The 55,167-nt window shown below is 67.0% G+C and carries 53 protein-coding genes and 1 tRNA gene (2 of these 54 only partly in view); 24 read left to right on the top strand and 30 right to left on the bottom strand.

Annotated elements, in window-relative coordinates:
* Positions 1–825, bottom strand: partial view of an aminopeptidase N gene (gene pepN / locus ACE3Q6_RS07365; RefSeq protein WP_374430276.1) — the beginning only. Its footprint begins 1,737 nt before the window's first position; only the first 825 of its 2,562 coding nucleotides appear in the window; it begins with the start codon at positions 823–825; the stop codon falls past the left edge of the window.
* Between the two features lie 112 nt (positions 826–937).
* On the opposite strand from pepN, the gene ACE3Q6_RS07370 reads away from it, so the two are divergent.
* Genes ACE3Q6_RS07370 through ACE3Q6_RS07385 form a run of 4 tightly spaced genes read left to right on the top strand, consistent with a single transcriptional unit; the run spans position 938 to position 6,604 of the window.
* Entirely contained in the window at positions 938–2,434 is a 1,497-nt protein-coding gene (locus ACE3Q6_RS07370) for an FAD-binding domain-containing protein (RefSeq protein ID WP_374430280.1), read from the top strand.
* A 58-nt stretch (positions 2,435–2,492) separates the two neighbouring features.
* The gene (locus ACE3Q6_RS07375) at positions 2,493–4,517 is read left to right on the top strand and encodes an FAD-dependent oxidoreductase (protein ID WP_374430282.1); all 2,025 of its coding nucleotides are present in this window, start codon (positions 2,493–2,495) and stop codon (positions 4,515–4,517) included.
* Positions 4,518–6,026, top strand: coding sequence for a trimethylamine methyltransferase family protein (locus tag ACE3Q6_RS07380; RefSeq protein ID WP_374430284.1), 1,509 nt, complete (start codon positions 4,518–4,520; stop codon positions 6,024–6,026).
* Positions 6,026–6,604, top strand: a complete 579-nt coding sequence (locus ACE3Q6_RS07385) for a TetR/AcrR family transcriptional regulator (RefSeq protein WP_374430286.1) — start codon at positions 6,026–6,028, stop codon at positions 6,602–6,604. The genes ACE3Q6_RS07380 and ACE3Q6_RS07385 overlap by 1 nt, the downstream gene beginning before the upstream one ends.
* Here ACE3Q6_RS07385 and ACE3Q6_RS07390 read toward each other — a convergent pair.
* From ACE3Q6_RS07390 to ACE3Q6_RS07400, 3 genes are read right to left on the bottom strand one after another with little or no spacing between them, the layout of a single operon-like run.
* Positions 6,601–7,491, bottom strand: coding sequence for an SRPBCC domain-containing protein (locus ACE3Q6_RS07390; protein ID WP_374430288.1), 891 nt, complete (start codon positions 7,489–7,491; stop codon positions 6,601–6,603). The genes ACE3Q6_RS07385 and ACE3Q6_RS07390 overlap by 4 nt on opposite strands.
* The gene (locus ACE3Q6_RS07395) at positions 7,488–7,970 is read right to left on the bottom strand and encodes an SRPBCC family protein (protein WP_374430290.1); all 483 of its coding nucleotides are present in this window, start codon (positions 7,968–7,970) and stop codon (positions 7,488–7,490) included. The genes ACE3Q6_RS07390 and ACE3Q6_RS07395 overlap by 4 nt, the downstream gene beginning before the upstream one ends.
* A complete protein-coding gene (locus ACE3Q6_RS07400; RefSeq protein WP_374430292.1) occupies positions 7,967–8,308 on the bottom strand; it encodes an ArsR/SmtB family transcription factor in 342 nt (113 codons plus the stop codon). Before ACE3Q6_RS07400 ends, ACE3Q6_RS07395 begins: the two co-directional genes overlap by 4 nt.
* 205 nt (positions 8,309–8,513) lie before the next feature.
* On the opposite strand from ACE3Q6_RS07400, the gene ACE3Q6_RS07405 reads away from it, so the two are divergent.
* Positions 8,514–10,658 carry a malate synthase G gene (locus ACE3Q6_RS07405; protein WP_374430294.1) on the top strand — a complete coding sequence of 715 codons (2,145 nt, stop codon included), beginning with the start codon at positions 8,514–8,516 and terminating at the stop codon, positions 10,656–10,658.
* Between the two features lie 321 nt (positions 10,659–10,979).
* Here ACE3Q6_RS07405 and ACE3Q6_RS07410 read toward each other — a convergent pair whose 3' ends face one another.
* The 3 genes from ACE3Q6_RS07410 to ACE3Q6_RS07420 all read right to left on the bottom strand — a co-directional run bounded on the left by ACE3Q6_RS07410 (position 10,980) and on the right by ACE3Q6_RS07420 (position 12,362).
* Positions 10,980–11,213 (bottom strand): hypothetical protein, encoded by a 234-nt coding sequence (locus tag ACE3Q6_RS07410; RefSeq protein ID WP_374430296.1) that lies wholly within the window; start codon positions 11,211–11,213, stop codon positions 10,980–10,982.
* Between the two features lie 204 nt (positions 11,214–11,417).
* Entirely contained in the window at positions 11,418–12,101 is a 684-nt protein-coding gene (locus tag ACE3Q6_RS07415) for a hypothetical protein (protein ID WP_374430298.1), read from the bottom strand.
* 9 nt (positions 12,102–12,110) lie between these two features.
* Positions 12,111–12,362: a BolA family protein gene (locus tag ACE3Q6_RS07420; RefSeq protein WP_374430300.1), complete on the bottom strand. Its 252-nt coding sequence runs from the start codon at positions 12,360–12,362 to the stop codon at positions 12,111–12,113.
* A 76-nt stretch (positions 12,363–12,438) separates the two neighbouring features.
* On the opposite strand from ACE3Q6_RS07420, the gene ACE3Q6_RS07425 reads away from it, so the two are divergent.
* Positions 12,439–13,071 carry a J domain-containing protein gene (locus ACE3Q6_RS07425; RefSeq protein WP_374430302.1) on the top strand — a complete coding sequence of 211 codons (633 nt, stop codon included), beginning with the start codon at positions 12,439–12,441 and terminating at the stop codon, positions 13,069–13,071.
* Here the strand turns inward: ACE3Q6_RS07425 and msrB are convergent.
* Positions 13,068–13,514 carry a peptide-methionine (R)-S-oxide reductase MsrB gene (gene msrB, locus ACE3Q6_RS07430; protein WP_374430304.1) on the bottom strand — a complete coding sequence of 149 codons (447 nt, stop codon included), beginning with the start codon at positions 13,512–13,514 and terminating at the stop codon, positions 13,068–13,070. The two genes, ACE3Q6_RS07425 and msrB, sit on opposite strands and share 4 nt — an antisense overlap.
* Before the next feature lie 172 nt (positions 13,515–13,686).
* On the opposite strand from msrB, the gene cobS reads away from it, so the two are divergent.
* The 3 genes from cobS (at position 13,687) to ACE3Q6_RS07445 (ending at position 15,554) form a co-directional block, all read left to right on the top strand.
* Complete coding sequence (gene cobS / locus ACE3Q6_RS07435; protein ID WP_374430306.1) at positions 13,687–14,661, top strand: cobaltochelatase subunit CobS; 975 nt, start codon at positions 13,687–13,689, stop codon at positions 14,659–14,661.
* 131 nt (positions 14,662–14,792) lie between these two features.
* The gene (locus ACE3Q6_RS07440; RefSeq protein ID WP_374430308.1) at positions 14,793–15,116 is read left to right on the top strand and encodes a thermonuclease family protein; all 324 of its coding nucleotides are present in this window, start codon (positions 14,793–14,795) and stop codon (positions 15,114–15,116) included.
* Between the two features lie 66 nt (positions 15,117–15,182).
* Positions 15,183–15,554: a hypothetical protein gene (locus tag ACE3Q6_RS07445; protein WP_374430310.1), complete on the top strand. Its 372-nt coding sequence runs from the start codon at positions 15,183–15,185 to the stop codon at positions 15,552–15,554.
* Between the two features lie 3 nt (positions 15,555–15,557).
* Here the strand turns inward: ACE3Q6_RS07445 and ACE3Q6_RS07450 are convergent, their stop codons facing one another.
* The gene (locus ACE3Q6_RS07450; RefSeq protein ID WP_374430312.1) at positions 15,558–16,142 is read right to left on the bottom strand and encodes an NADPH-dependent FMN reductase; all 585 of its coding nucleotides are present in this window, start codon (positions 16,140–16,142) and stop codon (positions 15,558–15,560) included.
* A gap of 102 nt (positions 16,143–16,244) precedes the next feature.
* A complete protein-coding gene (locus tag ACE3Q6_RS07455) occupies positions 16,245–16,637 on the bottom strand; it encodes a hypothetical protein (protein ID WP_374430314.1) in 393 nt (130 codons plus the stop codon).
* A 120-nt stretch (positions 16,638–16,757) separates the two neighbouring features.
* On the opposite strand from ACE3Q6_RS07455, the gene cobT reads away from it, so the two are divergent.
* From cobT to ACE3Q6_RS07470, 3 genes are all read left to right on the top strand, one after another.
* The gene (cobT, locus tag ACE3Q6_RS07460; RefSeq protein ID WP_374430316.1) at positions 16,758–18,626 is read left to right on the top strand and encodes a cobaltochelatase subunit CobT; all 1,869 of its coding nucleotides are present in this window, start codon (positions 16,758–16,760) and stop codon (positions 18,624–18,626) included.
* A gap of 68 nt (positions 18,627–18,694) precedes the next feature.
* On the top strand, positions 18,695–20,494 hold the full coding sequence (locus ACE3Q6_RS07465) for an aminopeptidase P family protein (RefSeq protein WP_374430320.1): 1,800 nt from the start codon (positions 18,695–18,697) through the stop codon (positions 20,492–20,494).
* 10 nt (positions 20,495–20,504) lie between these two features.
* A complete protein-coding gene (locus tag ACE3Q6_RS07470) occupies positions 20,505–20,840 on the top strand; it encodes a DUF427 domain-containing protein (protein WP_374430322.1) in 336 nt (111 codons plus the stop codon).
* Here the strand turns inward: ACE3Q6_RS07470 and ACE3Q6_RS07475 are convergent.
* Positions 20,827–21,237, bottom strand: coding sequence for a SufE family protein (locus tag ACE3Q6_RS07475; protein ID WP_374430325.1), 411 nt, complete (start codon positions 21,235–21,237; stop codon positions 20,827–20,829). The two genes, ACE3Q6_RS07470 and ACE3Q6_RS07475, sit on opposite strands and share 14 nt — an antisense overlap.
* A gap of 120 nt (positions 21,238–21,357) precedes the next feature.
* Here ACE3Q6_RS07475 and ACE3Q6_RS07480 point away from each other — a divergent pair, with 120 nt between their 5' ends.
* On the top strand, positions 21,358–21,816 hold the full coding sequence (locus ACE3Q6_RS07480) for a hypothetical protein (protein WP_374430326.1): 459 nt from the start codon (positions 21,358–21,360) through the stop codon (positions 21,814–21,816).
* A gap of 73 nt (positions 21,817–21,889) precedes the next feature.
* On the opposite strand, the gene rnd is transcribed toward ACE3Q6_RS07480, so the two are convergent.
* Positions 21,890–23,044: a ribonuclease D gene (gene rnd, locus ACE3Q6_RS07485; RefSeq protein WP_374430330.1), complete on the bottom strand. Its 1,155-nt coding sequence runs from the start codon at positions 23,042–23,044 to the stop codon at positions 21,890–21,892.
* Between the two features lie 131 nt (positions 23,045–23,175).
* Between rnd and ACE3Q6_RS07490 the strand changes: the two genes are divergently transcribed.
* On the top strand, positions 23,176–23,538 hold the full coding sequence (locus tag ACE3Q6_RS07490; RefSeq protein ID WP_374430333.1) for a YbaN family protein: 363 nt from the start codon (positions 23,176–23,178) through the stop codon (positions 23,536–23,538).
* On the opposite strand, the gene purN is transcribed toward ACE3Q6_RS07490, so the two are convergent.
* Together purN and purM are read right to left on the bottom strand one after the other, a co-directional pair.
* Positions 23,530–24,117: a phosphoribosylglycinamide formyltransferase gene (gene purN, locus ACE3Q6_RS07495; RefSeq protein ID WP_374430335.1), complete on the bottom strand. Its 588-nt coding sequence runs from the start codon at positions 24,115–24,117 to the stop codon at positions 23,530–23,532. The genes ACE3Q6_RS07490 and purN overlap by 9 nt on opposite strands.
* Positions 24,114–25,160, bottom strand: coding sequence for a phosphoribosylformylglycinamidine cyclo-ligase (gene purM, locus ACE3Q6_RS07500; protein WP_374430340.1), 1,047 nt, complete (start codon positions 25,158–25,160; stop codon positions 24,114–24,116). Before purM ends, purN begins: the two co-directional genes overlap by 4 nt.
* A 113-nt stretch (positions 25,161–25,273) precedes the next feature.
* Between purM and ACE3Q6_RS07505 the strand changes: the two genes are divergently transcribed.
* Positions 25,274–25,350 (top strand) — tRNA-Ile (locus ACE3Q6_RS07505).
* Between the two features lie 4 nt (positions 25,351–25,354).
* Here the strand turns inward: ACE3Q6_RS07505 and glyA are convergent.
* Genes glyA through ACE3Q6_RS07535 form a run of 6 tightly spaced genes read right to left on the bottom strand, consistent with a single transcriptional unit; the run spans position 25,355 to position 33,669 of the window.
* Positions 25,355–26,650 (bottom strand): serine hydroxymethyltransferase, encoded by a 1,296-nt coding sequence (gene glyA / locus ACE3Q6_RS07510; RefSeq protein WP_374430346.1) that lies wholly within the window; start codon positions 26,648–26,650, stop codon positions 25,355–25,357.
* A gap of 17 nt (positions 26,651–26,667) precedes the next feature.
* A complete protein-coding gene (locus ACE3Q6_RS07515; protein ID WP_374430351.1) occupies positions 26,668–29,328 on the bottom strand; it encodes a phosphoenolpyruvate carboxylase in 2,661 nt (886 codons plus the stop codon).
* A gap of 1 nt (position 29,329) precedes the next feature.
* Positions 29,330–30,301, bottom strand: a complete 972-nt coding sequence (locus ACE3Q6_RS07520; protein WP_374430354.1) for a 2-hydroxyacid dehydrogenase — start codon at positions 30,299–30,301, stop codon at positions 29,330–29,332.
* 24 nt (positions 30,302–30,325) lie between these two features.
* On the bottom strand, positions 30,326–31,219 hold the full coding sequence (gene sucD / locus ACE3Q6_RS07525) for a succinate--CoA ligase subunit alpha (protein ID WP_374430356.1): 894 nt from the start codon (positions 31,217–31,219) through the stop codon (positions 30,326–30,328).
* A complete protein-coding gene (locus tag ACE3Q6_RS07530) occupies positions 31,219–32,409 on the bottom strand; it encodes a malate--CoA ligase subunit beta (RefSeq protein WP_374430358.1) in 1,191 nt (396 codons plus the stop codon). The genes sucD and ACE3Q6_RS07530 overlap by 1 nt, the downstream gene beginning before the upstream one ends.
* Positions 32,410–32,421: 12 nt before the next feature.
* A complete protein-coding gene (locus ACE3Q6_RS07535; protein WP_374430360.1) occupies positions 32,422–33,669 on the bottom strand; it encodes an aminotransferase in 1,248 nt (415 codons plus the stop codon).
* A 307-nt stretch (positions 33,670–33,976) separates the two neighbouring features.
* On the opposite strand from ACE3Q6_RS07535, the gene ACE3Q6_RS07540 reads away from it, so the two are divergent.
* The 4 genes from ACE3Q6_RS07540 (at position 33,977) to ACE3Q6_RS07555 (ending at position 37,689) form a co-directional block, all read left to right on the top strand.
* Positions 33,977–34,579: a LuxR C-terminal-related transcriptional regulator gene (locus ACE3Q6_RS07540; protein ID WP_374430415.1), complete on the top strand. Its 603-nt coding sequence runs from the start codon at positions 33,977–33,979 to the stop codon at positions 34,577–34,579.
* An 86-nt stretch (positions 34,580–34,665) separates the two neighbouring features.
* Positions 34,666–35,643: a CoA ester lyase gene (locus ACE3Q6_RS07545; RefSeq protein WP_374430362.1), complete on the top strand. Its 978-nt coding sequence runs from the start codon at positions 34,666–34,668 to the stop codon at positions 35,641–35,643.
* 278 nt (positions 35,644–35,921) lie between these two features.
* Positions 35,922–36,959, top strand: a complete 1,038-nt coding sequence (locus ACE3Q6_RS07550) for a phosphotransferase (RefSeq protein WP_374430364.1) — start codon at positions 35,922–35,924, stop codon at positions 36,957–36,959.
* A gap of 37 nt (positions 36,960–36,996) precedes the next feature.
* Positions 36,997–37,689: a hypothetical protein gene (locus tag ACE3Q6_RS07555; protein WP_374430366.1), complete on the top strand. Its 693-nt coding sequence runs from the start codon at positions 36,997–36,999 to the stop codon at positions 37,687–37,689.
* Between the two features lie 56 nt (positions 37,690–37,745).
* Here the strand turns inward: ACE3Q6_RS07555 and ACE3Q6_RS07560 are convergent, their stop codons facing one another.
* The 4 genes from ACE3Q6_RS07560 to yajC are packed head-to-tail and all read right to left on the bottom strand — an operon-like array spanning position 37,746 to position 41,096.
* Complete coding sequence (locus tag ACE3Q6_RS07560; RefSeq protein WP_374430369.1) at positions 37,746–38,099, bottom strand: Mth938-like domain-containing protein; 354 nt, start codon at positions 38,097–38,099, stop codon at positions 37,746–37,748.
* Positions 38,099–39,070, bottom strand: a complete 972-nt coding sequence (gene secF, locus ACE3Q6_RS07565; protein WP_374430372.1) for a protein translocase subunit SecF — start codon at positions 39,068–39,070, stop codon at positions 38,099–38,101. The genes ACE3Q6_RS07560 and secF overlap by 1 nt, the downstream gene beginning before the upstream one ends.
* Positions 39,071–39,085: 15 nt before the next feature.
* Entirely contained in the window at positions 39,086–40,753 is a 1,668-nt protein-coding gene (gene secD / locus ACE3Q6_RS07570; RefSeq protein WP_374430374.1) for a protein translocase subunit SecD, read from the bottom strand.
* Positions 40,754–40,763: 10 nt separating this feature from the next.
* Positions 40,764–41,096, bottom strand: coding sequence for a preprotein translocase subunit YajC (yajC, locus tag ACE3Q6_RS07575; RefSeq protein ID WP_374430379.1), 333 nt, complete (start codon positions 41,094–41,096; stop codon positions 40,764–40,766).
* A gap of 167 nt (positions 41,097–41,263) precedes the next feature.
* On the opposite strand from yajC, the gene serS reads away from it, so the two are divergent.
* Both serS and ACE3Q6_RS07585 read left to right on the top strand, forming a co-directional pair.
* Positions 41,264–42,553 (top strand): serine--tRNA ligase, encoded by a 1,290-nt coding sequence (gene serS, locus ACE3Q6_RS07580; protein ID WP_374430383.1) that lies wholly within the window; start codon positions 41,264–41,266, stop codon positions 42,551–42,553.
* Positions 42,554–42,610: 57 nt separating this feature from the next.
* Entirely contained in the window at positions 42,611–43,330 is a 720-nt protein-coding gene (locus ACE3Q6_RS07585; RefSeq protein ID WP_374430385.1) for a hypothetical protein, read from the top strand.
* Between the two features lie 62 nt (positions 43,331–43,392).
* On the opposite strand, the gene der is transcribed toward ACE3Q6_RS07585, so the two are convergent.
* The 5 genes from der to ACE3Q6_RS07610 all read right to left on the bottom strand — a co-directional run bounded on the left by der (position 43,393) and on the right by ACE3Q6_RS07610 (position 52,356).
* The gene (der, locus tag ACE3Q6_RS07590; protein ID WP_374430388.1) at positions 43,393–44,862 is read right to left on the bottom strand and encodes a ribosome biogenesis GTPase Der; all 1,470 of its coding nucleotides are present in this window, start codon (positions 44,860–44,862) and stop codon (positions 43,393–43,395) included.
* A gap of 49 nt (positions 44,863–44,911) precedes the next feature.
* Positions 44,912–46,267: a PQQ-binding-like beta-propeller repeat protein gene (locus ACE3Q6_RS07595; protein WP_374430390.1), complete on the bottom strand. Its 1,356-nt coding sequence runs from the start codon at positions 46,265–46,267 to the stop codon at positions 44,912–44,914.
* A 43-nt stretch (positions 46,268–46,310) separates the two neighbouring features.
* Positions 46,311–46,967: a tetratricopeptide repeat protein gene (locus tag ACE3Q6_RS07600; RefSeq protein WP_374430393.1), complete on the bottom strand. Its 657-nt coding sequence runs from the start codon at positions 46,965–46,967 to the stop codon at positions 46,311–46,313.
* A gap of 81 nt (positions 46,968–47,048) precedes the next feature.
* Positions 47,049–50,402, bottom strand: a complete 3,354-nt coding sequence (locus ACE3Q6_RS07605) for a caspase family protein (RefSeq protein WP_374430395.1) — start codon at positions 50,400–50,402, stop codon at positions 47,049–47,051.
* Positions 50,403–50,493: 91 nt separating this feature from the next.
* On the bottom strand, positions 50,494–52,356 hold the full coding sequence (locus ACE3Q6_RS07610; protein ID WP_374430418.1) for an ABC transporter ATP-binding protein/permease: 1,863 nt from the start codon (positions 52,354–52,356) through the stop codon (positions 50,494–50,496).
* 152 nt (positions 52,357–52,508) lie between these two features.
* Between ACE3Q6_RS07610 and ACE3Q6_RS07615 the strand changes: the two genes are divergently transcribed.
* Positions 52,509–52,862: an ArsR/SmtB family transcription factor gene (locus ACE3Q6_RS07615; protein ID WP_374430399.1), complete on the top strand. Its 354-nt coding sequence runs from the start codon at positions 52,509–52,511 to the stop codon at positions 52,860–52,862.
* Here the strand turns inward: ACE3Q6_RS07615 and ACE3Q6_RS07620 are convergent.
* Positions 52,826–54,184, bottom strand: a complete 1,359-nt coding sequence (locus ACE3Q6_RS07620) for a LysM peptidoglycan-binding domain-containing protein (RefSeq protein WP_374430401.1) — start codon at positions 54,182–54,184, stop codon at positions 52,826–52,828. The genes ACE3Q6_RS07615 and ACE3Q6_RS07620 overlap by 37 nt on opposite strands.
* A gap of 94 nt (positions 54,185–54,278) precedes the next feature.
* Here ACE3Q6_RS07620 and ACE3Q6_RS07625 point away from each other — a divergent pair, with 94 nt between their 5' ends.
* Together ACE3Q6_RS07625 and ACE3Q6_RS07630 are read left to right on the top strand one after the other, a co-directional pair.
* Positions 54,279–54,821, top strand: coding sequence for a TIGR00730 family Rossman fold protein (locus ACE3Q6_RS07625; RefSeq protein WP_374430403.1), 543 nt, complete (start codon positions 54,279–54,281; stop codon positions 54,819–54,821).
* Positions 54,821–55,167, top strand: partial view of a GFA family protein gene (locus ACE3Q6_RS07630; RefSeq protein WP_374430422.1) — the 5' portion only. The gene runs 139 nt beyond the window's last position; 347 of the gene's 486 nt are visible here — the first part of the coding sequence; it begins with the start codon at positions 54,821–54,823; its stop codon lies off the right edge, out of view. The genes ACE3Q6_RS07625 and ACE3Q6_RS07630 overlap by 1 nt, the downstream gene beginning before the upstream one ends.

Here is a 55,167-nt window from a genome sequence, read left to right on the forward strand (position 1 = left end):
GGGGCTGGCGAGGACGTAGCGGGAGTTGAAGATGTTCAGCCCCTTGTTCTCCATCGCGCCCATGTTGAAATCGTCCACGGCGACGATGTTGAAGACGTCGAGGTCGTATTCCCGGCCGTAGACCTGTTCGTCCCAGCGCATGGACCGGATCAGGCTGTCCATCGCATAGGCGCAGCGGTCCTCGTCGCCGGGACGGACCCAGATGTTGAGGTCGACGGGGCGGCCCGAGGCGGTGGTGAACTTCGCGGAATGGGCGCGAAGGTCGCCGGCGACAAGAGCGAAGAGGTAGGCAGGCTTGGGCCAGGGGTCGTCCCATTCCGCCCAGCCCTTGCCACTGCCGGTGGGATTGCCGTTGGACAGAAGCACCGGCAGGTCGGATTCGATCCGCACCTTGAAGCGGCTCATCACATCCGGGCGGTCGGGGTAGTAGGTGATCTTGCGGAACCCCTCGGCCTCGCATTGGGTGCAGTACATGCCGCGGGACATGTAGAGGCCCTCAAGAGCGGTGTTCGCCTCGGGCGCGATCTCGACTTCCGTTTCCAGGGTGAAGGGGCCGTCGGGCAGGTCCTTGGCCGGGATGGTCAGCGCGCGGGCGTCGACTGCGGGCGTGAGGGCTTTGCCGTTCAGGGTGCAGGAAAGGAGCGTCAGGTCCTCGCCCTCCAGCCGCAGGTCGTGGCGGCCCGGGCGCTTCGGGTTCGGGCGCAGCATGAGCCGCGCGCTGACGCGGGTTGACGAGGGAGCGAGCCGGAAGGTCAGGTCCACGCTGTCCACCAGATGCGTGTAGGGCTGGTAGTCGGCCAGGTAGACGGTCTTCTGCTCGGACATCGGAGACTCCTTTGTCACGAAGCTACGGGGAATGGCGAGCGGCGCAAGGGGGAGGCCGATAACAGTCTTTTGCGGCTTTACGAATCTGTGGGGACGGCTAGATAAATGTTCCATGAATGTTCTCGTCTGGCTGAAGCGCGACCTGCGCGTCCGTGACCATCCGGCGCTGACCCTGGCGGCAGGGATGGGGCCGGTGCTGCCGGTCTATGTGGTGGAGCCGGAATTGTGGGCAGAGCCCGATGCCTCGGCCCGGCAGTGGGAGTTCGTGGCAGAGGCGCTGGTGGACCTGCGCGACCAGCTGGCCGGGATCGGCGCGCCGCTGGTGGTGCGGGTGGGCGATGCGGTGACGGTGCTGGCGGGCTTGTGCAAGCGGCACGGGGTGACCCGGATCGTCAGCCATGAGGAGACAGGGAACCTTTGGACCTATGCGCGCGACCGAAGGGTGGCGGAGTGGGCGCGAGGGGCCGGGATCGAATGGCTGCAGGTCCCGCAGTCGGGCGTGGTGCGCCGGTTGCCGTCGCGGGACATCTGGGCCCGCGCGCGGGACGGGTTCATGGCGACCCCCGCCCTGCCCGTCCCCTCCTTCCGGGCGGTGGAGGGGGTGGAACCGGGGCTGATCCCGTCCTCCCGCGCCTTGAAGCTGACGGCGGACGCTTGTCCGCATCGGCAGCTCGGCGGGCGGACGCGGGGTGTGGCTTTGCTGGACAGCTTCCTCGCCCAGCGCGGAGAGCCCTATCGGGTCGCGATGTCCTCGCCCCTGTCGGCCGAACGCGCCTGTTCGCGGCTGTCGCCCCACTTCGCCATCGGGACGCTGTCGATCCGCGAGGTGGTGCAGGCCACGGCGGCGCGGGCTGCGGAACGGCCGGGGGGCAAGTGGGGCGGGTCCTTGTCCAGCTTCCAGTCGCGGCTCGCGTGGCGGGACCATTTCATCCAGAAGCTGGAGGACCAGCCCTCGATCGAGTTGCGCGACCTGCATCCAGTGGCGGTGACGCGCCCCCGCGAGATGGACGCGACGCGGCTGGCGGCCTGGGCGGGGGGCGAGACGGGGTTGCCGTTCCTCGATGCCTGCATGCGGTATCTGCGGGCGACTGGCTGGCTCAATTTCCGGATGCGGGCGATGGTGATCTCGGTCGCCTCCTATCATCTCTGGCTCGACTGGCGGGCGACGGGGGCGCATCTGGCGCGGATGTTCACCGACTACGAGCCGGGCATCCACTGGCCGCAGGTGCAGATGCAGTCGGGGACCACGGGGATCAACATCCCCCGCATCTACAACCCGGTGAAGCAGGGGCTGGACCAGGACCCCACGGGCGCATTCACCCGCCGCTGGCTGCCGGAACTGGCCGCGGTGCCGGATGCCTTTCTCCAGGAACCCTGGCGCTGGCCCGAGGCGCGGCGGCTGCTGGGCCACCGCTACCCGGAGCCGTTGGTCGACATCGCCTCGGCCGCTCGGGAGGCGCGGGAGCGGATCTGGACCGCGCGGCGCGCGGCGGGCTTCGCCGAGGTCGCCGGTCAGATCGTCGAGCGACACGCCAGCCGGTCGGGCAACCGCGAGGGGCGGCGGCCGGTCAAGAAGGCCAGCCAGGCGCAGCTGTCCCTGCCCTTCTGAGTCGCTTGACAGAAACCCGGCAGCACTTACTGTACGGTCATTCAACAAGGGTGACCCGATGCCCCGCGACCCGCGTTACGACATCCTGTTCGAGCCCGTCCGCATCGGCCCGGTCACCGCGCCCAACCGCTTCTACCAGACGCCCCACGCCACGGGCTTCGGCTGGCAACGCCCGCAGTCGGGGGCCGCGTTGCGGGGAGTGAAGGCCGAGGGCGGCTGGGGGGTGGTCTGCACGGAATACTGCTCGATCCATCCAAGCTCGGACGACAGCCCCTACGCCTTCCTGACGCTGTGGGAGGACGACGACATCGCGCCTTTGGCGCTGACGGCGGACGCAATCCATGCGCATAAGTCGCTGGCGGGGATCGAGCTGTGGCATGGCGGTGGGCACGCGTCGAACCGCATGACGCGGGTGCCGGGGATCGCGCCGGACGTTCAGCCTGCCCTGTATCACCTGCCGGCGACGGCGCGGGCGATGGATTTGGCCGACATCCGGGCGTTTCGCGGATGGCAGCGGGACGCGGCGAAGCGGGCCAAGCGGGCCGGGTTCGACATCGTCTATGTGTATGCGGGGCACGACTACCTGCCGTTCCAGTTCCTGTCGCGGCGGACGAACCACCGGGGCGACGCCTATGGCGGGTCGTTGGAGAACCGGGTCCGTCTTCTTCGCGAGATGATCGAGGACACGAAGGAGGCCGTAGGCGACACCTGCGCCGTAGCGGTACGGCTGGCGGTGGACGAATTGCACGGGCCGGAGGGGATCACGTCCCAGGGCGAGGGGCGTGAGATCATCGAGATGCTGGCGGAGCTGCCCGACCTCTGGGACGTGAACGTCGCGGGGGCCTTGGGGAATGACTCGCGGTCGGCGCGGTATTCGGCCGAGGGGTTTCAGGAGGAGAACGTCGCCTTCGTGAAGCGGCTCACCACGAAGCCGGTGGTGTCGGTGGGGCGGTTCACCTCCCCGGACCGGATGGTCAGCCAGATCAGGCGCGGAGTGCAGGATTTCATCGGGGCGGCGCGGCCTTCCATCGCCGACCCTTTTCTCCCGGCGAAGATCCGCGATGGCCGCGAGGACGAGATCCGGGAGTGCATCGGCTGCAATATCTGCCGGGCGGCGAACAATGAGGGCGTGGGGTTGCGCTGCACGCAGAACCCGACAATGGGCGAGGAGTGGCGTCGCGGCTGGCATCCGGAGCGGATCGCGGTCTATCCGAAGCGCGAGAAGGCGCTGGTGATCGGCGGCGGCCCGGCGGGGTTGGAGGCGGCGCTGACCCTGGGGCGGCGGGGGTTGGAGGTGGCCTTGGCCGAGGCGGGGGAGGTCTTTGGCGGGCGACTGTTGCGCGAGGCGACGCTGCCGGGATTGCAGACCTGGATGCGGGTCCGGGACTGGCGACTGCACATGATCGGCAAACTGCCGAATGTGGAGCTGTTTGCGGCCAGCCGGATGGGCGCGGCGGATGTGGCCGAGTTCGGGGCGGACCATCTGGTGCTGGCCACGGGGTCGACCTGGCGGCGGGACGGGGTGGGGGTCTACGCGATCCGGCCCTTGGCGCTGCCGGGGGCACTCACGCCGGACGATGTGTTCGCGGGCGCGAAGGTGGAAGGCCCGGTCGTGGTCTACGACGACGAGCACTATTTCATGGGTGGCGCCTTGGCCGAGAAGCTGGCCGCTGCGGGTCATGAGGTGCACTACGTCACCACGGCCGGGGTGGCCTCATCCTGGACGGTGATGACCAACGAGCAGGACTTCCTGCAGGCCCGGCTCATCGAGGCGGGGGTGCGGCTGCATCCACTAAAGGCATTGAAAGCGCAGGGAAATGGCGAGGTCCATCTGGCCTGCGTCTACACCGGGCGCGAGGAAGCCCTGCCCTGCGGGACGCTCATACTCTGCACCGGGCGGCTGCCCGAGACCGCGCTTCTTGACGACCTCACCGCGCAGGGCATCCCCGCCACCCGGATCGGCGATTGCCTCGCGCCCTCTTCCATCGCCGATGCAGTGTACTCCGCCCACCGCTACGCCCGGCTTCTGGGTGAACCTGACCTGCCCCCGCGCCGGGAACGCGCGCCATTGAGGAGCCCGTAAATGCGCCAGCGCCGCCCGGCCCGGTCCCCGAACGCCATCCCGCAGCCGCCCTTCGGGCAGGTGCAACGGGCTTATGAGCCGATCAAGGTCATCAGCGACGACCAGGTGGAGGCGATCCACCAGGCGGCCTTGCGGCTTTTGGCGACGCAGGGGATGCGGGTGCTGAATGGGACCGCGCTTGACCACTTTCGCCGCGCGGGGGCGAAGGTCGAGGGGCAGATGGTCTATCCCGATCCCGGCCTGATCGAGGCCTGCCTTGCCACCGTCCCCCGAACCTTCCGCATCGCCGCGCGGAACCGGGCGAAGGACCTCCGGTTCGGGGGGAATGACGTGGTTTTCTCGACCGTGGGCGGGCCGGCCTATGTGATGGACCTCGACCGGGGCCGGAGGGATGGGACGCTGCAGGACATGCAGGACTACCTGCGGCTTTGCCAGTGCCTGAACGTGCTGCAGCAAGAGTCAGGCGGCCCCCTGGAGCCGATGGACCTGCCCGCGTCGACCCGGCATCTGGACCTCTACCTGTCGCAGTGCACTTTGCTGGACAAGAGCTGGAACCTGAACGCGCTGGGGCGCGAGCGGACGATGGACGGGATCGAGATGGCGGCGATCCTGATGGGCTGGTCCCTGGACGACCTGGCCCGCACGCCGATGATGATGGGGGTGATCAACACGAACTCGCCGCGGCAGCTCGACGACCCGATGAGCCAGGGGCTGATCGCCTTGGCCGAGCATGGGCAGGTGGCGATCGTGACGCCCTTCACGCTAGCGGGGGCGATGGCTCCGGTGTCATTAGCAGGGGCGCTGGTACTGCAACATGCCGAGGCGATGTTCGGCGTGGCGCTGACTCAGATCGTGCGGCCGGGGGTGCCGGTGATGTATGGCGGGTTCACTTCAAACGTCGACATGAAGACCGGCGCGCCTGCTTTTGGCACGCCGGAATACGCAAAGGCGGCGCAGGCCTCGGGCCAGCTTGCGCGGCGGATCGGGGTGCCGTTCCGTTCGTCGAACACCACGGCGGCCAATGCGCTGGACGCGCAGGCGGCCTATGAGTCGATGATGTCGCTCTGGGGCTGCCTGATGGGCGGCGCTCATCTGGTCATCCACGGGGCCGGGTGGATGCATGGCGGGCTGACGGCAAGCTTCGAGAAGCTGGTGCTGGATGCCGAGCTTCTGGGGATGATGCAAAGCTACTTCCGGCCCATCGCGGTGACGGAAGAGGCGCTGTCGCTGGACGCCATCGCCGAGGCCGGAGTGGGCGGGCATTTCTTCGGCACGGCGCAAACGATGGCGCAGTACGAGACCGCCTTCCACCCGCCGATGCTGTCGAACTGGGACAGCTATCCGACCTGGCTGTCGCGGGGGGCCGAGGAGGCCCCTGCTCGCGCCAACCGGATCTGGAAGGAGCTTTTGGCCAATTACGAACAGCCTCCGCTCGACGAAGGCATCCGCGAGGCGCTCGAAGCCTTCGTCGCCCGCCGCAAGGCCGAGGGCGGGGCTCCGACCAACTGATGGCCCGCTTCACCCGCCTGTCCAGCGAAGACCGCCGCGCGCAGCTGATGGACGTGGCGCTGGCGGGGCTTGCGAAGGGCGGCATCCAGGAGTTCACGGTGGACCGCATCTGCGCGGCGGCAGGCGTGTCGCGCGGGCTGATCCTTCACCATTTCGGCTCGATGTCCGGTCTGCTTGCGGCGGTCTATGCGCGGCTTTACCGCGAGACGACGCCTGACCTGTCCCCCCTGCCCCCGGAAACCCGGATCGACGCGCTGATCGACGGCACCTTCGCGCCCAAGGCCTTCAACCGCGAGACGTTGAACGCCTGGGTCGCGCTCTGGGGCCAGATCGCCAATACCCCTGCCCTGCGGGACGAACATCGGCGGCAGTACCAGGCCTACCTGGACGATGTGACCGAGGCGCTGGCCGCCCTTGCAACGACTAAGGGGCGCACCATCGATGCGCGCCCACTTGCCAAGTCCTTGATCTGCCTGATCGACGGGCTCTGCCTGCAGCACTGCCTAGACCCCGAGGCAATGCCGGCCGAGGACGCGAAGACGGCCTGCCGCGCCTTCCTCGCGCCCCATCTGGACTAGTCGGCGCCCACGGCCTTTGCCAGCTTGCCCAAGGTCTGCAGGCCCAGCTCCGGCGCGCCGAAGCCCTTCGCGTCCTGGTATTCCTGCGCGGTGGCGAAGACCATGCCGAGCGTGACCTGCGTCGCCCCGCCGATGTCGTCGAAGGAGGCCCAGGCATCGGCGTGCTTCGGGCCATTTTCGCCCCAGTGCAGCGTGTAGGACAACCGCTGCTCGGGCACCATCGCGCCGTACTTGTGGTGGTTCGGGAAGACGGTACCGTCGGGACCGATCATGTCGAAAACCCACTCGCCGCCCTCGCGCAGGTCGATGCGCGATGTTCGGCAGGAAAATCCGTCCGGACCCCACCACTTCGGCAAGCTGTCGGCGTTCATCCAGGCGCCCCAGACCACCGGGACCGGGGCTTTGATGATAAGTTGCAGGACCATCGTCCGTTCCGCCACGCCCGACAGGTTGGCGATCCCGGCGTCAAAGCCCTGCCGGTAGCCCTTGGCCATGTCCTTGGCCAGCGACGAAAGCTGCACCGTGACGGTGATCCGGCTGCCATCGCCGTCCTTTGCGAACTCGGCCGTCGCCAGCGCCGCCGAAAGGTTCGCCCCCTCGCACGAGACGACCTCATAGCCCACGGTCCGCGCTTCGGGGACAAGGTCCAGCCAGCCGGCCTCGACCCGGATGTCGGGCTCACCCGCGACCTTGCAGAGCGAGACCTCGCGGCCCCCGACCCTGCTGTCGGATTCCAGGAACTCGACCGTCACCGAGGGCGCGGGTGCGGCCCAGACGGCGCGTGCAGCGGGCGAGGTCCAGGCGGCGTAAAGCGTCGCCACCGGGGCCGCGACGCGGCGGTCAAAGGTCAGGGTGGCGAAGCGGTCGCCGGCCATGCCCCGGCTCATGACTTCAGCCCCTGGGCGTATTCTTCCAGCTGCGTCACGACCGTGCCCCAGCCGTCGTAGAAACCCATGTCCTTGTGAGCCTTGGCCGTGTCAGCGTTCCGATGCCGCGCGATTGCGGTGTATTTCGTGCGGCCGTTGCCGATATCCTCGAAGGTCAGGATTGCGGTCATGAACGGCTCGGGAGCTGGTTTCCAGCCTTCGGTATAGGCGTCTGTAAAGACGAGCCTTTCGTTCGGCACGACTTCCAGATAGACGCCGTTGTTCTGCATCTCGTTCCCTTCCACCAGGAAGGTCGTGTTGCATTTGCCGCCGACGCGGACGTCCAGCTCGCAGGCGGTGACCTTGTGCGGCTTCGGCACGAACCAGTGGACAAGGTGCTCGGGCGTGGTCCAGCACTTGTAAAGGATCTCGCGCGGGGCGTTCACTTCGCGGGTGAGGACGAGGTCGAGTTCCGGGTCCAGATCGGGTGTCGTGGTCATTTGTCGCGTTCCTTCATCAGGTTCATCACGTAGTCATCAAGGCGGTCGAGCCGCGCCTCCCAAAGCTTGCGCTGGTCGTCCAACCAGTCTGTCATCGGTTGCAACGCCTTCGGCTGAAACGCGCAGGACCGGATTCGGCCGTCCTTCTGGGTTGACACGAGCCCCGCGTCCTCCAGCACGGTCAGGTGCCGCAGGACCGTGGGAAGCTTGAACCCCGACAGTCCGGCAAGCTCTGTCACCGCCGCCGGCCCCTGGGCCAGGCGGTTCAGCATCGCGCGCCGGGTCGGGTCGGACAGTGCGTGGAAGAGGAGGTCCAGGTGGGGATCATGCTTAGCCATGTCGCTAACTATACACGCTTTACGCCGTGGGGAAAGGAAAACTTAGCTGGTCGGCAAAGTTTTCCATCTTCCGAATTTTCCGACAAGTGATTTTCGGCCCCGTTTGAAATTCCCGGGGCGCTTTCCTTTGCCCCGTTCCTTGCCCTGCCCTATTGTGTGCCACAGCATACAGAACGGCCCGAAGTGGCTTAGTGGGGGAATTGCGATGACAGAGCGTCTGGATCGTGCGGGGCTGAAGGTGGATGCGGTGCTCGCGCGCTTCCTTGAGGATGAGGCGCTGCCGGGAACCGGGATCGAGTCCGGGGCCTTCTGGTCTGGCTTCGCGGGGCTTCTGGCCGACTTCGCGCCGCAGAACCGGGCGCTTCTGGCCAAGCGGGACGATCTGCAGGCGAAGATCGACGCCTGGCACATCGCGCGGCGTGGCCAGCCGCATGACCACGCGGCTTACAAGGCTTTTCTCGCCGAGATCGGCTATCTTTTGCCCGAAGGCCCGGCGTTCACCATCGAGACGACGAATGTGGACCCAGAGGTCGCCAAGGTACCCGGGCCGCAGCTGGTCGTCCCGGTGACCAACGCCCGCTACGCGCTGAACGCGGCCAATGCGCGGTGGGGGAGCCTCTATGACTGTCTTTACGGCACCGATGCGATGGGGTCGCTTCCCCCGTCCGGCGGCTATGAGCGAGGCCGGGGTGCCCGGGTCGTGGCGCGGTCGCGGGTGTTCCTGGACGAGGCTTTTCCGATTGCCGGGACCTCTCATGCCGACGTGCGCCGTTACGTGGTCAAGGACGGCGCGTTGTTGGTGGACGACCTGCCGCTGGTGCAACCGGAGAAGTTCGCGGGCTACCGGGGCAACCCGAGGGCGCCGGATTCGGTTCTGCTCAGGAACAACGGGTTGCATGTCGAGCTGGTCTTCGACCGGGCGCATTTCATCGGCTCGCGCGACCAGGCGTTGCTGGCCGACGTGCAGCTGGAAAGCGCGCTGACGGCGATCATGGACTGCGAGGATTCCGTCGCCTGCGTCGATGCCGAGGACAAGGTCGGGGCCTACCGGAACTGGCTGGGGCTGATGAAGGGGACGCTGTCGGAAAGCTTCGAGAAGGCCGGCAAGCGGGTGGAGCGGCGGCTGAATGGCGACCGGGAATTCCTGGACCCCAACGGATCGCCCTTCACGCTGAAGGGCCGCGCGCTGATGTGGGTCAGGAACGTGGGCCACCTGATGACCAACCCCGCGATCCTGCTGCCCGACGGGTCGGAGGTGCCCGAGGGGCTGATGGACGCGATGGTGACAGTGGCCATCGCGCTGCATGACCTGAAGAAGACCGAGGGGATGCGGAACTCGGTCCTGGGGTCGGTCTATGTGGTGAAGCCGAAGATGCACGGGCCGGAGGAAGTGGCCTTCGCCGACGCCGTGATGGCGCGGGTGGAGGGGCTTTTGGGGCTGCCGGCGAACACGGTGAAGCTGGGGATCATGGATGAGGAGCGGCGGACGTCCGTGAACCTCAAGGAATGCATCCGGGCTGCGAAGGGGCGGGTGGCGTTCATCAACACGGGGTTCCTGGACCGGACCGGGGATGAGATCCACACCTCGATGGAAGCGGGGGCGTTCAGCCGGAAGGATTTCATCAAGCGGAAGTCCTGGATCACGGCCTACGAGAACCTGAACGTCGATATCGGGCTGGAGTGCGGCCTCTCGGGCAAGGCCCAGATCGGCAAGGGGATGTGGGCGATGCCGGACCTGATGGCGGCGATGCTGGACGAGAAGATCGCCCATCCCCGCGCGGGGGCGAACACGGCCTGGGTTCCGTCTCCGACGGCGGCGACCTTGCATGCGCTGCACTACCACAAGGTCGACGTCTTCGCGGTGCAGGCCCGGCTGGCGAAGAGCGGGCGGCGGGCGCATGTGGACGGGATCCTGGATATCCCGCTGGCGAGCTTCCAGGCCTGGAATCGGGCCCAGGTGGTGCGCGAGGTCGAGAACAACGCGCAGGGAATCCTGGGCTATGTGGTGCGCTGGATCGACCAGGGGGTGGGCTGCTCCAAGGTGCCGGACGTGAACGACGTGGGGCTGATGGAGGATCGGGCGACCTGCCGGATCTCGGCCCAGCACATCGCGAACTGGCTGCATCATGGGGTGGTCAGCGAGGCCGAGGTGATGGAGGCGATGCGGAAGATGGCGGCGGTGGTGGACCGGCAGAACTCCGGCGATCCGCTGTATCGGCCGATGGCCCCGGCCTTCCAGGGGGCGGCGTTCCAGGCGGCCTGTGACCTCGTCTTCAAGGGGCGGGAGCAGCCTTCGGGGTATACGGAGCCCCTGCTCCACGCCTGGCGGCTGCGGGTGAAGGCGGGGTAGTGTCCACGGTGGACAAACGCTGATGGTCTTTTGGAATCAAGGGGTTGGGCGCGGGCGTTAGGGGTTTCTTAACCTCTGACCACGTGCCCCCTCACCCTGGCCCTCTCCCCCCGAGGGGAGAGGGGACGCTTGGGGATCGGTCCGGTTCCGGATGCCATCGGTCGCGCGGGTCGAGGCGGTTTTCAGATTGAGCGCTGACGCGCGAGCCTTTTGTCTCGTCGTCGGGCTGCGCCTCCTCCTCGGTCATTGGGGGTTTTCCACCCCCAAACCCCCGGAGGATATTTGGGCAAATGTGAAAGTCATTCGGGTTGCCACGAAGCTTCAGGATCGGTCGGGCGGCACCTGGCCGAGGACGCCGACCTGCCGGGCGCGGTTCGGGCGCAGGTAGACCCAGTTCAGAAGCGCGGCGGGGATGCCGATGACGAGGCCCGCGACCGCCGCCCAAAGGAAGGTGGCGAGCGTGTAATTGCCAAGCGTCAGGTTGAGGATGACGACGGCCCCGGCGACCGAGGAGGTCCAGAGGGCGATGAGCCAGAGGCGGAGATGGGGGAACATGGCGGGTCTCCGGTTGGGGGGTGTGGGATAACCGGAGGGCGGGCGGAGGTGTTCCCGGAAGGATGGGCAGCGGTCGGCGGTTGCGTAATGTAGCGCACCACTGCGAGAGAGAGGGCAAAGGGCGATTGGCACCCATTGGGCAGAGGTTGAGCGGTGCGTGACATCACGCACCCTACGAATGGCTTGTATCAGTGCCATCGCCGATCACTCTCGTTTCATGCAATCAAGGAACTTGAGGGCATCGGCTGAAAGTCTAGCCCATTCGGCTAGAAAATCCGGCGCATAGTTGAGTTTGATATCGATTTCGCCTGCCTCGATCAAATGATCGCAGGTCTGGAACGGCGTGCGCCCCGGGCGCTCACACCTAATGATATCGGTGATCGACCCCTGTTCGTCTACTGCAACAAATACGTCTTTCTGCCCCATAAGCGCGGAATGCACCTCCACCGGGGGAGGGGCGACCAGAACAGAAAGTCCGAAAGGACCAGGCTTTCGGGTCCACTCGACCTCTCCAATCAAGCTATACCCAGCTTCCGCACGCGCCGAGCGATCTGCCACGATGTCGAATGGTTGGTATTCAGTAAGGAGATACCCCATGAGTGGCCCTTCCGACGTATGAGGCCGAACCTCCTCTGGCCAAGGTGAAAAATCCGTGGCCTGCACTCGGAGCAGCAACCCCTCCCGCGTGCTGCCGTCACCAGGAACAAAACGTTGGTCGAAATAGTCGATTGGCACCCGGAGCTTCAGGGTATCGCCTGACGAGAGCAGAAGCGTAAGAGTTACATCCGTCGCGGCCTGATGGCATTGAGTCTCGGCCCACACCGGCGACCTGGAAACAACGAGAAACAGAACCGTAGCGGTGTGCAGGGGAAACTTCACCTTTGGCACGTCTGTCCCCTACCCCGCGTCCAGCCCGATCGCGTGGACCCGCTGGTTCAGATCGCCCAGCGCCTTCTGCACCGCCCGGTGCCGCGCCACGCGGTTCATCGCGGCCAGGGCCTCGGCCCGGATGGTGATGTGGAAATGGCTTTCGCCAGTCCCGTCATCGCCGGCGTGGCCCGCGTGCTTGTAGCTTTCGTTCACCACCTCCAGCACGGAAGGATGGAAGGCGGCGGTCAGGCGGTCTTCGATCTCGTCTTTCACGGCCATGTCAGCGTCCCCTGCCCTTCCAAGTTCCGGGAAAACCCCTAGACTTATGCGCCCGAGTCGGAAAGGCCCCCGCAGCATGTCCAGTCGTCCGCCCTTCGAGTTCAACATCAGTGCCGCCGCGGCCAAGAAGCGCAAGACCTCGGGTCGGCGGGGGATGTCGGGGGCGTTCGAGACGGCGGACCGGCCCTGCGACTATCCGGGCTGCAAGGAGAAGGGGGCGTTCCGGGCCCCGAAATCGCCGGACCTGCTGGATGAATTCTTCTGGTTCTGCAAGGACCACATCCGCGAGTACAATCTGAAATGGAACTTCTTCCAGGGGACGACGGACGAAGAGTTCCAGAAGTTCCTGGACAAGAACCGGGTCTGGGAGCGGGAGACGAAGCCGTTTTCCCGGATCGGGGACGGGAACGCCTGGGCGCGGCTGGGGGTGAATGACCCGATGTCCCTTCTGGGCGAGAAGGCGACGCAGAACCCCGGGCGCGTCAGCTCGGCCGCCACGCGGAAGCTGCCGCCGACCGAGCGGAAGGCGATCGAGATCCTCGATGCCCGCGACACCATGTCGAAGGCCGAGATCCGCAAGGTCTACAAGGGGCTGATCAAGGTGCTCCACCCCGACATGAACGGCGGCGACCGCAGCCACGAGGAGCAGCTGCAGGAAGTCGTCTGGGCCTGGGACCAGCTGAAGGACAGCCGGCACTTCCGCGACTAGGCGGGCCGGAAGCTCAGCGCCGCGCCGTTCATGCAGTAGCGCAGGCCGGTGGGTTCCGGGCCGTCCTCGAACACATGGCCGAAATGCCCGCCGCAGCGGCGGCAGTGGACCTCGGTCCGCGCGCCGAAGAGGCCGCCATCCTCACGCGTGCGGATGGCGTCGGGCAAGGGTGCCCAGAACGAGGGCCAGCCGGTGCCGCTGTCGTACTTGGTGTCCGAGGAGAAGACGGGCAGGTCGCAGCCCGCACAGTGGTAGGTGCCGGGGCGCTTTTCCAGGTTGAGGGGGCTGGTGAAGGGGCGTTCCGTCTCTTCTTCGCGCAGGACCTGGAAGGCGGTGTCGGAGAGGCGCGCGCGCCATTCGGCCTCGGTCAGGGTGAACTCGAAGGTCTCGGCGCGGGCCATCGGGGCGGCGAGGACGGTGAGGAGGAAGAGGCGGCGGTGCATGGGGCGTCCTTTCGGAAGGGGGTCATGGCCAAGCTACGGGCGCGAAGGGCGGCAAGTTTCAGACAAGGGATGTCGGGAATCCGCCCTTCCCCTTGAACCCCTGCGCGTTATGTTCCAAGGATGGCGGGTCACGCGCAATGGGGCGCGGGCGGCGAAAGATGGACTTCCAAAGATGCTGGATCAGGTGATGAAACCGACCGAGGAGATCTCGGTCCGCGATGTGTTCGGGATCGACACCGACATGCGTGTGAAGGGCTTCGCCGACCGCACCGACCGCGTGCCCGAGATCGACCCGACCTACAAGTTCGACCCGGACACGAGCCTCGCGATCCTGGCGGGCTTTGCCTACAACCGCCGGGTCATGATCCAGGGCTATCACGGCACGGGGAAATCCACCCATATCGAGCAGATCGCGGCGCGGCTGAACTGGCCCTGCGTGCGGGTGAACCTGGACAGCCACATCAGCCGGATCGACCTGATCGGCAAGGACGCGATCAAGCTGCGTGACGGCAAGCAGGTGACGGAGTTCCACGAGGGGATCCTGCCATGGGCGCTGCGGAACCCCGTGGCCATCGTCTTCGACGAATACGATGCGGGCCGGGCGGACGTGATGTTCGTGATCCAGCGCGTGCTGGAGCATGACGGGAAGCTGACGCTGCTGGACCAGAACGAGATCATCACGCCGCATCCCTGCTTCCGGCTGTTCGCGACGGCGAACACGGTGGGCCTGGGGGATACGACGGGCCTCTACCACGGGGTCCAGCAGATCAACCAGGCGCAGATGGACCGCTGGAGCCTGGTGGCGACGCTGAACTATCTGAGCCATGACGCGGAAACCGCGATCGTGCTGGCGAAGAACCCGCATTACAACACGGACAAGGGCCGCAAGACGATCAGCCAGATGGTGACCGTGGCCGACCTGACCCGCACGGCGTTCATGAACGGGGACCTGTCCACGGTGATGTCGCCGCGGACCGTGCTGAACTGGGCGCAGAACGCCGAGATCTTCCGCAATGTGGGCTATGCCTTCCGGCTGACCTTCCTGAACAAGTGCGACGAGCTGGAGCGCCAGACCGTGGCCGAGTTCTACCAGCGCTGCTTCGCCGAGGAGCTGCCGGAGAGCGCGGCGAGCATGGCGATGAAGTGATGCAGGGGGCTTGGTTCGTCCGGGCCCTCGCTGTCCTGACCCTGTCCCTGCTTGCCGGATGCGTCGCGCCGGAAGCGTCGGCCCCGTCTGCGGGTGCTTCCGCACCGGACACCGGGTGCCGGGTCACCTATGTGGCAGATGGAGACACGGTACATCTGGCCTGTCCGGGGACGGGTGAAGTCAAGGCACGCCTCTTGGGGTTCGACACGCCGGAAATCTACTCTCCGAAATGCCGCGAGGAACTGACCGCCGGGCAGCAGGCGACGGCTGTCCTGCGGCAAATTTTGCGGTCAGGCCCGATTACAGAAGCCCGGTTCCAAGGTCACGACCGCTATGGACGCGGGCTGGTGCGGCTGGAGGTCGGTGGACAGGATGTGGCCCGGCGGATGATCGCCAGTGGCTATGCCGTGCCCTATTCCGGCGGGCGGCATCCGGACTGGTGCGGGATGCTCTGACGCCCCCGGCCGCAAAGGTTTTCATTCCGCCTTGAAAATGCGCGGTTTTGCGTGCCCAATGCTGAAATGGCGCGCGGTTTGGAAACTCTTCTGGCCGTCCTTGTGCTCGGGGCTTTCCCTGCGGCGGCCGATCCTCTCTTGCGTCAGTTTGCGGTCTGCGCCGGACGGCTTTCAGCAATCATGGAAGACCAGTGGATGTTCGACGGCCCGGCCTCGGAGCGGACGGCGGAAGAGCTTCATGCGATGGTGTCGCTGATCGAGGCCTCGATGCCCGAAGGCGCCGGACGGCAGGTCATGGGCTGGCGGATCGACGCCAAGGTGGCGCAGCGGGCCTTGCTGGCGCAAGTGCGGTTCGGGGGTGACCCGCGGCTGTCGGAAACGGCAGCGGCCAGAGCCGAAGCCCTGGCCGCCGAATGTCGTGCGCTGATCCTCAGCTAAGGCTTAGCCGCGGGCGGCCTTGGTCGCCTTGGCCCACCAGACGACGTCGTCCAGCATCGCCGTGGCGGCGGGAGCAATCGCGCCCTCGATGTCGGCAAGGTTGCCCGAGCCGCCGAAGCCCGAGTGGACCTTGAAGAAGTCCGAGCCGCCAATGCGGACGTTGTTGCGGGTGGGGACCATCTGCAGTTCGACGCCGATGTTCTGCAGGTGACCCAGAGCGTTGGCCGCCCCCATCGAACCGTAGCCGATGGCGCCGAAGGGCTTGCGGGCCCATTCCACGTAAGCCTGGTCCAGCGCGTTCTTCAGCGCGCCGGTGATCGAACGGTTGTACTCGGCGACGACGAAGATGTAGCCGTCGAACTCACCGACCTTCTTCTGCCACTTCTGGGCGACCGGGTTCTGCGAGGGAGCCCAGGCGTTCGAGGCGACTTCGTCGAAGAACGGGAGCGGGAAGTCGCGCAGGTCCACGACCTCGACGTCGATGTCGCCGCGGGCTTCGGCCTGGGCCTTGATCCAGGCGGTGGGAACGTCGGCAAAGCGGGTCGGGCGGGTCGACGACACGATGATCGCGATTTTCGGGTTGGCCATGACAGGGTCCTTGGGTTTGACTTCCGGTCCCCGTTATCTGTGGTTGTGGCCCCCGCTGCCAAGTCCGCGCGACCGCGCCGGTTCTGTGCATTGGCGCACGAGTCAGGGTTCGAAGGAGGGTCCGCCCTCGGCCGCGAGCGCGTCGTACCAGCACATCTTGCCGGTGCCGGTCAGGATTTCGTCCACTTCCTCGCGCGTGGCCGGGATGCCGTCCTCGAAGCTGGGGGCGCGGTAGAAGACGAGTTCCTTGGCAAAGCGGTCGCCGATGGCCTGGGCATCCGCGGGTGTCGATTTCGCGGCGATGAGGCCGGAGAAGAAGACAAGCCAGTCCGCTCGGTTCGCCGCGACCTCGCCCGTCGGGTCGCTTTCGATCTCGCTCACCGCGTAGGCGAGACAGGTGATCGCGCTGTCGAGCGAGAAGTCGGGCAAGGGGTCGACGGGCTGCGCCTGAAGCGGCAGGGCCGTGGCAAGGACAAGGGCGGCGGTCAGGCGCATCGGGGTCTCCATTCCTGGGGGTGATTACCCCGGCCCTGCCCCGCGGCACAGTGGGATTTTCCTGCCCTCGCGTCGCCCCCGGGCTTGCCGCGCCCCCGGCAGGGTGCTTTATCTTGAGCCATGAACAAGCCCACCGACAACCCCGCCGATCCGTTCAAGAAGGCGCTCGCCGAGGCCACCCGCACGATGGCGGATGACCCGGAGATGAGCGTCACCTATTCCGTCGACCCGGCGGGGATGAACAAGGAGGGCGTGCGCCTGCCGCAGGTCTCGCGCCGGATGACGCGGGACGAGGTGTTGCTCGCGCGCGGGACGGCGGATGCCTTTGCGCTGCGGCGGCGGTATCACGACGACGCCGTGGCGGCGCGCTATGCGCCGACGGGGCCGTTGGCGCGGGACATCTACGAGGCGATGGAGAACGCGCGCTGCGAGGCCGTGGGCGCGCGCGACATGCCGGGCACCGCGGGGAACATCGACGCGAAGATCGGGCATGAGGCGGACCGCAAGGGCTATGGCCAGGTGACGGCGGCGTCCGAAGTGCCCTTGCCGGTGGCGGCGGGGTATCTGGTGCGGCAGATGGCGACGGGGCGTGCGCTGCCGAAGTCGGCGGAGCACGCGGCGGACCTGTGGCGCGGGTTCGTCGAGGAGCAGGCGGGGGAGACTTTGTCGAACCTGGACCATGTGCTGGCGGACCAGGCGGCGTTCGCGCGGCTGGCGCGGAAGGTGATTGCAGACCTCGGTTATGGCGACCAGTTGGGGGATGACCCCGACGCGCCCGAGGATGCGGGCGATGACCAGGCCGAGGAGGACCAGGATTCACCGGATTCGGCTGGCGAGGAGCAGGACGAGTCGGAGGAGACCGAAGCGTCTCCCGAACGCTCGCAGGAAGAGCAGCAGGATCAATCCCAGGCGCAGGTCACGATGGAGGACAGCGCCGACATGGAGCAGGGCGACGAGGCGGAATTGCCCGAGGGCGAGGCGCCGCTGGAGCCGCCGCCGCCTGCCCCGCATTCGGATGCGGACCCGAACTATGTCGTGTATACCACTGATTTCGATGAAGAAATCAAAGCCGAGGAATTGGCGGAGCCTGCCGAGCTGGAGCGGCTGCGGGCCTATCTGGACCAGCAGCTGGAGCCGTTGAAGGGCGCGGTCTCGCGGCTGGCGAACAAGCTGCAGCGGCGGTTGCAGGCGCAGCAGAACCGGAGCTGGGAGTTCGACAAGGAGGAGGGCATCCTCGACGCCGGACGTCTGGCGCGGGTGGTGGCGAACCCGACGACTCCTCTGTCCTTCAAGTGGGAGAAGGACACCGAGTTCAGCGATACGGTGGTGACGTTGCTGCTGGACAACTCGGGGTCGATGCGGGGGCGGCCGATCTCCATCGCGGCGATCTGTGCCGATGTGCTGGCGCGGACGCTGGAGCGGTGCAACGTAAAGGTGGAGATCCTGGGGTTCACCACGCGGGCCTGGAAGGGTGGGCAGAGCCGCGAGCGGTGGCTCGCGCAGGGGCGGCCGCAGATGCCGGGGCGGCTGAACGACCTGCGGCACATCATCTACAAGTCGGCGGATGCTCCTTGGCGGCGGGTGCGGCCCAATCTGGGGCTGATGATGAAAGAGGGGCTCCTCAAGGAGAACATCGACGGCGAGGCGCTGGAATGGGCGCATCGGCGGATGCTGGCGCGGCCCGAGCAGCGGAAGATCATGATGGTGATTTCCGACGGGGCGCCGGTGGATGATTCAACTTTGTCGGTCAACCCCGCGAATTACCTGGAGAAACACCTGCGCGACGTGATCGCGATGGTGGAGCGCCGCCGCGCGGTGGAGCTGATCGCGATCGGGATCGGGCATGACGTGACGCGGTACTATCAGCGGGCGGTGACGATCACGGATGTCGAGCAGTTGGCGGGGGCGATGACGGAACAGCTCGCGGCGCTGTTCGAGGTGGACCCGAAGAAGCGCGCCCGTGCGCTGGGGATGCGGCGGGCAAGTTAGGGGGCGTTGCCCCCTCGGCCTGCGGCCTCACCCCCAGGATATTTGGACAAAGATGAAAGGCTGAGGGCATGTTTCAGAGCTTCGAGAGCCATGCGTCGCCGGATCAGGGGCCGCCTCGTCTGGCCGCGCTGCGGAAGCGGTTGGCGGCGATGGGGCTGGCCGGGTTCATCGTGCCTCGGGCTGATGTGCACCAGGGCGAGTACGTGGCCGCGCGGGACGAGCGGCTCCAGTGGCTGACCGGGTTCACCGGGTCGGCGGGGTTCTGCATCGTGTTGCCTGACGTGGCGGGGGTGTTCATCGACGGGCGGTATCGGACGCAGGTGAAGGCTCAGGTCGATCTGGGCGTGTTTACCCCCGTGCCTTGGCCCGAAGTGAAGCCGGGCGACTGGGTGAAGGAGAAGCTGGCGTCGGGTCGGGTGGGGTTCGATCCCTGGTTGCACACGGCGGACGAGGTTGCACGACTTCAGACGGCTCTTGAAGGAACGGGTGTAACCGTCCAGCCGGTCAGCGAAAACCCGGTGGACGCGATCTGGCCGGATCAGCCTGCGGCGCCGTTTGGCAAGGCCTTCGTGCATCCGGTGGAACTGGCGGGGGAAAGCCACGCGTCCAAGCGCTCACGTCTGGCCGAGGGGTTGCGGACGGCGGGGCAGACGGCGGCGGTGATCACGCTGCCGGATTCGCTCTGCTGGCTGTTGAACATCCGGGGAGCCGATGTGCCGAAGAACCCTGTGCTGCATGGGTTCGCGGTGCTGCACGACGATGCGAGGGTCGATCTGTTCGTCAATCCGGCCAAGCTGGACGAAGCCGTGCTGGAGCATCTGGAGGAGAACGTCCTCGTGCATCCGGTGGAGGGGTTCTCCGAGGGGCTGGAGGGGCTGACGGGGCCGGTCCGGGTGGACAAGGCGACGGCGCCGCTGGCGGTGTCGGACATTCTGAAGGGCGCGGGAGTGGAGGTCGCCTGGGGTGACGATCCCTGCCGGTTGCCGAAAGCGTGCAAGAACGCGGCCGAGATCGCGGCCACGCGGGAGGCGCATCTGCGCGACGGGGCGGCGATGGTGGAGTTCCTGCGCTGGCTGGACGAGGCCTCGCCTTCTGGCGGGCTGACCGAGATTTCGGTGGTGCAGGCGCTGGAGGGGTTCCGGCGGGCGACGAATGCGCTGCACGACATCAGCTTCGACACGATCTGCGGGGCGGGGCCGAACGGGGCCATCATGCATTACCGCGTGACGGAGGAGACGAACCGGCCCGTGCAGCAGAACGAGCTGCTGCTGGTTGATTCGGGGGCGCAATACCTGGACGGGACGACGGATATCACGCGCACCGTGGCGGTGGGCGATCCGGGGCAGGAAGCGCGGGAGTGCTATACGCGGGTCCTGCAGGGGCTGATAGCCATCAGCCGGGTGCGGTTTCCGAAGGGGCTGCCGGGGCGGGATATCGACGCGCTCGCGCGGTTCAACCTATGGGTCGCGGGGCAGGACTACGACCATGGGACGGGGCATGGCGTGGGGGCGTTCCTGTCGGTGCATGAGGGGCCGCAGCGGATCAGCCGCATCTCGGAGGTGCCGCTGGAGCCGGGGATGATCCTGTCGAACGAGCCGGGCTATTACCGCGAAGGCGCCTTCGGCATTCGCCTTGAAAACCTGATCGTGGTGCAGGAGGCCCCGGCCCTTGGCGACAACCGGGCGCAGATGTCCTTCGAGACGCTGACCTTCGTGCCCTTCGACCGCCGCCTGATCCTGCGCGAGGAGTTGTCGCCGGGCGAGAAGCGCTGGCTGGATGCCTATCACGCCGAGGTTCTGGAAAAGCTTGCCCCGCGGGTGTCGGGTGCTACCCTTGACTGGTTGAGGAACGCCTGCGCCCCGATCTGAGGAGGCACGAATGGCCCATATCACCATCACTGCGATTTCCGAGCCGGTCACCGTCACGGTGGGCGGGATGACCCTGGGCGAAAGCCACCGGGCGCTGGAGCTGAAGGAGGGGACCTATCCCCCGGTCACCTACGTCCCGCGCGAGGACATCGACATGTCGCGCCTGGTGCGGACGGAGAAGGCGACGACCTGCCCGTGGAAGGGTCAGGCGAGCTATTACTCGGTCCGGACGGACAGCGGGGTCCTGGACAATGCGGTCTGGAGCTACGAGGACCCGATCCCCGACGTGGCGCCGATCGCCGGGCACCTGGCCTTCTATCCCAGCGTGACGGTCACGCGCGGCTAGCGGCTTCCTCACGGATCCGCTGGACCATCGCGCGGACCCCGTTCGAGCGCTGGCTGGAGAGGTGTTCGTTGAGACCAAGGCGGCCGAGTTCGGCGGTGGCATCGATCTTGCCGACCTCGGCCAAGGGCACCCCGGAATAGAGTGCGTGGAGGACGGCGATCAGGCCGCGGACGATCATCGCGTCCGAGTCGCCTTGAAAGTCGAATTTTCCGCCGTCGATCATCGGACGCAGCCAGACCTGGCTGGCGCAGCCCTGCACCTTCAGAGCGGGGACCTTGAAGCTGTCGTCCAAAGGCGGCATCGCCTTGCCCAGTTCGATGACATGGCGGTAGCGGTCTTCCCAGTCGTCGAGGAAGTCGAAGGTTTCGGCGATCTCTTCGAAGGCGGGGGTGGCCATGGGCAGCTCCTTGATGGGGGTGAGGTAAGCCCGCCGAAGCCAAAGGTCCAGACCAGAGAAGCGCTTTTCAAACGCGGTGCCATCGGCTACCCAAGAGGCAGTCGTTCAGGATGCTTGCCCATGCCCGTTTCCCGCCGCTTCGTCGTTCTTGGCCTTGGCCTGGCTCTTGCCGGCTGCGGCGGGTTGCGGGAGAGCCGGTTGAACCCGTTCAACTGGTTCCGCCGGTCCGAGCCGCGCGAGACGATCGTGCTGCCGGGTGAGGAGACCGACCCGCGTGGTCTGGTGGAAACCGTGCTGTCGATGGACGTGGAGCCGATTCCCGGCGGGGCGATCGTGCGCGCACGGGGGCTGACGCCGACGCAGGGCTGGTGGAATGCCGAACTGGTCGGGCGCGATTTCGATGAGAACGGTGTGCTGGTCTATGAGTTCCGGCTGCTGCCGCCCGTCGGGCAGACCGATGTCAACACCCAGCGGTCGCGCGAGATCGACGTGGCGATCTATATCTCGGACATCAAGCTGGCCAACGTGCGCGAGATTGTCGTGCAGGGTGCCTCCAACGCGCGGTCGGCGCGGCGCTAGGGCCGATTTCTTCGAAGAAATCGATGCGGAGCCTTTGAAGGCTCCGGTCCGGACTTTTGGAAAAGTCCGGAGGCTAGAGGTGGACGACGCGGACCTCGTTGCCCTTGGCGGATAGCGCGATCTCGCCCTTGCAGAGGCGCATCGCATCGTCGCCGAAGGCCTCGCGGCGCCAGCCGTTGAGGGCGGGCACATCGCGGTCGCCGGCGGCGATCTGGTCGAGTTCGGACGATGAGGCGATCAGGCGGGGGGCGACGCCGAGGGATTCGGACTTGGCCTTGAGCAGCACGCGGAGGAGGTCGGCCAGTGCCGGGTTGACCTGCATCTGTTCCCGCGAGTGGTCGATTTTCGGCATGTCCTCGGGCTTCATCTCGAGCCCCTCCTTCACCGCGGCGAGGATGCCATCGGCGATCTCGGGCTTGCGGCCTTCGCGCAGAAGAAGGCGGGAGCGGCCCAGTTCCTCGGCCGTGGTGGGCCGGGTCGAGGCAAGCTCGAGGAGCGCGTCGTCCTTCATCACGCGGGAGCGGGGGACGTTCTGCGCCTGGGCGTAGGATTCGCGGAACTTCGCCAAGGCCTTCACGACGGCCAGGAAGCGGCCCGATGTGGTGCGGGTCTTGATGCGCTGCCAGGCTTCGTCCGGGTTCACCGTATAGGTGGCGGGGTCGGTGAGGAGCGATAGTTCCTCGGCCACCCAGTCCGCGCGGCCGTTCTTCCGGAGTTGCGCGGCGAGGAATTCGTAGATCACCCGGAGGTGGGTGACATCGGCAATGGCGTAGTCCTTCTGCGCTTCGGACAGGGGACGGCGCGACCAGTCGGTGAAGCGCGAGGTCTTGTCGAGGTTGGCCTTGGCGATGCGCTTGACGAGCGTCTCGTAGCCCACCTGCTCGCCAAAGCCGCAGACCATTGCGGCGACCTGGGTGTCGAAGAGGGGCTTCGGGAAGACTCCGCCTTCAACGAAGAAGATCTCCAGGTCCTGGCGGGCGGCGTGGAAGACCTTGACGGTCGCCTCGTGGCGGAAGAGGTCGTAGAGCGGTTCCAGCGACATCTCCGGCCCTTCGATCGGGTCGATCAGGACCGCCTCGCCCGCGCCGGGAAGCGCCATCTGGATCAGGCAGAGCTTCGACCAGTAGGTGCGTTCGCGCAGGAATTCGGTGTCGATAGTGACGAAGGGCTGCGATTTGGCGAGCGCGCAGTAGGCGGCAAGGTCTTCGGTGGTGGTGATCGTACGCATCGCTGTCTCTCGCCCGCGGGGTCATCCCGCCCAATACCTGGGTCGCTATAGGCGGAACGGGGGGAAAAGGGAAGAGCGGGGTTGTGGCGGCCCCTGCCCCGTGCCTTGGTGTCGCTTTGGCGGAGGGTCGGATGCGGGGTTTGTGGCTGGGGCTGGGGGGGCTGTTCCTGGGGCTGGGGCTTCTGGGCGTGGTGCTGCCGGTGCTGCCGACGACGCCCTTTCTGCTGTTGGCCGCGGGTTGTTTCGCGCGGTCCTCGCCCCGGTTGCATGGCTGGCTTCTGGCGCATCCCCTGTTCGGCCCGCCGATCCGGGACTGGGAGGAGAACGGGGCGATCTCGCGCAAGGCAAAGCGGCTTGCCTTGGGCAGCATGGCGGCGGTGTTGCTCGTCTCGGTGGTGGCCGGCCTGTCCTGGAAGGTGCTGCTGGCGCAGGCGGTGCTGATCGCGGTCGGCGGCGCCTTCATCCTGACGCGGCCGGATGGGCGGTCAGAGTAGGACGGGCCTGCAGTCGCCTGCGACGAAGCGGCGAAGGACCTGGGGGTAAAGCCTGTGTTCTTGGGCAAGGACGCGGGCGGCGAGGCTGTCCTCAGTGTCGCCGGGCAGAACCGGGACGCGGGCCTGTCCGAGGATCGGCCCTGCGTCGAGGTCAGCAGTAACCTCGTGGACCGTGCAGCCCGCCTCCTGGTCGCCTGCAGCAAGCGCGCGGGCATGGGTGTGGAGCCCGGGGTATTTCGGCAAGAGCGAGGGATGGATGTTGAGCATCTTCCCTTCATAGCGCCGGATGAAGCCCGGGGTCAGGATGCGCATGAAGCCCGCGAGGCAGAGGATGTCGGGCTGGGTGGCATCGATCCTTTCGGCCAACGCGGTCTCGAAGGCCTCGCGGTCGCGGCCATAGGGGCGGTGATCTACGGCGGCGATGGGGATGCCTTGGGCTGCGGCCTTCTCAAGCCCCTTAGCGGCGGGGTCGTTCGAGGCGACGAGAACCGGGCGGGCGTAACCGCCCTCCGCCATGTCGCGGAGAAGCGTCAGCATGTTCGAGCCACCCCCGGAAATCAGGATGGCGACGCGTTTCACAGAAGCTTGCCCTTGTAGACGACCCCCTGCCCTTCCACGATGCGGCCAAGGCGGGTGACGGTCTCGCCCTCGGCCTGAAGCAGGTCGGTCAGGGCGTCCGCGCGGTCTTCGGCGACGACAAGGATCATGCCGATGCCGCAGTTGAAAGTCTTCAGCAGTTCAGGTTCCGACATGTTCGCGGTGGTGGCGAGCCAGCGGAAGACCGGGGGCAGCGTCCACGCACCAAGGTCGATCTCGCAGGCGAGCCCGTCCGGCAAAACGCGCGGGGGGTTCTCGGTCAGGCCACCGCCGGTGATGTGGGCCAGGCCGTGCACCCCGCCCGCGCGGACGGCGGCGAGGGCCTGTTTCACATAGAGCCGGGTGGGGGTCAGGAGGGCCTCGCCGAGGCTGCCTTCGGAGAAGGGCGAGGCGGCGTCCCAGCCGAGGCCCGAGAGTTCCACCACCTTGCGGACGAAGCTGTAACCGTTCGAATGGACGCCGGAGGAGGCGAGGCCGAGGAGAACGTCGCCCTTCTGCACGTCGCGCGGCAGATCCTGCCCGCGCTCCATCGCGCCGACGGCGAAGCCGGCGAGGTCGAAGTCGCCCTTGTGATACATGCCGGGCATCTCGGCCGTCTCGCCGCCGATCAGCGCGCAGCCGCTGTCGGCGCAGCCCTTGGCGATGCCGGTGATGATGCGGGTGGCTTCCTCGACCTCAAGCTTGCCCGTGGCGAAGTAGTCGAGGAAGAACAAGGGCTCCGCGCCCTGGCAGACGAGGTCGTTGACGCACATGGCGACGAGGTCGATGCCGATGGTATCCACGTGGCCGGTGTCGATGGCGATGCGCAACTTGGTGCCGACGCCGTCGGTGGCGGCAACGAGGATCGGGTCCTGGTAGCCCGCGCCTTTCAGGTCGAACAGCGCGCCGAAGCCGCCGAGGCCGCCCATCACGCCGGGGCGGCTGGTGGATTTGGCCGCGGGCTTGATCCGGTCGACGAGGGCGTTCCCGGCGTCGATATCCACGCCCGCATCGGCATAGGTCAGCCCGTTGTGGCCCTTGCTCATCTGCCTGTCCCTCTTGCCGGATTCGGTCTGGCGACCGCATAGACGATTGGCCGCAAGGGTGCAACGAGGCCCGCTTGACCGCCCGGCCCGTTCTGCTAGGCAGGGCAGGCTACGGGCCTGTAGCTCAATTGGTTAGAGCAGGGCGCTCATAACGCCTTGGTTGGGGGTTCGAGTCCCTCCGGGCCTACCATTCCCTAGAGGTTCGGGTAGATCGGGAAGGTCTGGCAGAGCGCCTCGACCTCGGCCTTGACCTTGGCCTCGACGGCGGCGTTGCCGTCTTCGCCGTTCTTCGCAAGGCCGTCGACGACCTCGATGATCCAGCGGGCGATCTGGCGGAATTCGGGCTCACCGAAGCCGCGGGTGGTGCCGGCGGGGGTGCCGAGGCGGACGCCCGAGGTGATCGTGGGCTTTTCGGTATCGAAGGGGATGCCGTTCTTGTTGCAGGTGATGTGGGCGCGGCCGAGGGCCTTCTCGGTGGCGTTCCCTTTCACGCCCTTCGGGCGCAGGTCCACCAGCATCAGATGCGTGTCGGTGCCGCCGGTGACGATGTCGAGGCCGCCCTTCATGAGTTCATCCGCCAGCGCCTGGGCGTTCTTGATGACCTGGGCCTGGTAGGTCTTGAACTCCGGCCGCAGCGCCTCGCCGAAGGCCACGGCCTTGGCGGCGATCACGTGCATGAGGGGGCCGCCCTGGATGCCCGGGAAGATGGCCGAGTTGACCTTCTTGGCGATGTCCTCGTCGTTCGTCAGGATCATCCCGCCCCGCGGACCGCGGAGGGTCTTGTGGGTCGTGGTGGTGGCGACATGGGCATGCGGGAAGGGGCTTGGGTAGAGGCCAGCCGCGACGAGACCCGCGAAGTGGGCCATGTCGACGAGGAGGTAGGCGCCGACACTGTCGGCGATTTCGCGCATGCGCTTGAAGTCGATGACGCGCGGGATGGCCGAGCCGCCGGCGATGATGAGCTTCGGCTTGTGCTCGGTGGCCAGTTCCTGGACCTGGTCGTAGTTCAGCTCCAAGTCCTGCTTGCGGACGCCGTACTGGACCGCGTGGAACCACTTGCCCGACTGGTTCGGCGCGGCGCCGTGGGTCAGGTGGCCGCCGGCGTCGAGGCTCATGCCCAGGATGGTGTCGCCGGGCTTCAGGAGCGCCTGGAACACGCCCTGGTTCGCCTGGGAGCCGGAGTTCGGCTGGACGTTGGCGAAAGAGCAGCCGAAGAGCTTGCAGGCCCGGTCGATGGCGAGGTTTTCCGCCACGTCGACGAACTGGCAGCCGCCGTAGTAGCGCTTGCCCGGGTAGCCCTCGGCATACTTGTTGGTCATGACGGAGCCCTGGGCTTCCATCACGGCGCGGGAGACGATGTTCTCGCTGGCGATCAGCTCGATCTCATGCCGCTGGCGGCCAAGCTCCTGCGTCACCGCCCCGAACAGCTCGGGGTCGCGCGAGGACAGGGGTTCGGTGAAGAAACCGGTGTCGCGGTGGGGGGCATTCATGGGCAGGCTCCTATGGGTCAGCCGGTCCAGCCAAGGCCGGAGGCGATGCAGGTCATCGATTGCATGAGGGGGACGGTGGTGCCGCCGGTGCCCTGGCGGGACTGGCGGAGAAGGTCGATCTGCAGGCGGTTCAGCCGGTCGAGCTGCGGGCGCAGGTCTTCGCAGCGGGCCTGCATCTTCGGGAAACGAAGGCCAAGCGATGTGCCAGTGATGTCGCGGAGAGAGGCGAGCGCGGCGGAGTGTTCGGCCTGGATGCGGGACAGGATCGGGGTGCGGATGGCCTCGTCCTCGACCAGGGCGGCGTAGGCCTCGGCGATGTCCATGTCGGTCAGCATCAGCGACTTTTCCACCTCGTCCACCATCAGCCGGAAGAGCGGGTGGCGGGTGTACATGTCCGAGAGGAGCCGGTCGGCGGCGGGGCCGCGCACCTGGCGCAGCGCCCGGATGGCCGAGCCGAAGCCGTACCAGCCGGTGATCATGTGGCGGTTCTGCGACCAGGCGAAGACCCAGGGGATCGCCCTGAGGTCGCCCAAGCTGCGCGCGCCGAAGCGGCGGGCGGGGCGGGAGCCGATCTTGAGCATCGCCAGTTCCTCGACCGGGCTCGCCTGCTGGAAGTAGTCGAGGAAGCCCGGCATCTGGAGGAGGCTGACGTAGGCGGTCTGCGAGAGGCCAGCCAGAGCCTCCAGCGCGTCGATGTGTTCTGGGTCGGCGGCGGGTTGCACGCGGACCGGAAGGTGGCTCAGGACCGAAGAGGCCAGGAGTTCCAGCTGGTTCTGGGCGGTGCCCCGGTTGGCGTATTTGGAGGAAACGACCTCACCCTGTTCGGTGATCCTCAGCCGCCCCTGCACGGTGCCGACGGGCTGAGCGGCGATGGCGCGGCCGGTGGGGGCGCCGCCGCGGCTGACCGATCCCCCGCGACCGTGGAAGAAGACGGGGCGCAGGCGGTGGCGGGCGAGCGACTGGGTCAGGCGGCGTTGGGCCTTGTCGAGCTCCCAGGTCGAACAGAGGAAACCGCCGTCCTTGTTGCTGTCGGAATAGCCGAGCATCACCTCGACCGTCCCGTCGCGGGAGCGGAGGGAGCGTTCGGCGAGGGCGACCTTGAGGACCGCATCGAAGACCTCGGGCGCGCGGCGGAGGTCGTCGATGGTCTCGAACAGCGGGACGACCTGGAGGTCCAGCTTTTCCGCCCCGAAACCGGCGTGGCGGGCAAGGAGGTAGACGCCGAGGATGTCGTCGGCGGTGCGGGTCATCGACAGGATGAAGGGGCCGATGGCCTCGGGGTCCTCGGACATGCGGGCCTGGCGCATGAGGGCGAGGAGGTCTAGGAGTTCGCGCGCTTCGGGGCTTAGGCGGGCGCGGTCGGCATGGGATAGGTCTGGGCGCGAGAGGTCTTCGCGCAGGCGGCGGGACCAGTCGGGGGTGCCGTAGGATGGGGCCTCGCCGGTGAGCGACCAGAGCTCGGCGATGACGGCGGTGGTGACGGTGGAGTTCTGCCGGACGTCGAGCGTGTGGGTGCGGAAGCCGAAGACCTCGGCCTGCCAGCGGAGCGGCGTGATGTAGCGGGCGGCGAGGCGGTCTGCACCTATGGTGTGAAGACCGTCCTCCAAGGTACGAAGATCGTTCAGGAAATGGCTGACCGATGCATAGCCCCCCGCCCCGCCTTCGATCATCGCGCGGAGGCGGTCGCCGATGGCGGTCAGCGCCTGGCGGAAGAGCTCACCCGGGTGGCGGGTGGCGAGGGATTGCGCGCGGGAGGTGGCGGCGGTGATGCGGTCGATGCGTTCGGTCAGGTCGGCCGGGAAGGCGACGATCCGGGCGGTGACGCTGAGCCGCGCGGCGGCGGTGGTCACGGCGTCGAGGTAGCGCGCCAGGATCGCGTGGCGCGACCGGGCCAGCGCGTCACGGGTGGTCTCAGCGGTGACGTTCGGGTTGCCGTCGCGGTCACCGCCGATCCAGGAATGGAAGCGGATGCAGGGGGTTGCAGGCAGACCTTCGCCGAAGCGGGCGGTGGTGGCGGTGACGAAGCGGTCAAAGACCTGGGGGACGGCGTCGTAGAGCGCGTCGCGGAAGAACTGGAGGCCCCATTCGATTTCGTCCGAGAGGCGGGGGCGTTCGATGCGCAGCTCGCCCGTCATCCAGAGCAGGTCGATCTCGGACTCGATGTCGGCGAAGATGTCGTCGCGCTCGCGCGGGGTCCAGCGCTGGGTTTCCAACGAGACGAGGAGCCGGTAGATGCGGCGGTGGATTTCCAGGACGGTGACGCGCTTCGCCTCGGTCGGGTGGGCGGTGAGCGTGGGGCCGACCGAGAGGCGGGTGGAAAGCTGGGCGAACTCCTCGCGGGTCATGGAGGGGTCGAGGGCAGTCAGCGCGGCCGCGAAAGAGCCTTCGACGGCCTGGAGACCTTCGGCGGCTTCGACCATGCGACGGGCGCGCATGGCGGCGTTTTCGTCAATGATCTTCGTCAGTTGAAACCAGATGTTCACAGCCTGCATCAAGGCGATTGCCTGGTGACCCGAGGGGTATGGTGCGTCCGGGTCCTGCGCCGTCTGCAGGACATTCGGCGCGCGGCGCTGGATGACGTTGACCCAAAGGCGGCGGAGGTCACTGCGCAGGGTGGCGACATAGGCGTCCTGGTCGTCGGCGGCGGCCGGATCGGTGAGCAGGGGCGCGGCGAGCATGTCAGGCCACCCGGTCGCGGGGGGTGCGGCCGTCGAAGAAGGCGGTGAGGTTTTCGAGGACGCGGAAGCCCATCGCCTCACGCGTTTCCCGCGTGGCCGAGCCGAGGTGGGGGAGAAGGACGAGGTTGTCGGCGTTCAGAAGCGCGTCGGGGACGGAGGGCTCGCGTTCGAAGACGTCGAGGCCCGCGCCCGCGATGGTGCCGAACCACAGGGATTGCGCGAGGGCGTGTTCGTCAACGACCTCTCCCCGGGCGGTGTTGATGAGGAAGGCCGATGGTTTCATCAGGTCGAGGCGCCGGGCGTTGATCAGGTGGCGGTTCGCCGCGCCGCCGGGACAGTGGAGCGAAACGAAGTCGCACTGGGGCAAGAGGTCCTCGATGGTCGGGACCTGGGTGGCGTTGTAGCGGGCCAGGACCTCGGCCGGGACCGGGGAGCGGTTCTGGACCACGATCCGCATGCCGAAGCCGAAATGGGCGCGCTGCGCCATCGCCTGACCGATGCGGCCGAAGCCGATGATGCCCAGCGTCGCGCCGGAGACCTTGGTGCCGATCAGGTGCGTCGGGCGCCAGCCGGTCCAGCGGCCCTCACGCAGTTCGCGCTCACCCTCCCCCGCCCTCCGGGCGACCATGAGGAGAAGCGTCATCGCGATGTCGGCGGTGCATTCGGACAGGACGTCGGGCGTGTTGGTGACGGCGATCCCGCGCGCCTTGGCGGCCTGGGTGTCAATGTGCGAGAAGCCCACGCCGTAGTTGGCGAGGATCTTCGTCTTGGGGGTTCCCGCCTCGAAGACCGTGGCGGGAAGCTTGTCGGTGACGGTGGGGAGGATGGCGTCGTAGCGGGTCATCGCCTCGCGGAAGTCGGCCTCGGTCAGCGGTTTGTCCGCCTGGTTGAGGTCGACGTCGAAGTTCGCGGCCATCTGCGCCTCGACCGCTTCAGGCCAGCGCCGGGTGACCAGGACCTTGGGCTTGTTCATCATCCTCCCCTCCCCTTCTTTCGCTTACGCGGCGCGCTTGGCCATCACGCGGGCCACGGTTTCGCCGATGACCGAGGGGTTTTCGGCCACCGTCACACCGGCGGCGGTCAGGATTTCCACCTTCTCGGACGCGCTTTCGCCGAAGGCCGAGATGATCGCGCCCGCGTGGCCCATCGTGCGGCCCTTGGGCGCGGTCAGGCCCGCGATGTAGGCGATGACGGGCTTCGTCATGTGGTTCTGGATGTATTCGGCGGCTTCGGCCTCCTGCGGGCCGCCGATTTCGCCGATCATGCAGACGATGTGCGTGTCGGGGTCGGCCTCGAACCGCTCCAGGATGTCGCGGAAGGAGGAGCCGTTGATCGGGTCGCCACCGATGCCGACGGAGGTGGAAACCCCGATGCCCCGGTCCTTCAGCTGCTGGGCGGCCTCATAGCCGAGGGTGCCCGAGCGGCTGACGATGCCCACGTTGCCCTGCAGGTAGATGTGGCCAGGCATGATCCCCAGAAGCGCCTTGCCGGGGCTGATGGTGCCCGCGCAGTTCGGACCGGTCAGCACCATGCGGCGTTCGCGGGGGTAGCGCATCATGTAACGCTTCACGCGGATCATGTCCTGCGCCGGGATGCCGTCGGTGATGCAGACGCAGTAGCGGATGCCCCCATCGGCGGCTTCCATGATCGAGTCGGCCGCGAAGGGCGGCGGCACGAAGACGAGCGAGGTGTCGCAGCTGGTCGCCTCCACCGCCTCTTTCATCGTGTTGAAGACCGGGATGCCCATGACGGTCTCGCCACCCTTGCCCGGGACGACGCCCGCGACGACGTTGGTGCCGTAGTCGAGCATTTCCTTGGTGTGGAACTGCGCCATGCGGCCGGTGATGCCCTGCACGACGACGCGGCTGGAACGGTCGAGAAAGATGCTCATTACACGGCCCTCATCAGTTGCTTGCGGTCGTTCTTCCAGGCGATCACGGCGCGCTCGGCGGCCTCCATCAGCGTGTTGGCGCGGATGATCGGCAGGCCGGATTGCGCGAGGATCTTCTGGCCTTCCTCGACATTGGTGCCCGAGAGGCGGACGATCACGGGCACGTCGACGGGTTCGGCGCGAAGGGCCTGGACGACGCCCTCGGCCACCCAGTCGCAGCGGTTGATGCCGGCGAAGATGTTGACCAGCACCGCCTGGACGTTCTTGTCGGACATGACCAGGCGGAAGGCCTTGGCCACGCGTTCTGGGGTCGCGCCGCCGCCGATGTCGAGGAAGTTGGCGGGTTCGCCCCCGGCCAGCTTGATCGTGTCCATCGTGGCCATCGCCAGGCCCGCGCCGTTGACGATGCAGCCGATGTTGCCCGAAAGGCCGATGTAGGCGAGGCCGCGGTCGGCAGCGCGGGCTTCGCGCGGGTCTTCCTGGGACTTGTCCCGCAGTTCCGCGATCTGCGGGTGGCGGAACAGCGCGTTGGTGTCGAAGGTCATCTTCGCGTCCAAAGCGAGGATGCGGTTGTCGGCGGTGACGACCAGCGGGTTGATTTCGACCATCGTCGCGTCAAGGTCGCGGAAGGCACGGTAGCAGCCCTGCAGCGTGCGGACCATCTGCTGGGTAAGTGCTGCCGGGATGCCCAGTTTGAAGGCGATCTCGCGGGCCTGGAATTCCTGCAAACCCACGGCGGGCTCGATCGAGGAGCGGACGATCGAGTCGGGGCGCGAGGCCGAGATTTCCTCGATCTCCATCCCGCCCTCGGAGGAAGCGACGATCATCACCCGCTGCGAGGACCGGTCAAGGACGAAGCCCAGGTAGATTTCACGATTGAAATCAACGGCCTGCTCGACGTAGACGCGGTAGATGCCCTTGCCTTCGGCGCCGGTCTGGTGGGTCACGATCTTGCGGCCGAACATGCCTTCGGTCGCTTCCTGGATCTCGTGCTCGGACTTGCAGAGCTTGACGCCCCCCGCCTTGCCGCGGCCCCCGGCGTGGACCTGGGCCTTGACGATCCAGCGGTCGCCCCCCAGTTCCCGCGCCCGGTAGGCCGCCTGTTCGGGGCTGTAGGCGAGCGCGCCCGCGGGCACGGTGACGCCGAATTTGGCAAGGATTTCCTTGGCCTGGTATTCGTGAATGTCCATTCGTTCCTCCCGTTATTCGGCAGCGATGGCAGCGGCGTAGTGGGTTTCCAGCGCCTTCAGCGCCTTGCCCACATCCACGTTCGCGCCCATCGCGTTCATCTCGGCGGCGAAGCGCGTCACGATGTCGGTGATCGCGGCCTCCGACAGTTGGTTCAGGATGCCGATGCGGACCTGAACGGGTTCAGAGAGCGTCGGCCAGATGCCAAAGCCCTTGGCGCGGGCGTTGGCGACCAGCTCCTTCTCACGCCCCGCCAGGGCGCCCGGCAGGTTCAGGACGACGAGGCTGGTCATGTTCGACGTGACCTCGCAGCCAAGCGCCTGCACGGCGGCGCGCAGGGCGGCCTCGTGGTGGGCGTAGTCGGCGGCCTTCTGCGCCTTGCCGTGCTGCAGGTTGATCCGCAGCGCCTCGTGGAAGGCGGCGACGGCGTAGCCGGAATGGGTGCGGTGGTAGGTGCCCGCCGCGGTGTCCTTGCCGTCGACGATGCCCCAGTGGCGGGCCTCGAAGATCGGGTTGTGGACGTAGGAGTAGCAGCCGTTCGCGCGCAGGTGGGCGATGTAGCGGTCGGAGAAGCTGACCGGAGCATAGGTCAGCGGCAGGCAGAGGACGCCCTTCTGCGGGCAGGACGCCCAGGCGGCGACGCCGGGGAAGTCGTCGATGGCGAAGTCCTCGATCCCGAGGGAGGAGACCGCGTCGACGAGGCCCATGACATTGTGCTTGAGGCAGGCGTCGGAGAAGCCCTTGATGTCGTTGATGCGGCCCGAGCCGGTTTCCCAATGCGCCATCGTGGCCCACATCGGCTTGTGTTCGGCCAGCGCCTTTTCGATGATCTCGGCGGTGACCGACTGGCCGTGCGGGACCTGGATGACGGTCACGTTCGCGGGCTTGGGGTCAAGGGAGTTCGCCTTCAGGTCCTCACGCGTGGCGGCGCGGGTGCGGACGGTCAGGGCGTCGATGCCCGAGAAGGTGCCGTTGACGAAGCAGACCACCGTGTCGCCCGGCAGGATGGCCGAGAAGAGCGCGTCGAGCCCGCTCCACCCCGTGCCGGCGACGCCGAAGGTGTAGGTGTTCTTCGTGCCCCAGACCTTGCGGAGCATGTGCTTGCATTCGACCATCCCGCGCAGGACGTCGGCCTGCATGTGGTCCGAGAGGCCCGCGTTGGCGAAAGCGGCCAGCACGCGCGCATCGGTATTGCCGGGACCGGGGCCAGCGGCCAGGGTCTCTGGAATGGAAAGTTGCGGGAAAAGTTCGGTGTCGGTCATGCGGCGCCCCTCCCAAGGCCTTCATGGATGTGGACTGTCGTCGTGGGGCGGGTGACGCTTCCGGGTGCAGCGGAAGAAAGTGTCGGCCCTGCCGTGGACTTGGTCCTTGCCGCACAGGAAAGAGGCAATCGACAAAGGTCACAACATTCCTATATCCTGCTTTTGGACTTCTATACGGGCGGGTAAATACCCACCCGAAAAGGTGGGAATACGGTTGTATACCGAAAATTACCCACCCGTTCGGGTAGGGGGAGGGGGTTTGATGGCGCTTTGGGACGATCAGCAAAAGATGGTAGCGGTAACGCTGATGCTGGGGGATGCGAACCCGCTGATGCTGACGGCGATGTCCGAGATCTTCGAGAAGGACCGGCGATTCTCGCTTGTCGCGACGGCCGCGACGGCCGAGGGCTTCCTTGGCATGGTCATGCGGATGCCCGTCCAGGTGGGGGTGATCGACTGGAACCTGCCCGCGCTTGGCGGGGCGCGGCTGATCGACGTTCTGCGCACCCAGACCAACGCGCCGCGGCTGGTGGTCTATGCCGAGGATACCGGAGATATCCCCAGGAAGGCGATGGCGGCGGGGGCGGCGGGCTTCGTCTCACGTTCCGAATCAGTGGATCGCCTCTTGGACACCTGCGCGGCGGTCGCGAAGGGGCAGATGGTGTTCCCTTTCCTGGACGTGCGCGGGCTGAAGCAGGACCCGATCGAGTCGCTTTCCCCGCGCGAAAGGAATCTGTTGGAGGCGCTGTCTAAGGGCCTTACCAACCGCGAATTGTCGAAGGAATTGGGGATCAGCGAGAACACGGTGAAGTTCCACCTGTCGAACCTGTTCGAGAAGCTGGACGTGAAGAACCGGGCGCAGGCGATCGCGTTTTTCTACGCCAATCGCGCCTCGCGTGGCGAAATGTGATGCATTTTCGGGCTTGACGCGGGGGGGCGGCGTCGGGGATGGGTAGGGCGGGTGCAGCTCCTACTTCCTTTGGCAGGAGCCCAAACATGTCTTTCCACGTCATCACGCAGGCCCCCGCGCGCCTGAACCGCAGCGAGCTGGCCGTTCCGGGCAGCGCCCCCCAGATGTTCGAGAAGGCCGCCGCGTCGGATGCGGATGTGATCTTCCTCGACCTCGAGGACGCCGTCGCGCCGGACGACAAGGCGCAGGCGCGCAAGAACATCATCAAGGCGCTGAACGAGCTCGACTGGGGCAAGAAGACCATGTCGGTGCGGATCAACGGGCTTGATACGCATTACATGTACCGCGACGTGGTGGATGTGGTGGAGCAGGCGGGCGAGCGGCTGGACCTGATCATGATCCCGAAGGTCGGCACCGCGGCGGATGTCTATGCGGTCGACATGATGGTCACGCAGATCGAGGACGCGAAGGGTTACAAGAAGCGGATCGGCTTCGAGCACATCATCGAGACGGCGCTGGGGATGCAGAACGTCACCGAGATCGCCGGCGCGTCGAAGCGGAATGAGAGCCTGCATTTCGGGGTGGCGGACTATGCGGCCTCGACCCGGGCGCGGACGACGATCATCGGGGGCGTGAACCCGGATTATTCGGTGCTGACCGACAAGCTGGAGGATGGCAGCCGCGCGGTTCACTGGGGCGACATGTGGCACTATGCGCTGGCCCGGATGGTGGTGGCGGCGCGGGCGAACGGGCTGCGGCCGGTGGACGGGCCGTTTGGGGACTTCTCGGACCCCGACGGCTACCGGGCGGCGGCAAAGCGGGCGGCGGTGCTGGGGTGTGAGGGGAAGTGGGCGATCCACCCGTCGCAGATTGCCCTTGCCAACGAGGTGATGAGCCCGTCGGAGGCCGAGGTCACCCGGGCGAAGCGGATCCTGGAGGCGATGGAGAAGGCGGCGGCCGAGGGCAAGGGGGCCGTGTCGCTGGACGGGCGGCTGATCGATTACGCGTCGATCCGGCAGGCCGAGGTGCTGGTCCAGAAGGCGAAGCAGATCGCCGGGGCCTGAACCTGTCCACGCAGGGCAGCTTTACAGCCTTTGGAAAATCAAGGGGTTGACTGTGGGCGTTTACTACCGGTCAACCCTCGGCGTGGGGCGGAAAGGCAAGCGCACCGCCCCCCTTCACCATCTGGCGCCTTCCAAGCCGGACCCGGGGCCGTCACGGCCAAGGGAGGGATACCGGCCGTCCTGCGATCGCCTTGATCTTGCCAAAAATAAGGATCTACTTTGATAAGGACGAAAGGGCAATGCGAGTCGCACGACAGATGTAGTGAAGCGAGGCCGACTTGACGGATACATCTCTGCGGCAGGACGTTGGCATTCCGCTATCCTTTGGCGCGGGTACTGCGCTTCTTCCGGACCATCAGATCCTGTCCATAGCCGAGATTGCAGCCAGCCAGATGCAGGGCCGAATTGATCCCGGAACCGTCCGCCCACTGAAAAAACCCACGACCGAGGCCCGCGTCGCCGATGCGACCTCGGTCTATTATGTCGACGGCACCTTCCCGTCCGAGAATTGCGTGCTGATCGTGTCGCCGCAGGACTTTCCCGACACGGTCGAGGAAAGTGCGGCCGCGGCGCTGCTTGCCCGGTCGCTGCTTGGGTGGGACCTGGGCAGCTTTATCTGCGCCCCGCGTCTGGTCGGGCGCGCGCATGGCCGGTCCTATGCGGTCTACCCGCGGGCCAAGGCCTTCTCGCAGAACCGCTATCTCCGGCTGGCCCAGAAACGACTGGTAACGCCCGCGATCCTGCACTGGCTGGCGGGCACGCTGCGCCTGTCCGCAGTCGAACGATCCGGACTGGCGGAACTGGACGCCCGCTTTGTCCGGCCGTTGCAGAACCTGGCGGGCGACGCGGATCTCCCGCAGGCGGTCCGCGACCTTGCGCTGGCGTCGGTCAAGGCGGTGCAGGAGGGTCGGGTCCGCACCGCGACCTGCCTCCAGCATGGCGATTTCTGGTTTGGAAACATCATGTTCGAAGGTAACTTCCTTGCCTGGGCCGCGCCGTTCCGCAAGCAGCTAAGGGTCATCGACTGGGGCAGCAGCCGTGCGGACGGGTATCCCGGGATCGATGTCGTGCGCTACCTCATGTCCACCTTCGGCCCGGGGCCCTATGCGGCGCGCGCCGTCGCCACCTATTGCCAGCGGGCGAACCTGACGGCGACCGACCTGTCGGTCAGCTGCCTGGCCGCCCTGGGCCGGTTGGCGCTGGAACTGAACGGGTTTCCGAAGCAGAACTTCACCGCCATGGTCCGCAACGTCTACGACTTCCTGGAACGCATCAGAGCCCTTGAGGGCCTGCAGGGCGTTGAGGGAAGGCCGTAGCCTAGGCGCCCCAGATCACAGCTTGGCGGGATGGCGCATGTATCTGTATCGACACCGCGTTCGAGGTACACTGGGGGACGCGACGCTGGTCTGGATTAACCCGCGCCGGGTGCAGTTCCATGGCGGATCGAACCAGCCCTATACTTGGCCGATCAAGCGGGTGCTGAAATCGCTTGAGGACAGGATCCCCGTGCTGCGGTCCCCGGCGCGACGGCTGAACAGCGTGCTTTACAGCCTGGAGCCGTTCAGCATCCGCGCGGGCCTGCTGCGCCACCTGCACCCGGTCGAAACGGTGCCCACCTACCGCAAGATCGCCGATGCCATCGCGTGTCGCGACGACCTGACGCGCTCCACCTGGTTCAAGGAGCTGATGGCGGACCTGTCGCGGGACGGGGTCGCGGTCCACAAGGCACAACGTTTCCACAGCGAGGCGGAGATACGCAGCTTCTTTGCAGGCTATGTCGGCGGGTTGATCGACAGCATGGAAACCGGCGGCTACGACATGACGAAGGGCGAAGACACCGGGACCGCAATGGTCGCAGCGGACGGGTCGATCATCAAGTGCGACGCGGGAAACCACCGCTTCAGCGTTGCCCGCATCCTGGGCGTGCCGCTGGTGCCGCTGGAGATCCTTGGCGCACATGCGGACTGGGTGCGCGCGATGCGGATCAACGGCGACCTAGACCGGCTGGAGACCGCGCTGCGCCAGGTCGAGGCGCAGAACCGCTAGCCTGTCTTCGCCCCATTGGCGGGCGACGGCCTCTGCCGGGTCATCCTGAGCGCAGGTCAGACCGGGATCAGCGCGACAGCGACGCGGCGGCCTTCGCCGAGGAGGACGTTGTAGGTGCGCGCGGCGGTGGGGGAGGCCATGACCTCGACCCCGATCCCCTGCCCTTCCAGAGCCTCACGGAAGGCCTGCGGGACATGGGCAACGTTCGAGCCGGTGCCGACGAAGAGGACGTCGATCTTGTCCACGAGGCTAAGGGGCGCGGCGGTGTCGTCGAACCCGCCCCAGGGACCGGCGTCCCAGGGGGTGATCAGGCAGGGACCGCGCAGGACGTGGCCGGCCACGCGAAAGAAGCCGGGGCCGTAGCCCTCGATCGCCTTGGCGCTGCCGTAGGTGACCTCGGTCAGCCGCATCAGGCGTCAACGTTGGCGAATTCGCCCTTGCCCGGCTTCTTCGTCTTGTCGCTGCGGTCGACGCCGAGCATCAGCACGATGTTCTTGGCCATGTAGAGCGTCGAATAGGTGCCGAGCACGACGCCGAGGAGCATCGCGAAGACGAAGCCACGGATCACGTCGCCGCCGAAGATGAAGAGGACCATCAGCGAGATGAAGGTGGTGGAGGCGGTCATGATGGTCCGCGACAGCGTCTCGTTCGCGGTGAGGTTCATCATCTCGCGGAGCGGCATCTGCTTGTACTTGGCGAGGTTCTCGCGCAGGCGGTCGAAGATGACGACGGTGTCGTTGACCGAATAGCCGAGGATCGTGAGCAGCGCCGCGACGATGGTCAGGTCGAACTTGATCTGGAAGAGGGCGAAGATGCCCACGGTCACCAGCACGTCGTGGATGAGTGCGGCGACGGTGCCCACGGCGAACTGCCATTCGAAGCGGACCCAGACATAGGCCAGGATGCCGATGGCCCCGGCAAGCACGGCGAGGAGCGCGGAGGTGATGAGCTCCTGGCTGACCTTGGGCCCCACGGATTCGACGGAGGGGAAGGTGATCGCCGGGTCGACGGCGGTCAGCGCGGCCTCGACCTGGGCGATGACCTCGGGGGTGACGGATTCCTCGCCATCGCGGGCCGAGAGGCGGATCATCGCGACGTGCTGGTCGTCGCGGAACGACGGGTCGAAGACCTGGGTGATCGACACGTCGCCCGCGTCGATGCCCGAAAGCGCGTCACGGTAGACGCCGACATCGACCGGGGCGGTGGATTCGGTGCGGATCGTCGTGCCGCCGCGGAAGTCGATGCCGAAGTTCAGGCCCATCGTGAAGATGAGGACCAGGGAGGCCAGCATGGCGAAGATCGATGCCCCGAAGGTCGCCCACTGGATGGCGAAGAAGTTGATGTTGGTCTTTTCGGGAACCAGCCGCAGGCGCCAGGCCATATCCATATCCTCCGGTCAGACCACAAGCGTCTTGGGACGTTTCCAGTCGACGTATATCTCGACGATCAGGCGGGTGACGTAGACGGCGGTGAACATCGAGGTGATGATCCCCAGGCCGAGCGTCACCGCGAAGCCGCGCACGGGGCCGGATCCCAACCAGTACATGATGATCGCCGTGAGGAAGCCCGTCACGTTCGAGTCCATGATGGCCGAGAACGCCCGGTCGAAGCCTTCGGCGATGACACGCCTCGGGTTGGCGCCGGTACGGATTTCCTCGCGCATCCGTTCGAAGATGAGGACGTTGGCATCGACGGCCATCCCCATCGTCAGCACGATACCGGCGATGCCGGGAAGCGTCAGGGTCGCCCCGATGGCGGAAAGGACCGCCATGATGAGGGCAATGTTGACCGCAAGCGCAAGGTTGGCGAAGAGGCCGAACATGCCGTAGGACAGGATCATGTAGGTGGCCACCGCGACCATGCCGATCAGGGCAGCGGTGCGACCGGCGTCGATCGAGTCCTGGCCAAGTTCGGGGCCGATGGTGCGTTCTTCGAGGAAGGTCATCTCGGCCGGAAGGGCACCCGCGCGGAGAAGCACGGCAAGGCGCGTCGATTCCTCGACGGTGAAGTTGCCGGTGATGATGCCGGAGCCGCCGGGAATGTGGCTTTGGATGACGGGGGCGGAGATCACCTCGTCGTCGAGGACGATGGCGAAGGGCGCGCCGATGTTGGCGGCGGTGTAGTCGCCGAAGGCGCGGGCACCGGTGGTGTCGAAGCGGAAGCTGACCGCGGGCCGGCCGTTCTGGTCGAAGGAGGGCTGGGCGTCTACCAGATCCTCACCCGAGACGACGGGGGTCTGTTCGACGATGTAGTAGACCCCTTCCTCGTCCATAGAGGGGAGAAGCACGTTGCGCGGGCCCGGGGTGGCGCCTGCGTCCGTGGTGCGGCTGATGACGGCGTTGAAGGTGAGCTGGGCGGTCTGGCCGATCAGTTCCTTCAGTTCCTGCGCCGAGCCGATGCCGGGCACCTGGATCAGGATGCGGTCCTCGCCCTGGCGCTGAATCGTGGGTTCGCGGGTCCCGGCCTCGTCCACGCGGCGGCGGATGATTTCCAGCGACTGCTGGATCGTGCGCTGGTCGGTGGCCTGCTGTTCGGCCTCGGACAGGCGGATGACGATGTCGTTGCCTTCGGAGGTGACGTCGATGGTGCTTTCGCCGATCCCGGTCAGGGTGACGACGCTGGAGCCGAGCGCGCGGACGGCTTCCAGCGCGGCGGGCATGCCTTCGGGGTTCGAGAGGGTGACACGAAGCACGTCGTCAGGCGACGGCGCACGGCGGACGGCACCGACCTGGTCGCGGAGGTCGCGAAGGGCATCGCGCACCTCGGGCCAGAGGCCATCCATCCGGGTCTTGTAGACGTCCTCGACCTGGACTTCGGCCAGAAGATGCGCCCCGCCGCGAAGGTCGAGGCCGAGGTTCATCAGCGCCGAGGGCAGGAAGGACGGCCATTCGGCAAGGGCCGTTTCCTGTTCCGGGGTTGCAGTGCCTCCGGCGGCCTCGATGGCAGCTGCGGCATCGTTATGGCGTTCGACCTGCGCGTAGAAGAGGTTCGGGATGGCAGCGAGGATGCCCCAGCCGCAGATGAGCAGGATGAAAACGCGCTTCCACAGCGCCATCGATTCCATGATGCCAGACTCAGTTCGTCGCCGGTTCGGTCTTGTTCAGGACAGTCGTGATCGTGTGCTTCACGACCTTCACCTTGACCCCGTCGGCGATCTCGACCTCGATCTTGCCGTCGTCCTGGACCTTGGAGACCTTGCCGATGATGCCACCCGAGGTGATGACCTCGTCGCCGCGACGGAGCGCGTCGACCATGGCGCGGTGTTCCTTCATCTTCTTCTGCTGCGGACGGATGAGCAGGAAGTAGAAGATGACGAAGATCAGGATGATGGGGAGGAACTGGGCGAAGACGGCTGCGCCGCCAGGGGCGGCGGCTGCGTCCTGGGCGAAGGCGGGAGTGACGAACATGGGCATCCTCTTCTGCGGGACCGGGAGGTCGGTGCCCCCCTTTGCGATTGCGGCGTCATGTAAGCCCTTTCGCGGCACTTTGCCAGAGGGGGCGCAACGGGCGGTGCCTTCCCCCCTGCCCCGATATCGGGCATAAGCGCCGGCGTATCTGTCAACGAGGCCCGACCATGCACGACATCCGCTTCATCCGCGAGAACCCGGCCGCTTTCGACAAGGCGCTGTCCCGGCGCGGGCTGGCGCCGATGTCGGCCGAGCTGCTGGCCATCGACGAGGCACGGCGGGCGAAGATCCTGGCGGCCGAGACGGCGGCGGCGGCGCAGAATGCGGCGTCTAAGGATGTGGGGGCGGCGAAGGCTCGGGGCGACAACGCCGAGTTCGAGCGGCTGCGGGCGCTGGTGGCCGAGAAGAAGGCCGAGGGCGCGCGGCTGACCGAGGAGGCGGGGGCCGAGGATGCCCGGCTGCGAGATGCGCTGATGCGGATCGCGAACCTGCCGCTCGATGAGGTGCCCGAGGGGCCGGACGAAAGCGGGAACGTGGAGATCCGGCGCTGGGGCGAGCCGCGGAAGATGGACTTCAAGCCGTTGGAACATTTCGACATTCCGGCGGCGAAGGAGGGGCTCGACTTCCCGACGGCCGCGAAGCTTTCGGGGAGCCGTTTCGTCGTGCTGCGGGGCGCGGTGGCGCGGGTGCATCGGGCACTGGCGCAGTTCATGCTGGACCTGCACACATCCGAGCATGGGCTGGCGGAGACCTGGACTCCGGTCCTGGTGAAAGAGGATGCCATGTATGGCACCAACCAGTTGCCGAAGTTCGCCGAGGACAGCTATCAGACCACGAACGGCTGGTGGCTGATCCCGACTTCGGAGGTGACGCTGACCAACTCGGTCGCGGGGGACATCCTTGAGGAAAGCGCCCTGCCAATCCGGCTGACGGCGCATACGCATTGCTTCCGGTCCGAGGCCGGCTCGGCGGGCAAGGACACGACGGGGATGCTGCGCCAGCACCAATTCGAGAAGGTCGAGATGGTGACGATCTGCACGCCGGAAACGGCGCTGGCCGAGCATGAGCGCATGACCAAATGCGCGGAAGCCGTGCTGGAGCGGCTGGGGCTGCCCTATCGCACGATCGTCCTCTGCACCGGCGACATGGGATTCGGAGCGCAGAAGACGCATGACCTGGAGGTCTGGCTGCCGGGGCAGAACACCTTCCGCGAGATTTCGTCGGTCTCCACCTGCGGCCAGTTCCAGGCGCGGAGGATGAATGCGCGGTATCGGCCGGCGGGCGGCAAGCCCGAGTTCGTGGCGACGCTGAACGGCTCGGGCCTTGCCGTGGGCCGGTGCCTGATTGCGGTCCTGGAGAACGGGCAGGAGGCGGATGGCTCGGTGACCTTGCCGGCGGCGCTGGCGCCCTATCTTGGCGGGAAGACCCGGATCACGGCCGAGGGACAGCTCGTCTGAGGCGGAACCGGCCCAAGGGTGGCGGGTTCCCCCTACCCTGTTGTTTTGGAGGCCGGAATGTCCCGACCGTTTGCGTTGATCGTGCTTGTCGCCGCCATTGCCTTTGCAGTGGCGCCCTTCGTCACTCCGCCGTTCACCGGCTATGAACCGGGTCAGTTCCCGGTCGACATCCCGCGTCCGGCAATCCAGCCGGCGGGCTATGCCTTCGCGATCTGGTCGGTGATCTTTCTGTGGCTGATCGCCCATGCGGGCTATGGGCTGTGGAAGCGGCAGGACGATCCGGCCTGGGCGCGCGTGCGCCCGGCGCTGACGGTGGCGCTGGTGCTGGGCACGGTGTGGCTCGCGATTGCCGGGGCCAGCCCGGTCTGGGCGACGGCGGTGATCCTGGTGATGGCGGCGGCGGCGATTCTGGCCTTCCTGCAGGCGCCGACCGAGCCTGACCGCTGGATCCTTTCGGCCCCGCTGGCCATCTTCGCGGGCTGGCTGACGGCAGCCTCGCTGGTGTCGAGCGGCATCCTGCTGGCCGGTTACGGTTATACCGGGAACGAGGAAGCGGCCTATGACATGCTGGGCGTCATCCTGATCCTGACGCCGCTGGTGCAGTCCCGGAAGCCGCGGATGCCGGTCTATTCGCTGACCGTGGTCTGGGCGATGGTGGGCGTGGCGGTGGCGAACTGGGGCAGCGGCAGCTACGTGGCCTGGGTGGCGCTGGGGATCGCGGCGCTGGTGCTGATCGCGGTGGGCTGGCTGTGGCGGCGGGGGCAGCGGAATTTTTGAAAATTCCGCATCGGAGCCTTCAAAGGCTCCGGTCCGATTTCTTTGAAGAAATCGGCTCCCGCTTAATCGCCAGTGTTCTTTTCCTTGTGCTTCCGCAGGCGCGAGGGCGTGTGGAACTTGCGTTCCTTCCACGGGTTCTCGTTGCCCTGGCTGCGCAGGAACAGACGGATCGGCGTGCCCGGCATGTCGAAATGGTCGCGCAAACCGTTCACAAGATAGCGCTTGTAGCTTTCCGGCAGCTCGTCAGGGCGCGAGCACTTGATCATGAATCCCGGCGGCCGGGTCTTGGCCTGCGTCATGTAGCGCAGCTTGATCCGGTGGCCGCCGGGGGCCGGCGGGGGATGCGCCTCGGTCATCGCGCCGAGCCAGGAGTTCAGCTTGGCTGTGGGCACGCGGCGGTTCCAGACGTCGTGGGCCTTCAGGATCGCGTCGTGCAGCCGGTCGAGGCCCCTGCCCGTCTTGGCACTGACGGTGACCAAGGGCGCGCCGCGGAGCTGGGGGAGGAGGCGTTCGAACATCTCCTTCAGCTCGGCCAGCTTCTCCTGCTTGTCGTCTTCCAGGTCCCACTTGTTGACGGCGACCACGACGGCGCGGCCCTCGGTTTCGGCGAAGTCGGCGATGCGGAGGTCCTGCACCTCGAACGGGATCTCGACGTCGAGGAGGACGACCACCACCTCGGCGAAGCGCACGGCGCGGAGACCGTCGGCGACGGAGAGCTTTTCAAGCTTTTCCACCACCTTGGCCTTCTTCCGCATGCCGGCGGTGTCCCAGATTCGGATCGGCGTGCCCTGCCAGTCGGCGCGGACCGAGATGGCGTCGCGGGTGATCCCGGCCTCGGGGCCCGTGAGCATCCGGTCGGTGCCAAGGATCTTGTTGATCAGCGTGGATTTTCCGGCGTTCGGGCGGCCGATGACGGCGATCTGGAGGGGCTTGGCGGCGGTGGGCTTGTGGGCGTTCTCGTCGGCCTCAAGCTCGGCGTCTTCTTCCGAGATGTCGGTGTCGGTCTCGGGCAGCATCTCGGCTTCGCGTGGCGCGAATTCCTCCTGGAAGGGCCGGAGCGCGTGGTAAAGGTCGTCGATCCCTTCGCCATGTTCGGCCGAAAGGCGGATCGGTTCGCCGAGGCCGAGGGAGTAGGCCTCGAGCGCACCAGCGTCGCCCGCCTTGCCTTCTGCCTTGTTGACGCCGAGGAGGACGCGGGCGGATTTCTTGCGCAGGATGTCGGCGAAGACCTCGTCCGAGGGGGTAACGCCGACGCGACCGTCGATCAGGAACAGGCAGACGTCGGCCATGTCGACGGCGCGTTCGGTGAGGCGGCGCATCCGGCCTTGCAGCGAGTCGTCCGTGACTTCTTCAAGCCCCGCCGTGTCGATGACGGTGAAGCGGAGGTCATGGATGCGCGCGTCGCCCTCACGCAGGTCGCGGGTCACGCCGGGCTGGTCGTCGACGAGCGCGAGCTTGCGGCCGACCAGTCGGTTGAAGAGCGTCGATTTCCCCACATTGGGGCGGCCCACGATGGCGAGCGTAAAGGTCATGTCCAAGCGTCCGGCATAAGCGAAGCGCCTGCCTTACACGGGCTTTGCGCTAACGGAAAGCGTGAAGTTGGCCGTTGCCGCCGACGACATAGAGCGTGCCGCCTGCCACGGCGGGCTGGGCCGCAGCACCGCCGGGGATTTCGGCGGTGTAGGTCAGGCTGCCATTCGTCGGGTCGAAGGCCCGCAGAAGGCCGTCGGAGGAGACGACCATGACCCGGCCTCCGGCGAGGACCGGACCGTAATGGGCGTAGATCCCCTTGCGGCGCTTGATCTTGTCGTTGGTGAAATAGGGCATGTCGACGGCCCAGATGGTCTCGCCCGTCTCGGCGTTCAGGCGGACGAGCTTGGCCTCGTCGTTGACGAGGAAGAGCGAGCCCCCCGCGACGGCGACGGGGCCCAGGGCGCCTTCGCCGGCGGACCAGATCCGTTCGCCCGAGGAGGCGGACATGGCGACGGTGCGACCGGAGCCGGAGCCGGCAAAGAGGGTCTTGCCGGCGATGACGGCGTCGCCGGTGACATCCGAGGTCAGCGCATAGGCGCGGCCGAGGCGCTTGCCCGCGAGCGAGGCCTGCCAGACCTTGGTGCCGCCGCCGATCTTGAGGACGGCCATCAGGTCGCCGGCCGAGGACGGGAAGATCACCGCGCGGTCGCCGATCGTGGGGGCGGCGGTGCCAACATAGGCGGTCTTGCCGGGGGTGCCGACGACTTGCCAGATCACCTTGCCCGAGGCGGCGTCCACCGCCCAGGCTGAGCCGTCGCGGCCGGAGACGTAGACGGCATTGCCGTCGGTCGCAGGCGCGCCCGAGATCGGCGCGTCGACGCGCTGGCGCCAGACGACCGCGCCGGAGGCCGCGTCAAGCGCCACAAGCTCGCCATAGCCGGTGGTCGCGTAAAGGCGGCCCCCCGCGGCGGCAAGCCCGCCCGAGGATTGGCCGCCGCCCTTGTCGAAGCTGGCGGTCAGGTCCGTCGACCAGAGCGAGCCGCCCCCCGTCGAGGTCGCGGTCACGGTGGTTCCGGCGTCCATGGTGAAGACGCGGCCGTCCGCGACGATGGGGGCTGCGGCGATGCGGTTCTTGCGGCTGGAGCCCTGGCCGATGTTCGCGGACCAGACCCGCTGCGGGGTGGCCGAGAGCGCGGCATGGGGCATCAGGTGGCGGGCGTTGCCGCCGCGGTGGGTCCAGTCGCCGCCAGTCTGCGCCCCGAGCGAGATGGCAACGCTTTGATTTTCCGGCGCGGCGGGGGCGGTAGGCGCGGGTTGGCCTTCGACGGGGATCGAGGCCTCGAGGTCGGCGCGGACCGGGAATCGTTCGCCGGACAGGATCACCTCGCGCTGGCCGCAGGCGGCCAGAAGCGCGAGAACACCCATGCCGGTCACCAGCCTGCCGCCCATCCGTCCGAACTTCATGCCTGCCACCTGAGTAGACCTTTCCGGTTTGCCCATCGCCGCCTCAGCCGTTCGCGGGTTCGGGCACTGTGCCGCCGAGCGCGGTGATCACCTGGCCAAGACGCGCGCGGAGCGAACCCGACGCCTCCTGGTCCTGCATCAGGGTGGTCAGGGCGGCGATGGCTTCGTCGGTCTTGCCTTCCTCGACAAGAAGATAGGCAAGCTGTTCCTCGGCCAGGGCGCGGAAGGGACGGCCGGGGGCTGCGATCCCCTGAAGCGCGGTCCGGCGTTCGGCGAGCGGTTGGTCCGCCCCGGCGACAAGGACCCGGCGAAGGACGGCGAGGTCACGGTAAGGCGCAGAGAGCGTGGTGTCGGCAGCAACCTTGTCCAGCGCGGCCAGCGTCGTGGCCTTGTCCTCTTCGGGATCGGAGGCGAGGATCAGTTGCAGGACCGCAGCCTGCGCGCCGTCCGACGGCACGGCGGCCAGCGCCTCGCGGCGTTCCTCGGGCGTGCCCTGGTCAAGAGCGTCGATCAGGGCATCGCCAAAGGCTTCGGCCCGCGCCGCATCGCGCGAACTGGTCCATTCGGTCCAGGCCGTGCCGCCAACCAGGCCAAGGATGATGACGACCCCCACCCAGCCATACTTGCGGAAGAGCCGGAACAGCCGGTCGCGGCGCACCTCTTCGGTGACTTCTTCGATGAAGCTGTCGGGATTGCTCAACGCCGTTGCCTCTGCTGTCGTTTGCCCCGTCTTACAGGGAAAGCCCGCCGATTGCCAAGCCCTGCCCCGCCCGGCAGGCGGTCAGAAGTCCGTTGGCAGGCCGAGGGCCTTGCGGAACCCGGTGATCCAGTCCTCGTAGCCCTGCGGGAGTGTGCCCGCGGCCCGCATCTCTTCGAGGATGGCCAGCGCCTCGCGGTTCTCGGCCGTAGGGTCTTCCAGAAGGACGGCGGTTTGATCCAGCGCGCGGACGACGTCGATCCGGTACCAGGGATCGTCGGGATAGGCGTCCGAAAGCTCGCGCAGGATGCGGAGGGATTCCTCCTGGTGCGACAGGGCGGTCTGGAAGTCCTCGCGGTCGACGAAGGCCGAGGCAACGGCAGCCTGGCTGAGCGCGAGGTTGCGATACCAGAGCGGATTGGAGGGGTCCTGAGCCACCAGCCAGTCGCGGAGCGCCAGCGCGTCCTGAAGGCTTTTCAGCGCCGCGGCCACGTCGCCGGTGGCCCCCTGGGCCGTGCCGAGGCGTTCCAGGGCGAGCGCGAGGTCGTTGGCCCAGAGCGTGCTGTAGGGGTCAACGTCAAGAAGCTTGTTCCCCTGTTCGACCATCGCCTTGAAAGTCTGCACCGCCGCCCGGTTGTCGCCCAGCGCGGCCTGCGCGTCGCCCAACCGGTTCAGCGTGACCAGCCGATCGTGCATGTGGTCGGGCACTTCGGGACCAAGCTGGAGAAGGCGGTCTGCCGTTTCCAGCGAGGTCTTCGCCAGCGCCACCGCCTCGCTGTTGCGGCCAAGCTGGATCAGGGTCGTGACATGGGTGTTCTGTGCGATGGAAAGGTCGCGCAGCGTCGCAGTGTCGCCCGGCGCCGCCCCGGCCAGGAGCGTCTGGCGCGCGACGGCATCGGCGATGAGGGGTTCCGCCGCCGCCGCGTTGCCTTGGTCCAATTCCATGTTGGCAAGCGCGGCCAGGGAAAGGGCCGCCTCGCGCTGAAAGCGGGGGGCCGGGTCGGCATCGGCAACAGCCAGGCGCAGCGCGAGGGCGGATTCCAGCGCCTCACGCGCGCCGGTGCTGTCGCCCATCGCGGTCTTGATGTCCGAGATCTTCTGCAGGGCCAGGCCCAGGTCCGCCTGCCGCGCGGGATCATCCGGGATCAGCGCGACGATACCCTCGGCGATGCTCCGGGCGGTTTCCTGCGCCTCGAGCGCGGCCACAAGGTCGTTCGCGTCGAAATGGAGATCGCTCATCCGGTCGAGGCTGACGAGGAGGTCCTGCTGCCAGATCATGTTCGTCGGGTCGAGTGCCGCGAGATTCCGCCGGATCGCGAGCGCGGCCTCGTGCGCGAGAAGGGCCGAGTCGGTGTCGCCCATGTAGCGCTGCACATCGCCGACGCGGTCGAAGTTGATCGCGAGGTCGCGCTGGCGGGGCTTGTTGCCGGGGTCGAGCGCGGCCAGTTCCTCGCGGATGGCCAGCGCCTTGCCGTAGGTTTCCAGCGCGGCGGGATAGTCCCCTTCGTCGACCAGCATGTCGCCGATGCGTTCGTAGCTGACTGAGAGGTTGCGGCGGATCACCGTGTCGCCGGGGTATTCCTGCACCAGCGCCTCGGAAATCTGCAGCGCGGTCTCGTAGGCGGCCTTGGCCCCTTCCTTGTCGCCGAGGTCGAGCTTGGCGTCCCCGATGCGTTCCTGGGTGTAGGAGATGTCCATCCGGTAGGTGACGTTGGTCGGGTCGCTGTCGAACAGCGCCTGGGCAATGCCCAATGCCTCGACATGGGCCTCGAGCGCGCCCTGGGCGTTGCGTCGGGCGAGCCGGATGGTGCCGACCCGGTTCACCGCCACCTGGCGGTCGCGCATCAGGTCCACGTCGTCGGGCCGCTGGTCAGCTTGCCATTGCGAGAATTCGAGCGCGCTGGAATAGGCGGTTTCGGCTTCCTTGAGGTAGCCCTGCTGTTGCAGGACAAGACCGAGGTCGTTCAGCGACCAGACGAGTTCGCGCACCCATTCGACGTCGGAGGCATCGGCCTCGACCCGTCCTTGCGCGAAGGTGGCGCGCTGGTTGTAGGCGGCCCAGGCGGCCTCGGTATTGCCGGCGACGAGGTGGAGTTCGCCCAGCGTTGCGAGGGTGGTCATGTACTGGAATTGCGCGTCGCGGTCGATGTCGGCAGAGACCTCGGCGTAAAGCGCGGCAGCTTTCTGGAGGTCGGAGATGGCGAGGTCGTAGCGCAGGTCGGTGCGGGCCGCGTTCGCGTTCAGCATGTGGGTCGCGGCTTCCGAGAGGGTGCGCGACAGGAAGGTTTCCTTGATCGTGGTGCGGGCGCTGGCGTCGATCTGGGCGGCCTCGGTCAGAAGCGACCGGGCGGCGTCGAAGGCACCGAGCGTCAGCTGCTCTTCGGCCTGGGCGCGGAGGGTCGCGACGCGGGGATCGTCGGAGCGGAATTTCTGCAGCTCGGACTGGAAGCTTTCATAGGACTGCGCGGCCTCCATCAGCATGGCGGAGCGTTCTTCGGGCGTCTGCGCTTCGAGATCAGCCGAGAGGAGCGCGGCGTAGAGCGGCGCGAGAGGCAGGTTGCGGGCGGTGGCGAGCGTTTCGACCTCGGCCCGGATTTCGGGGGTGAGGTCTGCCATCGCGATGAGGAGCTGGTCGCGTTCGGGCAGCGCGCCCTGACCGGTGATGAAGACAAGTTCGGGCAGGCCGGATTCGATGTAGGGAAGCTGCTTGCCGCGGCTGCGGTCGTAGACGTCCTGCTGGACGAGGGTCAGCGCGGTGCGCAACTCGACCCCGGCGGTGGCAAAGTGGCGGACGAGCGCGGCGGTGAAGGGCGAGTTTTCCCCGGCGCCATCCGAGGCGGTTTCCCCCGGCGCGGCGGCGAAGGCGAAAAGGACGCCGTCGGCGCGACCTATACGGCCAAGGCCGGGTTTGGGTTTCGGCGCGGTGGGCGGGTCGTCGTCCAGCGCGGCGGCGCCCCTGCCCTCGGTCCCGCCGCCGCTGAACGGATCGTCACGGCAGGCGTCGAGAAGGATGATGGCGACGGGGGCCACGGACTGGATCGCCTCTTGCGCCTCGGAGAGGGGCAGCGCGGTGGCGGCCAGCGTCTCGGCGGAGGTGGCGTCGGCGTCCGTGGGCAGAAGGTAGTTCACCCCGTCGATGGCGACGCCGTGGCCGGCGAAGAAGAGGAGCGCGACATCGGCCCCCGCCGCATCTTCCTTGAAGTCTTCCAGCGCGCGGCGGGTGCGCTTCAGGTCGCGGTTCGTCTCGACGAAGACCTGGAAGTCGAGCTTTTCCAGCACCGCTTCCAGCGCGCGGGCGTCGTTGGCGGGGTTTTCCAGCGGGCGGATGGTCTTGTAGTCGTCGGCGGCGATCAAGAGGGCAACGCGCTTGTCGGCCAGCGCGACGGTGACGCCGCAAAGCCAAAGGATCAGAACAAGACCGAGACGCCTGAGCAGCATCACCCACTCCCAAAGGGTGGCGGCAGAATGCGGAAGCCTGACCGGATGGTCAAAGGAAAAAGCCTGTCATGAAACGGGCTTCACGGGACCGTCAGCCGATGGGCACCGATCGGAAGTTGCGTTCCAGCGACACGTCCTTGTTCGGATTGACCGGAGTTGCGCCCGGAAGCTCTACCACGGGGCTGGCGAAGTCCTCGCCTTCCATGATCTGGCGCTGCCACATCGCGGCGTAGACCCCGCCGAGGTCCAGGAGCGCCTCGTGGGTGCCATGCTCGACCACGCGGCCGTCGTCCATCACCAGGATCTGGTCGGCGTCGGCGATGGTGGAGAGGCGGTGCGCGATGGTGATCACGCTGCGACCCTGCCCCATCTCGGCCAGGCTTTCCTGGATCGAGCGTTCGGTCTGGGTGTCCAGGGCACTGGTCGCCTCGTCCAGGATCAGGATCGGCGGGTTCTTCAGAAGCGTGCGGGCGATCCCGACGCGCTGCTTTTCGCCGCCCGAAAGCTTGAGGCCCCGCTCGCCGACCTTGGTGTCATAGCCCTCGGGCAGGCGCATGACGAAGTCGTGGATGCGGGCGGCCTGGGCGGCGGCGACGATCTCGGCGTCGGTGGCCTCGGCCTTGCCGTAGGCGATGTTGTAGCGGATCGTGTCGTTGAAGAGGACGGTGTCCTGCGGCACGACGCCGATCTGGGCATGGAGCGAGGATTGCGTCACCTCGCGGATATCCTGCCCGTCGATCCTGACCGCGCCCGAGGTCACGTCGTAGAACCGGAACAGAAGCCGCCCGATGGTGGACTTGCCGCTGCCGGAATGGCCGACCAGGGCGAGCTTCTGGCCGGGCTTCAGGGTGAAGGAGACGCCCTTCAGGATCTCGCGGTTCGGTTCATAGCCGAAGTGGACGTTGTCGAAGGTGATCTGCCCGGCATGGACTTGCAGGGGCTTCGCGTCCGGGGCATCGGTGATCTCGGCCGGTTGGCCCAGAAGCCCGAACATCTCGCCCATGTCGACCAGCGCCTGCCGGATCTCGCGGTAGACGGTGCCGAGGAAGTTCAGGGGCATGGTGATCTGGATCATGTAGGCGTTGACCATGACGAAATCGCCCACGGTCAGGGTGCCGGCGCGGACGCCCAATGCGCTCATCGCCATGACGATGACGAGGCCCGAGGTGATAAGGAAGGCCTGCCCCATGTTCAGGAACGAGAGCGACAGGCCGGTCTTGACGGCCGCGGTTTCGTACTGGCGCATGGCGCTGTCGTAGCGGTCGGCTTCGCGGGTTTCGGCGTTGAAATACTTGACGGTTTCGTAGTTCAGGAGGCTGTCGATGGCCTTCTGGTTCGCGTCCGTGTCCTGGTCGTTCATCTCGCGGCGCAGCTTCACGCGCCATTCGGTGACCTTGAAGGTGAACAGGACGTACAGCGTGATCGTGACGACGACGACGGCGGCGTATTGCCAGCCGAAGACCAGCGCGAAGATCACCGCGACCATGGTGAGTTCCAGGATCAGCGGCCCGATGGAGAAGAGCATGAAGCGCAAAAGGAAATCGACGCCCTTCACCCCGCGTTCGATGATGCGCGACAGGCCGCCGGTCTTGCGGGTGATGTGGTAGCGCAGGGACAGCTGGTGGATGTGGGTGAAGGTCTCGATGGCAAGGCGGCGGATGGCGCGCTGGCCGACGCGGACGAAGACGGCATCGCGCAACTCGCCGAAGACCACGGCGCCCAGGCGGGCAAGGCCGTAGGCGACGACGAGGCCCACTGCGCCAAGGCCGAGGATCATGCCGGTATCCGGAGCCTCACCGCCGAGGGAGTCGACGGCGAGCTTGTAGAAATAGGGCGTCGAGACCGAGACGATCTTGGCCGCCAGCAGGAAGAGGAGCGCGATGATGACGCGGCGCTTCACCCAGCCCTGCCCTGCGGGCCAGAGATAGGGGATGACCCGGCGAAGCGTGGTCATGGCCGGCGCGCGGACGGTTCCGGCGTCGGAGGAAGTGGCGGTCGAGGTGGTGCGGCGCATCGTCTTTCCTGGCGTCTCGGGACCGGCAGGACGATTGCGCGAGGGCCCGGGTTCGGCTATGGTCAATTCAAGGCTTCTTGAATAGTTGAACGATGGACCGAAGTAAAGCCCTCGCCGCCTTGTCGGCCCTGGCCCATGAGACCAGGCTGGACCTGATCCGCCTGCTGACCCCGCAGGGCGAGGAAGGCATGGCCGCGGGCCAGATCGCCGAGCGGCTTGGGATCGCCGCACCGCGCCTGTCGTTCCACCTTTCGGCGCTGGAACAGGCGGGGCTTCTGCGGTCGCGGAAGCTTGCGCGGAACGTCTTCTACAGCGTCGATCCGTCCGGGATCGGCCGCACTATCTCGTATGTGCTGAACGACTGCTGCCGCGACCACCCGGAGGTGCTTGCGGCCTGCTCGCACAAGCCTCAGGGCGCGGCGGTTTCGGGGACTGAGAAGACCTGACCAGGGTAGATCAGGTTCGGGTCCTTGATCTTGTCCTTGTTCGCCTCGAAGACCTGCACGTAAAGCACGCCGTCGCCGTAGCGTTCCTGGGCGATGCCCCAGAGGGTGAAGCCGGGCTGGACGGTCACCGTAACCGGGGCTGCGGCGGGGGCCGGCGCGTCGGCCTGAGCGGCTGCGGGGGCCTCGGGCGCCTCGGGCGTGGCGGCGGGCTGGTCGAGCGCGGCAGTTTCGGCTGGGGCGTCGGCCGTGTCGGTGGCAGTTTCCGGGGCTGCCGTTACTTCGGTCATGTCGGGCTGGGCCGGGGCCTCGGTGGTGGCGGTGTCCTGCGGCACGGGGGCTTCGGGCGCCGCGGCCTGAACGGCGGCAAGCGCCTCGAGCGTCTCGCGCTTGAAGGGCGTCTCGAAGCGGGAGGTGACCTTGCCTTCGGCATCCAACTGGTCGACGCGAAGCGTGTAGACACCCGGCGGCGTGTCCGGAAGCGAGGTTTGCCAGAGCCCGGCGTCGGAGATCTGCAGGGTCCGCTTCTCGGTGTTGTCGAGATAGATGCGGAGCCCCGCCCCCGGCGCGCCGCGGCCGCCGACCTGCACCTCACCGTCGGGCGTGTATGATATGGTGTCGATCATCACGGTAGAGGATGGCGGCAGGTCGGGTTGCCCTTCGTCCTGCAGGACCACGGCACCGTCCTCGGACAGAAGGAGCGCGGGCGGAGTGGCGGGAGGATCGGCTGCGGCCACGGACTGATCCTCGGTCGCGTCGGCTGAGGCTTCGGCGGTCACATCGGCGGTGGGCTGCGGCCCGGCGATCGGGCCAAGGGCGACCATCTGTTCCGACAGGACCGGCGGCTGGTCGGCCTGGGCGGCGGACAACCACATGAGGCTGGGATCGGGGTTCGGCGGCAGCGTGAAGAGGATGGCGAAGTCGCCGCTGCCCGAAGTCGGGCCGCTGGCCACGACCGCATCGTCGACGACGACGGACACGGTCGATCCCGGTTCGGCGGTGCCGGAGACGACTGCCTCGCCGTCCGAGGCCACGCGCCAGACGTCGATCACGGGGAGGACCGGGGCCGGAGGTTCGGGGGTTTGGGCCACAGGTTCGGGAGCCGGATCGGCTGCGGGTTCGGGGGTCAAGGCCGCGGTTTCCGCGGGTGCCTCAGCGGCGGGGGCGGCCGCGGCGGGTTCTGCAGCGGCTTCAACATCAGCGAGAGGTTGGGCGGGGGGCTGCGCGGCCTGCCAGCCGAACCACCCTGCCCCGGCCAGAAGCGCCACGGCCATCGCCACCACGGCCAGCCGCGTCCGCCGGTCCAGCGCCCCGAATGCCGCCATTGCGTCTCTCCCCCTGCGGTTTTCGCCGCTTTGCGTTTCTTGTCATCAGGAATCTCTATATGACTGGGCAAAGCAACTGTTTTCAGGTCCAGCGATGTCCCTTCGTTCCGTCTGCGTCTTCTGCGGCTCACGCCTGGGCCGGAACCCCTCCCATGCGGAAGCGGCCCGGGCCACCGGAGCGATGCTGGCGCGCAGGGGCTGGCGGCTGGTGTTCGGGGCGGGCGATGTCGGGCTGATGGGAGAGGTCGCGAAGGCCTCGGACGGGCCGAAGCTGGGGGTGATCCCGATCCATCTTCTGGGGCGCGAGCGGGTCGAGCGGGATCGCAGCGCGATGGTGGTGACCGAGGACATGCATGAGCGGAAGAAGGTGATGTTCATGAACTCGGACGCCGTGGTGGTTCTGCCAGGCGGTGCGGGGTCGCTGGACGAGTTCTTCGAGGTGCTGACCTGGGCGCAGATCGGGCTGCACGGGAAGCCGATCCTGCTGGTGGATGTCGCAGGCTACTGGCAACCGCTGGTGGGGCTGGTCGAGCATGTGATCGCCGAGGGCTTTGCCGATGCCTCGCTGCGCCGGCATTTCCAGGTGGTGCCGGATGTCCCGGCGCTGGAGGCGGCGCTGGCCGCGGCCTTCGCATGATGGAGGGCGGCTGCGATTGCGGGGCAGTGCGTTACCGGATGGAGACGGCTCCGCTGATTGTCCACTGTTGCCACTGCCGTTGGTGCCAGCGCGAGACCGGCAGCGCCTTTGCGCTGAACGCGATGATCGAGGCGGACCGGGTCACGGTCTTGAGGGGCGAACCGGAGCTGGTGGTCACGCCATCGGCCAGCGGCAAGGGCCAGGTCATCGCTCGTTGCCCGACCTGCCGGATCGCGGTCTGGAGCAATTACGCCGGGAACGGACCGTTCCTGCGCTTCGTCCGGGTGGGGACGCTGGACGACCCGGACGCGCTGTCGCCGGATGTGCATATCTTCACGGCCTCGAA

The sequence above is a fragment of the Tabrizicola sp. genome, assembly GCF_041913445.1.
In the GTDB taxonomy this organism is placed as follows: Bacteria; Pseudomonadota; Alphaproteobacteria; order Rhodobacterales; family Rhodobacteraceae; genus Tabrizicola.

Coding starts and splice junctions, on each gene's coding strand:
- ACE3Q6_RS07370 (WP_374430280.1), top strand. CDS start 938: ATGAATGTTCTCGTCTGGCTGAAGCGCGACCTGCGCGTCCGTGACCAT.
- ACE3Q6_RS07375 (WP_374430282.1), top strand. CDS start 2,493: ATGCCCCGCGACCCGCGTTACGACATCCTGTTCGAGCCCGTCCGCATC.
- ACE3Q6_RS07380 (WP_374430284.1), top strand. CDS start 4,518: ATGCGCCAGCGCCGCCCGGCCCGGTCCCCGAACGCCATCCCGCAGCCG.
- ACE3Q6_RS07385 (WP_374430286.1), top strand. CDS start 6,026: ATGGCCCGCTTCACCCGCCTGTCCAGCGAAGACCGCCGCGCGCAGCTG.
- ACE3Q6_RS07390 (WP_374430288.1), bottom strand. CDS start 7,491: ATGAGCCGGGGCATGGCCGGCGACCGCTTCGCCACCCTGACCTTTGAC.
- ACE3Q6_RS07395 (WP_374430290.1), bottom strand. CDS start 7,970: ATGACCACGACACCCGATCTGGACCCGGAACTCGACCTCGTCCTCACC.
- ACE3Q6_RS07400 (WP_374430292.1), bottom strand. CDS start 8,308: ATGGCTAAGCATGATCCCCACCTGGACCTCCTCTTCCACGCACTGTCC.
- ACE3Q6_RS07405 (WP_374430294.1), top strand. CDS start 8,514: ATGACAGAGCGTCTGGATCGTGCGGGGCTGAAGGTGGATGCGGTGCTC.
- ACE3Q6_RS07410 (WP_374430296.1), bottom strand. CDS start 11,213: ATGTTCCCCCATCTCCGCCTCTGGCTCATCGCCCTCTGGACCTCCTCG.
- ACE3Q6_RS07420 (WP_374430300.1), bottom strand. CDS start 12,362: ATGGCCGTGAAAGACGAGATCGAAGACCGCCTGACCGCCGCCTTCCAT.
- ACE3Q6_RS07425 (WP_374430302.1), top strand. CDS start 12,439: ATGTCCAGTCGTCCGCCCTTCGAGTTCAACATCAGTGCCGCCGCGGCC.
- msrB (WP_374430304.1), bottom strand. CDS start 13,514: ATGCACCGCCGCCTCTTCCTCCTCACCGTCCTCGCCGCCCCGATGGCC.
- cobS (WP_374430306.1), top strand. CDS start 13,687: ATGCTGGATCAGGTGATGAAACCGACCGAGGAGATCTCGGTCCGCGAT.
- ACE3Q6_RS07445 (WP_374430310.1), top strand. CDS start 15,183: ATGGCGCGCGGTTTGGAAACTCTTCTGGCCGTCCTTGTGCTCGGGGCT.
- ACE3Q6_RS07450 (WP_374430312.1), bottom strand. CDS start 16,142: ATGGCCAACCCGAAAATCGCGATCATCGTGTCGTCGACCCGCCCGACC.
- ACE3Q6_RS07455 (WP_374430314.1), bottom strand. CDS start 16,637: ATGCGCCTGACCGCCGCCCTTGTCCTTGCCACGGCCCTGCCGCTTCAG.
- cobT (WP_374430316.1), top strand. CDS start 16,758: ATGAACAAGCCCACCGACAACCCCGCCGATCCGTTCAAGAAGGCGCTC.
- ACE3Q6_RS07465 (WP_374430320.1), top strand. CDS start 18,695: ATGTTTCAGAGCTTCGAGAGCCATGCGTCGCCGGATCAGGGGCCGCCT.
- ACE3Q6_RS07470 (WP_374430322.1), top strand. CDS start 20,505: ATGGCCCATATCACCATCACTGCGATTTCCGAGCCGGTCACCGTCACG.
- ACE3Q6_RS07475 (WP_374430325.1), bottom strand. CDS start 21,237: ATGGCCACCCCCGCCTTCGAAGAGATCGCCGAAACCTTCGACTTCCTC.
- ACE3Q6_RS07480 (WP_374430326.1), top strand. CDS start 21,358: ATGCCCGTTTCCCGCCGCTTCGTCGTTCTTGGCCTTGGCCTGGCTCTT.
- rnd (WP_374430330.1), bottom strand. CDS start 23,044: ATGCGTACGATCACCACCACCGAAGACCTTGCCGCCTACTGCGCGCTC.
- ACE3Q6_RS07490 (WP_374430333.1), top strand. CDS start 23,176: ATGCGGGGTTTGTGGCTGGGGCTGGGGGGGCTGTTCCTGGGGCTGGGG.
- purM (WP_374430340.1), bottom strand. CDS start 25,160: ATGAGCAAGGGCCACAACGGGCTGACCTATGCCGATGCGGGCGTGGAT.
- glyA (WP_374430346.1), bottom strand. CDS start 26,650: ATGAATGCCCCCCACCGCGACACCGGTTTCTTCACCGAACCCCTGTCC.
- ACE3Q6_RS07515 (WP_374430351.1), bottom strand. CDS start 29,328: ATGCTCGCCGCGCCCCTGCTCACCGATCCGGCCGCCGCCGACGACCAG.
- ACE3Q6_RS07520 (WP_374430354.1), bottom strand. CDS start 30,301: ATGAACAAGCCCAAGGTCCTGGTCACCCGGCGCTGGCCTGAAGCGGTC.
- sucD (WP_374430356.1), bottom strand. CDS start 31,219: ATGAGCATCTTTCTCGACCGTTCCAGCCGCGTCGTCGTGCAGGGCATC.
- ACE3Q6_RS07530 (WP_374430358.1), bottom strand. CDS start 32,409: ATGGACATTCACGAATACCAGGCCAAGGAAATCCTTGCCAAATTCGGC.
- ACE3Q6_RS07535 (WP_374430360.1), bottom strand. CDS start 33,669: ATGACCGACACCGAACTTTTCCCGCAACTTTCCATTCCAGAGACCCTG.
- ACE3Q6_RS07540 (WP_374430415.1), top strand. CDS start 33,977: ATGCTGGGGGATGCGAACCCGCTGATGCTGACGGCGATGTCCGAGATC.
- ACE3Q6_RS07545 (WP_374430362.1), top strand. CDS start 34,666: ATGTCTTTCCACGTCATCACGCAGGCCCCCGCGCGCCTGAACCGCAGC.
- ACE3Q6_RS07555 (WP_374430366.1), top strand. CDS start 36,997: ATGTATCTGTATCGACACCGCGTTCGAGGTACACTGGGGGACGCGACG.
- ACE3Q6_RS07560 (WP_374430369.1), bottom strand. CDS start 38,099: ATGCGGCTGACCGAGGTCACCTACGGCAGCGCCAAGGCGATCGAGGGC.
- secF (WP_374430372.1), bottom strand. CDS start 39,070: ATGGCCTGGCGCCTGCGGCTGGTTCCCGAAAAGACCAACATCAACTTC.
- secD (WP_374430374.1), bottom strand. CDS start 40,753: ATGGAATCGATGGCGCTGTGGAAGCGCGTTTTCATCCTGCTCATCTGC.
- yajC (WP_374430379.1), bottom strand. CDS start 41,096: ATGTTCGTCACTCCCGCCTTCGCCCAGGACGCAGCCGCCGCCCCTGGC.
- serS (WP_374430383.1), top strand. CDS start 41,264: ATGCACGACATCCGCTTCATCCGCGAGAACCCGGCCGCTTTCGACAAG.
- ACE3Q6_RS07585 (WP_374430385.1), top strand. CDS start 42,611: ATGTCCCGACCGTTTGCGTTGATCGTGCTTGTCGCCGCCATTGCCTTT.
- der (WP_374430388.1), bottom strand. CDS start 44,862: ATGACCTTTACGCTCGCCATCGTGGGCCGCCCCAATGTGGGGAAATCG.
- ACE3Q6_RS07595 (WP_374430390.1), bottom strand. CDS start 46,267: ATGAAGTTCGGACGGATGGGCGGCAGGCTGGTGACCGGCATGGGTGTT.
- ACE3Q6_RS07605 (WP_374430395.1), bottom strand. CDS start 50,402: ATGCTGCTCAGGCGTCTCGGTCTTGTTCTGATCCTTTGGCTTTGCGGC.
- ACE3Q6_RS07610 (WP_374430418.1), bottom strand. CDS start 52,356: ATGACCACGCTTCGCCGGGTCATCCCCTATCTCTGGCCCGCAGGGCAG.
- ACE3Q6_RS07615 (WP_374430399.1), top strand. CDS start 52,509: ATGGACCGAAGTAAAGCCCTCGCCGCCTTGTCGGCCCTGGCCCATGAG.
- ACE3Q6_RS07620 (WP_374430401.1), bottom strand. CDS start 54,184: ATGGCGGCATTCGGGGCGCTGGACCGGCGGACGCGGCTGGCCGTGGTG.
- ACE3Q6_RS07625 (WP_374430403.1), top strand. CDS start 54,279: ATGTCCCTTCGTTCCGTCTGCGTCTTCTGCGGCTCACGCCTGGGCCGG.